Raw genomic sequence first — 57671 nt, forward strand, 5'->3', positions numbered from 1 at the left:
ACTGCGCCCGAGTGGTGTCGGTCCACATCGTCGATCTCCGGAAGTTTGTAGCAAAACCCCCTGAATCAACGACTTGGTTAGACGTCAAGCTAACCAACTGATACCACTCAACTTAATTTCCGATCAGGCGCTTAGGCTTTGGTCAAGCTGAGCTGTCAGAGGACTGCCTATATGCACGTCTTCCGGCCAGAATTGGGCAAAGGTCCGCTTCTGGCGGAAGCGGACCTTCATGAATGCCCTATTGTGATAACGCCGCGGCCGACGCGTCCCGCGTAAGGGTCAGGCTTGAGCGGCCATTGTGCGAGCAACGTCGGCAGCGCTGATGCCTTCGAGAGCGAGGCCATAGCCGCCGTCCGCGTCGATCAATCGGCGCAATCCTTGCGTCAACGCGATACGGGTATAGCGGCCAGTGAGTGGCGGCAGTGCGGCAATGCCATCGGCGATTTCATGTGCGCGGGCAAGCAGGCGGTCGGCTGGTACGATTTCGTTGACCACGCCCCAGTCCTTCGCCGTTTCGGCGTCCAAAATCTGCCGGGTAAGCAGGAAATAGCGCCCGCGGATCGATCCGATGACGTGCGGCCACAGGACATGGACGCCGTCACCCGGCACGATGCCGAATTCGAAGTGTGGTTTATCCTGGAACACGGTTTCTGGCGTGGCGAGGATGATATCGGTCAACAGCGCATATTCGCTGTGCAGCAGCACCGGCCCATTGAGCGCGGCGATCATTGGCACCTCGATATCGAGGATGTTCGACAGCACCTTGCGTCCTTCGCGCAGGATCTTGTCATAGCCCCGCGGGGTGAAGAAATCGAAACCCTCGGGATCGATGGCATCCATGAAGGCGTCGCCAGAACCCGTCAGGATCACGACGCGATTGTCGCGATCCTCGCCGATTGCATGGAACAGATCGACGAACTGCTCGTGGGTATGGCCGTTGAAGACGAGCTTGCCGCCGCCGGTGTGCAGCGCAACTTCGAGCACGCCGTTATCCTTGCGGGTCAGGCGGGCGTTGGAAAAAGCATCGCGATAGGTGTCGAACTTGGCCATGATTGCTGATCCTTGGTTTGGGCCGGCCATCATTGACCGGTGTGCAGATCAACTAGGCCATTCCTGCCGAGTGTGGACGATCGCATGAGGCAATATACTTTATGCCTGCGGGGAATAGTCGCCGCTCATCGCCGCCTCGACGAAATGGGCGAACTCGCGCGCCTTGGCGCTCGCCATCCGGCCTGCTGGAAACACGGCCCACAAATCGAGACGCGCCAAAGACCAGGGCTCCAGCACGCGGCGCACGGCACCACTCGCCAGCTCGGCCGCGAACATCCAGTCGGAGGCGATCGTAAGGCCCATGTCGGCAAGCACCGCCGCGCGCAGCCCCTCCGCCGCACTGACGCGCAGGCGACCGTGAACCGCAACCGATATTTCAGCACCGTCGCGCGTAAACGACCAGGTGTTCGGGAGCTGGCTATAGATAACCGCCTGGTGCGCCGCGAGCTCGGCGGGGCTTTGCGGCTCTCCGGCGCGGGCGAGGTAGGTCGGCGTGGCGATCACCGAGCGGCCGCCGCTCCCGAGTTTACGCGCGGTTGCCGTGGAATCCGCCAACGCACCCATGCGCAGTGAAAGGTCGATCCCCTCCGCAACCAGATCGATGACGCGGTCATCGAGGATTACGTCGATTTCCAACTCGGGATGCTGTTCCAGAAAACGGGGCAGGAGCGGCACGATGTGCGAGCTCGCGAACGTCGTTGCTGCCGAGATGCGCAGGCAGCCCGACAATCCGGCCCCCGCGCCGCGCGCGGCAAGTTCGGCCTCGTCGGCTTCCTGGATCGCCGAGCGCGCACGTTCGAAGAAGCGCTGTCCCGCTTCGGTGGGGGTCAGGCCGTGCGTCGAGCGGATCAGCAGACTGACCTGAAGCCGGTTCTCCAACTGCGCGATCGTCTTTGAGACGGCGGGTTGGCCGACGTTCAGATGGCGGGCGGCGGCGGTGAAGGAGCCCGTTTCCACCACCCGAACGAAAGTCGCCATTGCTTGATATCGGTCCAAGTCATTCCTCCTGGGAATGAACATTATTGCTCCGGGGCGGCTGCCATGTCGAGCGGCGAAGAAGCATCTTATGGCAGCGCCCTTGGATGGACCAGGGCGCACCAGGATTGTGACGATGCTCGAAGTTTATGCGTTTGCGACGCCCAACAGCGTCAAGGTGCCGATCGCGTTGGAGGAGCTGGGGCTCGACTATGCGCTTCATGCCGTCAACGTTCGCAAGGGCGAGCAGAAAGCGGCCGACTTCGCGGCACTCAACCCCAACACCAAGGTGCCGGTGCTGATCGACCCTGATGGTCCCGATGGGCGGCTGGTGTTGACCGAATCCGCCGCGATCCTGGTTTACCTTGCCGAAAAGAGCGGCAAGCTGCTGCCATCGGCCGGCGAAGGTCGTGCGCGGGTGTTCGAGCAACTGTTCTTTCATGCCTCGGGGCTGGGGCCGGTATTTGGCCAATCGGGCTTTTTCCAGCGCTTCGCCGCCGAGCCGCAGCCGATCGCGATCGAGCGGTTCTTGACCGAAGCGAAGCGGACCGTTTCGGTTCTCGATCGTGTCCTGGCGGATCATCGCTTCGTTGCAGGGGATGCGTTCACGATTGCGGACATTGCCCATTTCGGCTGGCTGTGGCGGCGCGAGTTCGCCGGTGTCGCGCTTGACGACGCCCCCAATGTCGCGCGCTGGTATGCCGAAATCGAGGCTCGCCCCGCCGTTCTCCGCGCGATCGAACGCGTCGGCGCGCTCGTCCCGCAGTCCTGACCGTTGGTGCTGGAGATCATCGATGTCCCATTTGTTTACGCCCTTCCGCGCCGGGTCGCTTTCGCTCGGTCACCGCGTCGTGATGGCACCGCTCACGCGGATGCGCTCCAGTGCCGGCGACCGGCCGAACGCGCTGATGAGGGAGTATTACAGCCAGCGCGCCTCCAAAGGCGGTCTCATCATCTCGGAAGCGACGCCCATATCGCGCCAAGGCTATGGCTATGCCGGGGCACCCGGCATCTATGACGACGGCCAGATCGAAGGCTGGCGGGCGATCACCGACGCGGTCCATGAACGCGGCGGCAGCATCGTCATGCAGCTCTGGCATGTCGGCCGTCAGTCGCATCCCGACATCCAGCCGAACGGCGAGGCACCGGTCGCACCGTCCGCGCTCCAGGCCGAGGGGTATGGCTATTCGACAAAAGGTGCCGTGCCCTTTTCGATGCCGCGCGCGCTGGAACGGAACGAAATCTCCGCCATCGTCGCCGCATTCGGTGCCGGTGCGGCGCGCGCGAAGGTCGCCGGTTTTGATGGCGTCGAGATACACGCCGCCAATGGATATCTGCCCGACCAGTTTCTGCAGGACGGCACCAATCATCGCGCCGATGATTATGGGGGCAGTATCGACAATCGCGCCCGCTTCCTGCTGGAGGTGACGCAAGCCGCGATCGATGCGTTCGGCGCGGATCGGGTGGGTGTACGCCTCAGCCCCAGCGGCACCTATGGCTCGATGTCGGATAGTGATCCGCAGACGACCTTTGGCTATGCCGCTGCCCGACTCGACGCACTCGGCATCGCATATCTCCACGTGGTCGAACCGCGCATCAGGGGAACCGAACTGATAGCCGAGACCGAACCGGTCGCGGCCAGGCACCTGCGCGGCATCTTCCGCGGCACGCTGATTGCGGCGGGCGGCTTCGATAGGAACAGCGCGGAGGCGATCCTGAGCGTCGGTGACGCCGATGCGGTGGCATTCGGTCGCAATTTCATCGCCAATCCTGATTTGCCGGACAGGTTGCGCCTCCGCCTGCCGCTCAACGCATATGACCGGTCGACTTTTTACGGCGGCGATGCACGCGGTTACACCGATTATCCCATCCACAGCCGCGCTGCCTGAAACGTCTTTCCGGCGGGGAATGGCGGATGGTCGATCAGGCTGTTCCGCCGCATCTCGCCGCTAAGGATTTATCTCACGGCTATTCAATTCGAGGAGACGTATCATGACCCTTCAAGCCAGGCTCGATGCCTTCAAAGCGGATTTCCGCGCCGGCAAGGCGCCCTATACCGTGCCGCGCGAGGTGATCGACACGATGGACCGTGCAACTGCGGAACTGATTGCCAGCGGCGCGGCGGCGCGCGCGCTCAAGGCCGGGGAGCAGGCGCCCGCCTTCACGCTCAATGATCCCGACGGCCAGCCTGTTGCCTCAGCCGACTTGCTGGCGAAGGGGCCGCTGGTCGTCAGCTTTTACCGGGGTGTCTGGTGCCCTTATTGCAACATGGAACTGCAGGCGCTCCAGGCAGCGCTGCCCGAGTTCGAGACGCTTGGCGCCAGCCTCGTCGCTATTTCGCCGCAGACGGCGGTCAACAGCCGCAAATCGATCCGCCAGAACGGCCTCGATTTCCCGATTCTTTCGGATCCACGCAATGAGGTGGCGGCTGCGTTCGGGCTGCGCTTCGAGATGCCAGACTATCTGGTGGACCTGTACAAGGCTCTGAAAAACGATTTGCCGACGTTCAACGGCGATCCGAGCTGGACGCTGCCGATGCCGGCGCGCTTCGTCATCGGCCAGGACGGGACGATCCGTTATGCCGAGGTCAACCCCGACTATACCCGCCGCCCGGAGCCCGAAGACATGTTCCCGGTATTGCGCGGTGCCGCCAACGTCGTCGCTTGAATCGCCATACCGTTCCGGATGCGAGCGCATCCGGAACGCGCCCGTCCGGAGACGTTCATGAGCCGAACCTTCCTCATCACCGGCGCCAGCAAGGGCATCGGTCTCGCACTCGCCCATCGGCTTGCCGCTAATGGCAATCAGGTTGTCGGAATTGCGCGACAGGCGACCGCCGATTTCCCCGGCACGCTCATTCCCGTCAATCTTGCAGACACGGCTGCCGCGGATGCGGCGCTCGCCGACCTTACGCGCCGTTTTGCGTTCGATGGCGTGGTCAACAATGTCGGGCTCGTCCGCCCGCAGCGGCTCGGCGAAATCGAATTGTCCGCGCTGGAGGAGGTGATGCGGGTAAACCTGCACCCGGCGCTCCAGGCCGTGCAGGCGATCCTGCCGGGCATGAAGGATCGCGGCTGGGGCCGGATCGTCAACATCTCTAGCCTAACCATCCTGGGCAGCCTCGAGCGCACCGCCTATGCTGCGGCGAAGGCGGCGCTCGTCAGCTTCACCCGCAGTTGGGCGCTCGAACTCGCGACCACCGGCGTCACGGTAAACGCGGTCGCGCCGGGGCCGACCGAAACCGAACTGTTCCGCGCCAACAATCCGCCGGGCAGCGAAGGTGAGCGGCGCTACCTCGCGGGCGTGCCCATGCGGCGGTTCGCAAAGCCGGATGAAATTGCCGCCGCAATTGCCTTTTTGCTTTCCGACGAAGCGGCCTTCATCACCGGCCAGACGCTCCACGTCGATGGCGGCGCTTCGATTGGCAAAGCGGCGCTATGATCGGGGCGATGCCGGTAATCCCCTCCTGAGCTCGTCGAAGGGGCGCCACTTGCTCGACGGGGTCGTTACGGCGGTGGAGCGTTCCTACGGCCGCGTCGACTATCGCTCTCGTCGGCAGGAAGGTGGTGTGCCCTCTGTTCCATTTGGTGCCGCGCCATCCGGCCGATTGCGAGAAGGAGGCCGCGCTCGTCGGCCGGATCGTGTTGGAAGATAATCAATTTATACGTTGTAATATAACGATAAAATCTATCCTCTTACGAAGAGTGTTCGCGTCGCGAGGTGCTTTGGGGCCCCGTTTGCGTTTGACTGCAGGAGCATGAGCTAACGGCCTATTCCCATTGACATAGTAGGAGTTGGAAGCCAGCTTTTGTGCAGCAAATGTCGGGTGATAGGCAGTGTCTGCAAGGTTGGAAGCGGCCAGATTTTGTGGCGGATTGCGGTGCTGCATGTCGGCCATTTCCGTCGTCGACGACGCAGTGGTTCCTTTGAGATTTCAACCGGGGCGGGCACGGTGCAGTTAGGCCGGCGCGCACTGGTGTCAGGCGGCGTTGCGGCTGGAATCGCGGCGCTGGCGGTTCCGTCGCTCTTGCATCGCGGTACGTCCGGCAGGATCGTTCGATTGGGCTATACCAAGGCCGGACCGATGATTGGCCTGCGCGCGCGCGGTCGCCTTGAGCTCATGCTCGCGGCCAAGGGGATTGGCACGAGTTGGAGCGAATTTCCCGCCGGGCCGGACCTGTTGGAAGCAATGGGGGCGGGGGCGCTCGATTTCGGGATGACAGGCAATACGCCGCCGATTTTCGCTGCCGCAAATGGCCTGCCGATTCGATATGTTGGTTATGAGCCAGCCGCACCGATGCTGGAGGCGCTGCTTGTCGGCGCCCGGTCTGCGGTTAGCGATCTGGCGAGTTTGAAGGGCGGGAAGGTAGCGGTCACACGGGGTTCAAACGCGCACTATCTGCTGCTGTCGCTGCTGCGGCGTCACCAACTGAGCCCCGAGCAGATCGACATTGCCTATCTGCAGCCTGCCGATGCCGGGGCAGCACTCGCCAATGGCAGTATCGACGCCTGGGCGATCTGGGATCCGCTGATGTCCTCGGCCATCGCCGCAGGCCATGCCCGCATTCTCGCCGATGCGCGCGGGGCGAGCAACAACCATTATTTCTATATCGCCCGCACAGACTTTGCCGCCGAAAAACCGCTTGTCGCGCTGATTTTGGACGAATTGCACCTGACCGGCCAGTGGATCAACGATCACCCGATCGAGGCGGCAAGTGTGCTCGAGGCGAATACCGGCTTGGCTGCCGCGGTCTGGAGGGAGGCCCTCTCCCACGCACGATTTGGCGCGAAGGCGATCGATGCCGTTCCCATCGTCGAGCAGCAACGGATTGCCGACACGTTTCTGGCCGCCGGGCTGCTGAAGCGACCAGTCACAGTTTCCGACGCGGTGGCGTCCATCGATTAATTTCAGAAGGCATCAATATGGAAATTCTGTGGTTTCTGCCGACTCAAGGCGATGGGCGGCATCTGGGTACGGCGATCGGCGGCCGCGAGGTGACGCTCGATTATTTGACGCAAGTCGCGCGCGCCGCCGATGATCTGGGCTATTCGGGCGTATTGGTGCCGACGGGGCGCTTCTGCGAGGATCCCTGGGTGACGGCATCGGCAATGGTGCCGGTGACCAAACGTCTCAAATTTCTGGTCGCGGTGCGGCCTGGCATCATCTCGCCAACGGTTGCCGCGCGCATGACGACGACGTTCGACCGGATATCGGGTGGTCGGTTGCTCATCAACGTCGTGACGGGGGGCGACCCGGTTGAACTGGCGGGCGATGGCTCGTTCCACCCGCACGACCAGCGCTACGCTTTGACGCGCGAATTCATGGAAATCTGGCAACGGTTGCTGACCGAGGAGCAAGTCGATTTCGCGGGCGATCATTTGCGAGTCGAAGGAGCAAGGATCGTATTTCCCCAGGTGCAACGCCCGCATCCCCCCATCTACATCGGTGGATCGTCCGATCCCGCGCTGGATCTCACCGCCGACATTGGTGACGCTTTCATGACCTGGGGCGAGCCGCCCGCGCTTGCGGCTGAAAAGATCGCCGATGTGCGCCAACGTGCCGCGGCGCGTGGTCGGTCGATCCGCGTCGGGATGCGGCTGCACGTGATTGTCCGCGATACCGACGCCGAAGCCTGGGCAGCGGCGGACGACCTGATCAAATATCTGGATGACGACACGATCAAGTCGGCCCAGGCGAGCTTTGCCAATCACGATTCCGTCGGGCAGAAGCGGATGACCGATCTGCATGGCGGCGACCGGGACCGGCTGGTCGTCAGCCCCAATCTTTGGGCGGGGGTGGGCCTTGTCCGTGGCGGGGCGGGGACCGCGATCGTCGGCGACCCTCAGACCGTGGCGGCACGTCTCAAGGAATATCGCGACATCGGCGTCGACCTGTTCATCCTGTCGGGCTATCCGCATCTGGAGGAAGCATATCGCTTTGCCGAGCTGGTGTTTCCGTTGCTGCCGATCGACCGGCCCGCGACACGCTCGTCGGGGACGCCGGACGCTACGCAACAACCGCGTGGGGAGGTGATCGGGTTTGACCGGTTCCCGGTTCAACCCGCGCCCAAAGCTGCTCCAGCCCCGCAGGACTCTTGATGCGCTTGCGCTTCCTGATCGGTTGGATTGTTCCGGTGCTGCTGCTTGTCGTCTGGGAAGCGGCGGTTCGCGGTCATTTGCTGTCATCGACGCTGCTGCCGGCGCCAAGCGCGGTTGCGGTGGCGGGATGGCGCCTGCTCCGCACCGGTGAACTGGTCAGCAATATCAGCATCAGCTTTTCGCGGGCGATGCTGGGGTTCCTGATCGGTGGCGGGCTGGGGCTGGGCTTTGGCGCCGCCAATGGATTGTCGGCGTTCAGCCGCCAATTGCTCGATCCATCGTTGCAGATGGTCCGGAATGTTCCGCATCTGGCGTTGATCCCGCTGGTTATCCTGTGGTTCGGCATCGGGGAAAGCGCCAAGCTGTTCCTGGTCGCGCTTGGTGTGTTTTTCCCGATCTATATCAACAGCTATCACGGTATCCGCACTGCTGATCCGCAACTGGTGGAAATGGGCCGTGCTTATGGCATGGGGGGATGGCGGCTGTTTCGGCGCGTTATTCTGCCCGGGGCGCTGCCGTCGATCTTCGTCGGGCTTCGGTACGGGTTGGGGACGATGTGGCTGACATTGATTGTCGCCGAAACCATCGCCTCGTCCGATGGCATCGGCCATATGGCGATGCAGGCGCGCGAATTTTTGCAAACCGACGTCGTGGTACTGGCCATCCTGATCTATGCCTTGCTCGGCAAGCTGGCGGATAGCGCGGTGCGCTTGCTCGAACATGCCTATCTGCCGTGGCATCCCAATTTCCAGCCTGCCGAGGGGCAAGCGCGATGAGCGTCGTGGAAACCGGCAACGGGGTCGGCGTCGATCTGTCGACGCTGACGCGCGGCTTTTCCGGGCAAACGGTGCTGGATGGCGTCGATCTGACGATCGCGCCCGGCGGCTTCTTGGCGCTGGTCGGCCGGAGCGGGTCGGGCAAGAGCACCTTGCTGCGCCTGGTCGCCGGGCTTGACCGGCCGGATGCGGGGCAAATCCGCTTTACCGGCGGGCAACCCTTTGTCGCCGCGCGTGATCTGCGCATCATGTTTCAGGACGCGCGCCTGCTGCCGTGGTTGTCGGTTGCGGACAATGTTGCGGTCGGGGTCGCGGCTGGGCTCGGCAAGGCGCGTGACGCCTCATCAAGCGTGCAGGAAGCGCTGGCGGCCGTGGGTCTTGCCGATCGTGCTGCCGCGTGGCCGTCGACATTGTCGGGTGGCCAACGACAGCGTGTCGCGCTTGCTCGTGCGCTGGTATCTCGCCCGCGCCTGTTGTTGCTCGACGAACCGATGAGCGCCCTCGATGCGCTGACCCGGATCGAGATGCAGGATCTGATTGCCCGGTTGTGGTCGATCCACCGGTTCACCGCGATTCTGGTGACGCACGATGTGCCGGAGGCGGTGAATCTGGCGGACCGGGTCGTGCTGCTCGACAAGGGCAGGATCGATATGTCGATCGATATCACGCTTGAGCATCCGCGTCAGCATGGCGCGCCGGACGGCGCCCGGTTCGAGAAGCGCTTGCTCGATCGCCTGCTCTTAAAGGAGCCGCGCCCCAACTAATCCGACTGGCACAATGAGCAGTGTCGGCAGGCCCATAATTCCTACTAATTTGATATAAAAAGGATGGATCGGATGAAATCGAACCGAATTAGAAAAGCGCTCCTTACGCTGGCCTGTTCCGGCGTCGGCGCAGGCGCATTCTATCCCGTGGCTGCTAATGCCACGGAACGGTCAAGCACTGCGGTCGCGGCGGGCGTGGTCACCGATGAGGATAAAGCAACGGCGGCGGAGGGCGATATCGTCGTTACGGCGCAACGGCGCGCGCAATCCATTCAGGACGTGCCCATTGCCCTTCAAGCCTATGGGCAAGAGGAATTACGCCGACGCGGGGTGATCCAGGCGGACGACATTGTCCGCCTCGCGCCCAATCTGTCACTCAACGAATCAAACAGCATCAACACCTCGATCACGATCCGTGGCGTTGGCACCAACAATTTCCACGGTAACGTCAATCGCGCGGTCGGCATCTATCAGGACGATGTGTATCTGGCGACGCCTTATACCGGCGTGTTGGGCGTCTATGATCTGGAACGGGTAGAGGTGCTGCGCGGGCCGCAGAGCACGCTGCTGGGCCGCAACACCACGGGCGGGGCGGTGCGCTATCTGTCGAACAAACCGAAACCGGGTGATCCGCTGAGCGGTTATCTCGACGTCACTTATGGCAGTTATAACCGTGCCGATGCCGAAGGCGCGCTGGGCGGATCGCTGACCGACAATCTGGCGACGCGTGGGGCATTCCAGATCGAACGGCGCGACGGACTGTTCACCAATGTCGCGCCTGGACGCGAAGGCGAGCAGCTTGGCCGCCGGGAGCGTTATTCGGGGCGGTTGCAATTCGTCTGGCAGCCCGCGCCGGGCACCGACATCCTGTTCAACGGCCATTTCGGCCTGAACCGCGGCAACGATGTCGGCGTGAAGGCGCGGGGACTGCGCAATCCTGCCAATCCAACGCAGGCTTGCCCCGACGTTGCGACATCCGGCAATTTCGAGCGTGGTAACGATTGCGTGACCATTACCGGCTTCAACCCATCGACGAGCAATTATTATCAAATTTACAACACCACCTCGGCGCGCAGCAATGTCGATGTCGGTGGTGGCTTCATCAAACTCGATCAGGAACTGGGATTTGCAACGCTGACCGCGATTGGCTCCTATGACCAGACGGGCGTGCAACTGGCGGATGACTTTGCCGGTTTCAACACCTTCCAGTTCCAGACGCAGCAGGATTCGACGTTCAAGGATTATGCGGCGGAAATCCGCCTAGCGTCCCCACAGAGATATGGGTTCCGCTGGATCGCAGGGGCAGGCTATTTCCATGAGGATCTGGTGCAAGGCACGATCGTGCGGCGCGACAATGGTGGCGCGCTGCAACCGGGCGGCGAGACGATTTCGTTCAACATCCTGAACCAGAAGGACGAAGACCTTTCGGTTTACGGCCAGGGCGATTTCGACCTCACGCATCGATTGACGGTTACGGCCGGTTTGCGCTTCACCAACAACAGCAAGAGCGCGACCTCGCGCTTTGGTGTCGCCAACAGCCCCGCAAGCCAGATTCCGGTCAACACCTTCATCTCGCGCGATATTGCGCTGGCGCTGACCAACGGTGCGCCCGAAACCTGCCCGCCGGGGCCGGTGGTGGTGGGGCCGGACGGGCGTGTCACCGGCGGACCGCCGCCATGCCTGTTGCCGCTGCTCAACCCGCGCCAGGAGATCAACCGGCTGAGCGCGCGTGCCGCGATCAGCTATAAATTCAGCAACGCTATCCTTGGTTATGCGTCCTATTCTCGCGGGTTCAAGGCGGGCGGGTTCGACACGCGCGCGCTTGCGGCCTTTTCGGGCGGCGGGCGCAACCCGGTCGCGCCCGAAACGCTCAACGCTTATGAAGCCGGGGTGAAATCGGATGTGTTCGGGCGTTTGCTGCGCCTCAATGGCGCGGTCTTTTATTATAATCTGCAAGGATTGCAGACCTTTGCCGTGCAGAACGGTACGCCGGCGTTCATCAACATCCCGAAATCGCGGTTGATTGGCCTGGAATTGACCGCCGATGTCAATCCTGGCGACGGGTGGCATTTGCACGGCGATTTCGGCTGGCTCGATACCAAGATCACCGATTCAGGCGGCGTCGCCGGATTGGACAAGGGACATGTCCTGCCCAATTCCCCCCGAACGTCGGCGAATGCCGTCATCGCCCGCGAATTCGGGCTGAACAACGGATCTCGGCTCAACCTTCAAGGGGCCGTGCGCTACGTCGCCAGATCGATCGATTCGTTGCGGTTCCGAGATGACTTTCTGCTGACCAAGAACGCGCAATTCTATCTGGATTTGCGCGCGGCCTATCAGTTCGGCCGCGACAACCGTTATGAATTGGCGGTGTTCGGCAATAACTTGACCTCGCAAAAAGTATGCTCGGACATCGACCTCAACGACAATCCGCTACAGCCAAGCCCGAGCGACCTGACATCGACGGTCGCCTGCACGCCGTCGGACGGGCGGGCGTTGTTCGGTGGATCGTTCAAGGTTCGCCTGTGATGAAACTTATTCCGCCACGCATTGGCTCGACAAAGCCAGACACAGGCATTCAGAACTGCGAGATTGCTGGGTTTGTTCGAGGCGGATCGCGCCTTGGATACGTGGATTGTTGCTGGTTGATCGTGCCGCTGCGAGAAGTGGAAGGTCGCAGTATATCTGGGTAGACCCAATGAGGTCGGTCGTTCACCGGCTCCCTGGTGTTGCGTCATGTGAGCCCCGCGCGTTTGCCGGCGTCCGCAGCACTGCTGGCCGCCTTGCTGGTCGTCGCTGTGCTCGCGGACGGCGTCATCGCCAATGCGGGGCTGATTAGCGTGGGTCTGGCAACTGCCATCCGGGACCCGACCCTTTACGTGCTGGCGCGACCGACACGCGCCGACCAGGCGACGTCTGGCGCAATAGTCTTGTGCGTTGCCGTCGTCGGTGGCGCGGCCGTGCCGCCGTTGACGGGGCACTGGCGGATCAGGTTGGGCTGGTGCCAGCGTTATTGCCGCCAGCGTTCTGCTACCTCCCTGTCGTCGCATTTGCGCTCGGAATTCGGCCTTGCCACCATCGATTCTAAAATCCGTTGCAGTTCCTGTCGTTTCTGTTACAAGAATTGGAAGCGCTTCCAATTGACCGCACTGATGCGGCGGCGGCGCATTAGGATGTTCCGAAGGGATCGGAACAAGGGGGAGGGTGAATGAATATCGCATCTCTGCGTGCGCGCCGCATGTCGGCGTTAATCCAGCTTTTGTGCGGGACCACTGCGTTGGTGTTGCCCCACGCAGTCGCCGCTCAGCAAGCTGCAGCACCGGCGTCTGGGAGCCAAGAAAACCAACAGACACAACCGACTACGCCGGCTGCCCCGGACGATAAAATTGCAGCAGACGCGGGCGATACGGGCGCCGACATCATCGTGACGGGTATCCGGCGCGGTATCGCTGATTCGATCAGCCTGAAGCGCAACGAAACGTCCATTGTCGAGGCGGTGTCGGCCGAAGACATTGGCAAGCTGCCCGATGTGTCCATCGCCGAGTCGATTGCGCGCTTACCCGGTTTGGCGGCGCAACGGGTCGCCGGGCGGGCCCAAGTGATCTCGATCCGTGGCCTGGCCCCCGATTTCACCACGACGTTGCTCAACGGGCGGCAACAGGCGAGTTCCGGCGACAACCGGGCGGTCGAATTCGACCAATATCCCTCCGAACTGTTGTCGAGCGTCGTTGTCTATAAAACGCCCGATGCGCAGATTGCGGGCTTGGGACTGTCCGGAACCGCCGACCTTCGCACCGTCCGCCCGTTGGTTTTCGGCAAACGGGCGATCGCGCTCAACGTACGCGGGGAAAAGACCGAAGGCGGCAAACTGAACAGTGACGTCCGCAATGCCGGTTATCGCGTCAGTGCGAGCTATATCGATCAGTTCGCCAACGGCACGCTGGGGATTGCGCTGGGGTATGCGCGGCTGGACTCGCCATCGGGGAACCGCCACTTCAAGGCTTATGGGTATGAAGCGTTTGGCGACCAAACGGTCAATGGCGTGCCGGTTAACGTCGTCCGTCCGGACGCAGCGGACGGATCGCTCCTGCTCAATGGGCAGGAAGTATTCGTTACTTCGCGCACCAACGTGCGGGATGCTTTCATCGGCATTCTCGAGTGGCGCCCCAGTGATCGGGTACACAGCACGCTCGACGTCTATTATTCGAAGTTTCGCCAGAACGAGATTACGCGCGGGGCGCAGTGGTTCTCGAATCCTTTCGCGGATGGCCTCACCTTCACCGGCGTTACGCGTGAGGATCGGGGTGGAACGGGCGTGGCGGCAAGCGGAACGCAAGTGGGCACGGTGCCGATCATCCGCAACGACAATAACCAGCGCCAAGATGAATTGTTTTCCGCCGGTCTCAACAACGAGTTCGGGCTCGACGATCGCACCCACTTCTTTGCAGACCTGTCCTATTCATCGAACAAGCGTAAAGAACAGATTCTCGAAACCTATGCCGGTTTTGGGTTGGGGACGGGGGGCGTGACATCGGCGACCCCGAATGTCGGGCGGACGCAGGACACTATCGGGTTCCAGACGCCTGCCGACGGCTTCCCGACTTATAGCGAGGGGCTGAACTATGCCGACGCCAGCCGGGTGTCGCTCGGCGATCGTGCGCCGTGGGGCGGATGGGGCCATGACGGCGCGATCCGCTATCCGGTCGTGGAGGAAAAGGTCTATGCGCTTGATCTACGGTTGAATCATGAGCTCGACGGATTCTTCAGCGGCGTCGACGCGGGCGTGAATTGGACGCACCGCAGCAAGGCGAAGACGGTCGATGACAACGACCTGTTCCTGAAAAACGGTCGCCAGCAGGTGCTCGTCGATTCAAGCTTTGTCCAGAATACAGCGGATCTGGGCTTTGCTGGCTTCGGTCCGGTATTGAGTTTTAACCCCAGCGCATTGCTGAGCCGATATTACGATATCTCGCCAATCCGTGACGCGAATTACTATGACAAGAACTGGTCGATCCGCGAGGATGTGATCACCTGGCATGCCAAGGCGAACATCGATTGGGGGCGGTTGAAGGGCAATATCGGCGTTCAGGTGCTGAACCAGACGCAGTCGTCGAGCGGCGTGATCATCAACGGGCTCAACCCCGGTCAACCTATCGTCCCGCAGCGGATCCGTGATGGGGCAAGCTATACCGACGTACTGCCAAGCCTGAACCTGATCTTCGAGCTGGGCGGTGGCCACCGGCTGCGACTGGCCGCGTCGCAGACCGTCGCGCGACCGCGCATGGACGACTTGCGTGCGAACGTCTCGCCAGGCTTCAATGCTTTGGTGTGCAGCGGGCAGCCATGCGGGGTCGGGACGGTCGTCAATCCTTGGTCTGCCTCTGGCGGGAACCCGAAGCTCAAACCGTGGCGGGCCAATGCCGTCGATGTCGCCTATGAATGGTACATCAACCCGACGACATATCTGTCGGTCGCGGGCTTCTATAAGGACATCAAGACCTACATCTATCAACAGAGCGGAACATTCGATTTCTCGGGCATTCCGCTGCCGGTGACCGCCTCTTCGATTCCACCGGGCGTTGTCATCAGCAACATCGGCCAAATTACGCTTCCCGCCAACGGCAAGGGCGGGTTCGTCGAAGGACTGGAGTTTAGCGGAGCGTTGAACTTCGGAACGATCGCCAAGGTGCTCAATGGGCTCGGCGTCCAGGGCAGCCTGTCGCTAACCAAGTCCAACCTCAACCCTACATCGAACCCCGATCCGACGCAGGCGGTGCGGATTCCCGGCTTGTCGGGAACCGTGTACAACATCACCGGCTATTACGAACGTGACGGGTTCCAGGCGCGGATCAGCCAGCGGTATCGGTCGGGCTTCAAGGGAGAGGTCGTGCAACTGTTCGCCACGCGCGGCTTCACCGAGATTCTGGCCGACAAGCAGGTCGACGCACAGGTTGGCTACACTATTCAGCATGGTACTCTGGAAGGGTTGGGCGTGCTGTTCCAGGTCAACAATTTGACCAATTCGCCCTATCGCACACGATTGGGTATCGATGGTGGTGGTACCAAGACGCAGAACGGCGAGTCGTTGCTCGAGACGTATGAACAATATGGGCGGCAATTCCTGTTAGGCTTCAACTATCGTTTCTGACTGAAGTCCCTTTTGGCGAGGGAGGTTGTTCTCTCGCCAAAAGGCACGCCGCTGGATGAATTTTGAGTATGCGACAGTTGCGACGGATCTTGATTGCTGGCGGCGGGTCGGCGGGTTGGATGACGGCTGCAATGTTCGCCAGGCTCTTCAAGGACCTGTACGAGATTATACTCGTCGAGTCGGAGGAAATCGGAACCGTCGGGGTTGGCGAGGCCACGATACCGGCGATCAAGAAGTTCAACGAATTGCTGGGGTTGGACGAAAACGATTTTCTCCGCCGGACGCAGGGTAGCTTCAAGCTTGGCATCCAATTCAACGACTGGCTGCGGCAGGGCTCCAGCTATGTTCATGGATTTGGCGTGATCGGCCAGGATCTCGAATGGTTGCGCTGTCATCAATATTGGCTGAAATTGCGTGGGGAGGGGCGCACGGGCACGCTTGATCGCTATTCGATCAACACCTGGGCGGCACTCGCCAACCGCTTTATGCGGCCACGCACCGATCTGCCCGAAAGCCCGATCGGTCAGATCGCTTATGCCTTTCACTTCGACGCGGGTCTCTATGCCGCGTTGCTCTCCGACTATGCGCGCGAAAGGGGCGTAGTGCGGCGTGAAGGGCGGATTGTCGATGTCGCGCTCGACGCCGAAACAGGCTTTGTCCGATCGGTAAAACTGGCCGATGGGGAGCAGCTCGAAGCCGATCTCTTTATCGATTGTTCGGGGTTTCGTGGGCTAATCATCGAACAGGCGCTCGGCGTTGGCTATGAGTCATGGAACCATTGGCTGCCGTGCGACCGTGCCATTGCCGTACCGAGTGAACGGTCGGGCGATTTTACGCCTTATACCCGATCAACCGCGCGGGCAGCGGGTTGGCAGTGGCGCATCCCCTTGCAGCATCGCACTGGCAATGGGCACGTTTATTCAAGCAAATATATGGATGATGATGCGGCGGAGGCGTTTCTGCTTGGCCATCTTGACGGGCCGCCGGTCGGCGCGCCGCGACATCTGCGCTTTGTGCCGGGGCGGCGTCGCGTTGGCTGGTTCAAAAACTGCGTTGCGATCGGGCTGTCCGGCGGATTCCTCGAACCGCTCGAATCGACTGGGCTTCACCTGATCCAATCGGCGATCCTGAGGCTGGTGCGCCTGATGCCCGATGCCGACTTCGATCCCGCGACGATTGCCGAATTCAACCGGCAGACCGATTTCGAATATGAGCGGATCCGTGATTTTATCATCCTGCATTACAAGGCGACCGAGCGTGATGACACACCGTTCTGGCGGTATGTCCGGACGATGGACGTACCCGATACGCTCGCGCGGAAAATGGCGCTGTTTGCCGCCAATGGCCGCATCTTCCGCGAGGATGACGAAATGTTCGCCGAGGAAAGCTGGATCCAGGTGATGATCGGGCAGGGGGTAATCCCGCGCGCGCCCGATCCGCTGGTCGGTGTTACCCCTGACGCGGAGATTGCGCGCTATCTTGCCAATGTCGCAGAGGTGATCGACAAATGCGTTGCGCTGATGCCGTCGCACGAAGCGTATGTGGCGCACCATTGCGCAGCCCCCCCGGCTGGCTAGCGTGTCGGCTGGCCCCTTTGCAACGCAGCGATGAGACCTCGGCGCATTTGGCCTATTTCCTCGGGCGTATCGGCCGCGAGAATCCCGTGCGTAGCGGGTGGGAGGTGCGCCGCCGGGTCTCCATTTGCGAGAAAGACGTACTGGTCGAACATAGCCCGCCATACCCGTCGTTGGTCAGGCGGAAGCTGGCGCAGGCTCATCATACCATGCATCAACGCATCCCACGGCGAGCCAAGGTCGCCGCGCGCTGGATCCCACCAATAATTTGCCAGCATGTTGATGGTATCGAGCGCTTCAACGTGATGATACCAGCCATAGGGAATATAGATCGCATCGCCCGCCATCAGCTCTGCGGTTTCAGCCGTCGCCAACGCATCGGCGAAGCGCGGGAAGCGATTAAAATCGGGTTTTGTAAGATGGACCATGCTGACCGGCGTCCCAGCCGGCGTGATGTGGAATGGCCCCATGTAGAGATTGGGGAGCTGTTCGGGCGCGAACAGTGTAAAGCGCCGTCGACCGACGACGACGCAGGCAATGTTTTCCGCAGGATCGTTATGAATCGCGACCTTGGCGGCGGTTCCGATCCAAACGCGGGGGACGATTTCGGGTGCCAGGAGTGGCATCGGGTGAGTCGGGAGAAAGCCGGGCAGCGCGGCCCGGGCATCAAGCCCCTGAACAGCCAGTGTGTCCGGCTGCGGTTTGCCGAGTTCCACCTCGAGGTCCGCCAGAAAGGTTCGGATCGTGCCGGGCTCGCGCGTAAAATTCGGGCCACGCAACGCCGCTTCGTAATGCAGAAGTCCGCCTTCTTCTGGCGCTGCGCGCACGATCGGGATCGTTTCGTCGGTCGCGAGCGTGTTCAGATAGCCAGACAGACGTCCCTCGCGCGCGGCCACAACTGCCGGCCAGCGGCTAACCAGCCCCCGAAATACTGCAGGACGGCCATCGCCACGGATTGCAGCGAAGCGGGCGGCATCGACGCTGTCATGGTCGGGAAGAGGCACCATAAGGGACGGGTCGCCGGTCATCCCCTGCAAGTCAAGCGGCAAGGTCGGTCGTGACGGGGCCGCGAGTTCGTGTGGAGCGCGTGGGCAAGGAAAAAGAGCCGGTCGTTGTGATCGACGCGTTCGCGCAGGATCCCGCACGCTTGGTCGCAACCGCATTGGCTGCACCGCTCGGTACGCTGGGGGCCTATTATCCCGGCGTGCGCGCACCGGTCGGACGGGATTATTGCGCCGAAGTTGGACCGCTCCTTGCAGGGGCTGCGCGGCGCGTGTTTGGCTTCACACAACGGCTTTCGTTTGATCGTGCGCTGTTTTCCCTAACCCTGACGCCGCCCGCCGAGCTGACACTTGCGCAACGCCTCCCTCATATCGATGACGTGGCACCCGAGCGGCTTGCGGTTGTTCATTACCTCAGCCCGCAAGATTGGGGTGGCACACGCTTCTATCGCCATCGCACGACCGGTTTTGAAACCATTGGACCCGATCGCCATCGTTCCTATCTCGACCAACTCGCCGACGATTTACGCCGCTGTGGCGAACCGCCGCCCGGTTATATTGCTGGCGCGACCGCGCTGTTTGAGCCGATCGGTCACGTTCCGGCGCGCTTCAACCGCGCTGTCCTTTATCGCAGCAACCTGTTGCATTGCGCGGCGATCGACAATGCTTGTATCCTGCCAGCCGATCCTGCCACGGGACGCTTGACGATCGCCAGTTTCCTGACTGCGGAGTAACCGTTGTTTTCGCTCAGCTTGCGTAGCCCTCGCCGCGCTGCCACATCCCGTCTACTTCCAGGATAGGGAACAGGGCGACAGGTGACGGAACGCAAGCCCACAATTGACGACGTCGCTCGTCTATCGGGTGTCGCGCGCGCAACGGTATCGCGCGTGCTCAACGATGGTCCGAACGTGAGCGAGCGGATGCGGGTTCGCGTGCTGGAGGCGGTGGAAGCACTTGGATATCAGGTGAATCTGCAAGCGCGGTATCTCGCGGGCGGCGGCAGCCGGTCGGTCCTGCTGATTCTGTCTTCGGACACCGAGAGCGAACCCAATTCCTATTATCAGGCGGCGCTCGAAATCGGTGCGCTCCGTGTCTGTATGCAATCCGGGTTGGAACTGGTTACGCATACGTTCGTGCAATCGCGTGCCGGAGTCGACGCGCGCATCGTGGAACTGGTCGAGGACAGCCGTTGTTCGGGCGTGATCCTGACGCCGCCCTTTTCGGATCGGCTCGATTGCATCGACGCCTTGCGGCGGACGGGCGCGGTGGTGGTCCGTATTTCGCCGGGCGTGACGCATGACGGGGATGTTCCCGGTGTGGGAATGGACGATGAAGCCGCCGGCTTTGCGTTGACCCGGTATCTGATCGATTCAGGTCATCGGTGCTTCGGTTTTATCCAGGGGTTGGCCGAGCATCTTTCCGCAGAACAGCGGTATCGCGGCGCGCTGCGCGCACTGAGGAGCGCTGGTCTCGACGAGACGGCTTTGGTCGCTGTGCGTGGCAACTTCACCTTCAAGGCAGGGGTTGATCTGCTGCCCGGGCTCGTAAACGCCGAGCCCGCGCCGACCGCAATCATCTGCGCCAACGACGATACCGCAGTCGGAGCACTGTTCGCCGCACATCGGGCGGGGATGGACGTGCCAAACGACCTCTCGATCGCCTCGTTCGACGATACGCCGGTGTCGGCACTGGTCTGGCCGCCACTGACCACGGTTCATCAGCCGATCCAGGAAATGAGCGCTCGCGCCGTTCAGATTATCGCGGCCGCCCGCTTTGGCGGCGCAAATGGCGTTGCCCCCCCGGCGGCGTCCGAGCGGTTGCCTTTCACAATCGTTGAACGCGCATCGGTGTCCGCGCCGAAGGAGCGTTGACAAACATTCCGGGGCATCGGATGACCGATAATTGGAAGCGCTTCCAATTATCGGTCGTGCTACGGAGGGGGAGAAATATGGAGCTATCCAAGGCGCGACTGGCCGCGACGGCGGCTGTGTTGCTGATCGCCGCACCCGCAACCGCGCAGTCGGTGGAGGAGGCGCCTTTGGCGGAACGGCGCGCAGCCGAGGATCAGCGCTCCACGGTGCTCGCGGCGCAGATGACGCGCGAGGAACAGTTGCAATATGTGTTCGGTTATTTCCCCCCGCTCAGCAAGGATCGCCCTGCGGACATGATCCCGTCCGCCGGTTATGTGCCCGGTGTCCCGCGGCTCGGCATCCCGACCTTGCGCGAGAGCGACGCGTCGCTCGGCGTGGCCAATCAGATCGAACAGCGCAAGGGCGACACCGCGACGGCGTTGCCGGCAAGCCTTGCATTGGCGGCGAGCTTCGATCCCGACCTTGCCTATCGCGGCGGCGCAATGATTGGCAGTGAAGCGCGCGCCAAGACCTTCAACGTCCTGCTGGCGGGTGGAGTCAATCTGACGCGTGATCCCTGGGGCGGGCGGACCTTCGAGTATCTTGGCGAGGACCCGCTTCTGTCCGGCATCATGGCGGGGGAATCGATCCGCGGGGTCCAGTCGAACCACATCGTTTCTACGATCAAGCATTTCGCGCTCAACCCGCAGGAAACGCTCCGCACGACGGTGAACGCGCGCATCGACGAGGCGGCGCTGCGTGAAAGCGATCTGCTCGCCTTTCAGATCGCGATCGAGCGCGGGCGCCCCGGCTCGGTGATGTGCTCGTACAATAAAATCGATGGCGACTGGGCGTGCGAGAACGAGCAATTGCTCAACCGTATCCTGAAGACCGATTGGGGGTATAAGGGCTGGGTGATGAGCGATTGGGGCGCCGTCCATTCGACCATCAAGGCGGCGAATGCTGGGCTCGACCAGCAATCGGGGCGCGAGCTCGACAAGGCGATGTATTTCGGCGCGCCGCTGGCGGAGGCGGTTGCGTCCGGTGCGGTCAGCGCGGCGCGGCTTGAGGATATGAATCGTAGAATCCTGTGGGGGGTGGTCTCTACCGGGTTGATCGATCACCCCGTTCCGACGAACGCGCAGCCAATCGACTCTGCAGCACATGCTGACGTCGCGCAGGAGGTTGCCGAAAAGGGCAGTGTGCTGCTCAAAAACGACGGCAACCTGCTACCGCTTGCGCGCACCGCCAAGCGAATCGTGCTGATTGGTGCCCATGCCGATGTTGGGGTCTTGTCCGGCGGTGGGTCGAGCCAGGTCCGCTCGGTTGGTGGTGCTCCGGTCGAAATACCGTTGACCGAGGGGGCAGCGGCATCGTTCGCACGCGTTACCTGGCACGCATCCTCCCCGCTGGCGGCGATCCGCGCGCTCGCCCCCAATGCGCAGGTCAGCTATGTCGATGGGCGCGACCCCGCAGCCGCAGCGTCGGCTGCTCGCGGTGCGGATCTGGCAATCGTTTTCGCATGGCAATGGCGCACCGAGGCACAGGATCTCGAAACGCTGTCGCTTCCCGACAAACAGGACGCGCTGATTACCGCGGTTGCGAACGCCAACCGGCATACGGCGGTGGTGCTGGAAACGGGCGGTGCCGTGTTGATGCCGTGGCTTTCGCGCGTGCCCACGGTATTGCAGGCTTGGTATCCTGGGCAGCGTGGCGGCGAGGCGATCGCCAACATCCTGTTCGGTATCGTCAATCCATCAGGCAAGCTGCCGATGACCTTTCCCGCGAACGAGGGGCAGGCACCGCGCCCAATCATTCCTGGGCTCGCCGACATGAAGGCCGCAGATACCAGGCAAAAAGCTGGCGGAACCTATGGCATGGTCGAGCGTGAGCTTGCCCCTGTCGCGACGTATAGCGAAGGGGCGGCGGTTGGCTATCGGTGGTTTCTCAGGACGCACAAGAAGCCGCTGTTCCCGTTCGGATACGGCATGTCCTATACGCAGTTCCGCTATAGCGATTTGCGGATCGAGGGAGGTCGCGCGTTGCGCGTCAGCTTTGCCGTGACCAATAGCGGCAATGTCGCGGGGGCCGATACTCCGCAAGTTTATGTCGCGTCGGGGCGCCGCGCCGGTGTGACGACGCGCCTTGCCGGGTTCGAACGTGTGGCATTGGCACCCGGCGAGACGCGCCGGGTCAGCGTCACGGTCGATCCGCGCATTCTCGCCGACTACGATGTAGCGGGTCATCAGTGGCGGGTTGCGGCGGGTTCCTATCCGGTATCCGTCGGGCATTTCGCCGGTGACCGGTCGCTGACGGGGACGGCAAAGCTCGCCGAACAAAGGATGAAGCCATGATGCGGTCCCTGCTGTTGGCGTGCACCGCGCTCGCCACGATCGGTGCTGCACCTGCCCCACAGGCGGCGCGGGTGCGCGGGTGGCAGACCAGTGCGGATGGGGCGCAGCGGCTCGCACCGGTCGTGGCATCGGCGCGGCCCGCCGCCAACGCGGTCTCGATCACGATCGATCCCAACCGACGGTATCAGACGATGGTGGGCTTTGGCGCCGCGATCACCGATGCGTCGGCGATCTTGATCCAGGGGATGAAGCCCGTTCCGCGCGCATCGTTGCTGCGCGACTTGTTCGGGACAGGCAATGGCGCTCTGGGGCTCGGCTTTGTCCGCCTCACGATCGGAGCCTCGGATTTTTCGCCAACGCAGTACAGCTTCGACGATATGCCAGCCGGGCAGCGCGATCCGGGGCTCGCGCATTTTTCCATCGCGCCCAATCGAAGGACGGTACTGCCAACGATCAAGGCTGCGCTGCGCATCAATCCGCAGCTTGTCGTGATGGCCAGCCCGTGGAGCCCGCCGGGTTGGATGAAGACCAGCGATTCGATGATCGGCGGTCGATTGCGGCCCGAGGCTTATGCCCCCTATGCGCGCTATTTCGTGCGCTACCTGCGGGCCTATGCGGCGCAGGGCGTGGGCATCCGTTACGTCACGGTCCAAAATGAACCCGGTTTTTCGCCCAGCGATTATCCAGGAATGATCTGGCCCGCAGTCGAGCGCGCGCGCTTTGTCGGGCACGATCTCGGCCCCGCGCTCGACCGGGCGCGGTTGCGCACCAGGGTGCTCGAATGGGATCACAATTGGGATTTGCCGGAACAGCCCGAAACCACACTCGCGGATTCGCAGGCCGCGCGCTACACAGTGGGGGTCGCGTGGCACTGTTACGCGGGGGATGTTTCTGCGCAGGATCGTCTGCACCGCGCTTTCCCCGACAAGCAGAGCTTCTTCACCGAATGTTCCGGGGGTGGGTGGCGTCCGGGTTGGAAGGTCGGCTTTGCCGACGTGATGCATAATTTGATGATCGGGGCGACGCGTAACTGGGCCCGTGGCGTGCTGTTGTGGAATCTCGCGCTCGATCCGACTGCGGGGCCGCATAAGGGCGGCTGTGGCAATTGTCGCGGAGTGGTGACGATCGACCCCGCGACGGGACAGGTGACGCGTGAACTTGAATATTACGCGCTGGGCCATCTCAGTCGCTTCGTCCGTCCGGGGGCGGTCCGTATCGATTCAAGCGGTACTCCGGATGTCGAAACGGTCGCATTTCGCAACCCGGATGGCGGCGTCGTGTTGCTGGCGTACAACCGGGGGCATGAGGCGATAGCACTCGCGACCGGTATGCGTAATCGCCCGGTCGGCTATACATTGCCGGCTGGCGCCGCGATCACCGTCACCTGGGCGGAGCGGTAGTGCGTCGCTTCGGGGCCTTGCTGGAACCGTTGGCCGAGATGGTGGAGCGCGATGCCAGCGCCGACAAGGGCTACGACGCCGACGCCATCCGCGCGGCGCTTGCCGCAGGCAGTGTCAAAGCGGCCATCTTCACCAAGAGCAATCGCCGCCCATCCCTTCGCCTCCTCACCCAAACTCCACCGCCTCGAACCGGATCGGCTCGCCGACCGCCGTCGCCGCGAGCGCGCCGTCCCACATCACGCGGTGGCCGCGCACGATGGTGCCGATCGGCCGGCCGGTGAGGTCCATGCCGGTGAAGGGTGACCAGCCGCAGCGCGAGGCGAGCCAGTCTTCGGTGATCGTCCAGCGGGCTTTCAAATCCACCACCGAGAAATCGGCATCATAGCCGACCGCGATGCGGCCCTTGCCGACGATGCCGAACACGCGCTGCGGTCCGGCGCTGGTCAGGTCGATCACGCGCGCGAGCGTGGTGCGGCCCTCTGCCACATGGTTGAGCATCAGCGGCAGCAGCGTCTGCACGCCGGGCATCCCGCTGGGCGAGCCGGGATAGGGTTTGGCTTTTTCTTCCAGCGTATGCGGCGCATGGTCCGAGCCGAGAATGTCGGCAACGCCCTGATCGACCCAGTGCCACAGCCCGTCGCGATGCGCGCCCGAGCGGATCGGCGGGTTCATTTGTGCGAGCGTGCCGAGCCGGGGATAGGCCTCCTCACCCGCCAGCGTGAGGTGCTGCGGGGTTACCTCGCACGTCACGATGTCCTTGTGGGCGCTGAGGAATTCCAGCTCGGCGGGGGTGGTGATGTGCAGCACATGGATGCGCCGCCGCGCCGCGCGGGCGAGCGCGACGATGCGCTTGGTCGCGAGCAGCGCGCTTTCATCGTCGCGCCACACCGGATGCGAGGACGGGTCGCCGGGCACGCGTTCATCGGCGCGGGCGTTCATGCGGTCCTCATCCTCGGCATGGATGGCGACGCGGCGATGGCCCGAAGCGAGCACGGCGGCGAGCGAGGCGTCTTCGGACACCAGCAGATCGCCGGTCGAGGCACCCATGAAGATCTTGACGCCGGCGGTGCCGGGCATCCGCTCCAGCTCGGCGAGATCGGCGGCATTGTGGTTGGTCGCGCCGACATAGAACGCATGGTCGCACCACATGCGATGGTGCGCGCGGGCGAGCTTGTCGGCAATCGCCTCGGCTGAATCGGTATTGGGCTTGGTGTTGGGCATTTCGAACACCGCCGTCACCCCACCGAGCACGGCGGCACGCGCGCCGGATTCGAGGTCTTCCTTGTGGACGAGGCCGGGTTCGCGGAAATGCACTTGCGTGTCGATGACGCCGGGCAGGATGTCGAGCCCGGTGCAGTCGATCGTCTCGCCGGCATCGCCGCTTACGCCGATTGCGGCGATCTTGCCTGCGATCACGCCGACGCTGGTCTGCACCGGGCCAGCGGGCAAATGGACGGTGCCGTTTTTCAGGAGGAGATCGAAAGTCACTGCATGTACTCCGTTCGGGCGGAATTTGTCGAAGCCAGCCTGGCGCGATGTGCCCAGCGAATGGATGACAAAGAGTCGCGGGCTTCCTACCTGTTAGCCATGCCAGAAACCACCCTGACCGACCGAGCGCTCCTTCGTATCGCGGGCGATGACCCGCGCGGCTTCCTGCAAGGTCTTGTTACGCAGGACATGACGAGCGTGGTGCCCGGCGCGCCGCAATGGGGCGGCTTGCTGACGCCGCAGGGTAAGGCGCTGTTCGATTTTGTGCTGTGGGCCGAGGGTGAGGCGATCCTGGTCGACTGCGAAGCGAGCGCCGCCGAGGCGTTGGCGCGGCGGCTGTCGATCTATCGCTTGCGGCGCGCGATTACGATCGAGCGCAGCGAGGGCATGGTACATTGGGCGCGCGAGGGCGGGCAGGGCGTGCCCGATCCGCGCCTATCTGCGCTTGGGCGGCGCTGGATCGGCGAAGCGGGGGATGCGGCGACGGGCTGGCTTGAACACCGGTTGTCGCTGGGCGTGACCGAGGGGGTGGCCGAGCTCGGCAGCGACCAGACGCTGTGGCTGGAATGCAATGCGCGCGAGCTGAACGGGGTGAGCTTCACCAAGGGGTGCTATGTCGGGCAGGAGAATACCGCGCGGATGCACCATCGCAGCAAGGTCAACCGGCGGCTGGTGGTGGCGCCCTTGGGCGACGTGGGGGAGCGCACGCGCGCGGCCTATCCCGATCTGGGGGTGATGGTCGAGCTGCGCCGGGTGGAGGCGCTGGGTGACGCGTTGGTGCCCGGCTGGATGGCGGCGGCGCTGGCGTAAACGCGGCGACCGCGCACACTCGCATGTTGCGTGTGCGAGCCGATTGTGGCCATGTCGCGCGCGACGAAGGGGCCCCGAGTGATCGATAGCGCATCATCCACCAAGCGTTGCCCGGCAACGCGCCGGCAGCAAGGCGACATGCCGGTGCGCGGTTGCTGATGGCGAGCGCGCCCGCCCCGTCCTTGCTTGACCCTGGCATCCACGCGGCGCGCTGGATCGCCGAGTATCGCGCACGCGCCGTCAGCGGTGACGTGCTCACCGCCGATCCCGATCCGGCATGGGCGGCGATGTTCGAGGAACTGGCGGCGGCGGCGGGCGACGATCTCGGCCTCGCGCGCGAACGCGTGCAGCGCCACGCCGAGGATATCGGCACGGGTTTCCGCATCATCGGCGAAAGTGAGGAACGGCCGTGGCCGCTGTCGCCGGTGCCGCTGCTGATCGCCGCCGAGGAATGGCGCACGATCGCGGCAGGGATCGTGCAGCGCGCCGACTTGCTCGAAACCGTGATCGCCGATCTGTATGGCGATGCCTCGCTGGTGGCGCGCGGGCTCATTCCGGCGGCGCTGGTCGGGGGATCGGCCTTCTTCCTGCGACCGATGGCGGGGCTGGTGCCATCGGGCGGGCATCATTTGCAGTTCATTGCGGTCGATCTCGGGCGCGGGCCGACCGGCGAGTGGCGCGTGTTGGCCGATCATCTGCGCGCGCCTGCGGGGGCGGGCTATGCGCTGGAGAACCGTCTGGCGATCGCGCGGACGCTGGGCGGATTGCAGGCGCGGCTGAACGTGCAGCGCCACGCGCCGTTCTTTGCCGCGTTTCGCGATGGGCTGGCGGCGGCGTGTCGCCGGGCCGAGCCGCGCATCGGGCTGCTGACGCCGGGCCGATATAGCGCGAGCTATGCCGAGCAGGCGCATCTGGCGCGCTATCTCGGTTTTCTGCTGGTCGAGGGGGCCGATCTCGCCGCGCTGGAGGACAAATTATATGTCCGCACGATCGGCGGGCTGAAACGTGTCGATGCGCTGTGGCACCGCGTCGATCCGCGTTTGCTCGATCCGCTGGCGTTTGATTCGCATTCGCGCATCGGCGTTGCGGGCCTGATCGATGCGGCGGCGGCGGGCAATGTCGTTATCGCCAATGCGCCGGGTGCGGGTGTGCTCGAATCGGCGGCGTTCGGCGCGTTCCTGCCGCGCCTGGCGACGCGGCTGTTCGGTGCGGACCTGATCCTGCCCAATATCGCAACCTGGTGGTGCGGGCAGGATGACGCGCGGGCGGCGGTGATCGAGGATCTCGACCAGATGCTGATCGGCCCCGCTTTTGGCGTGGCCCCGCTTGGCCTCGCCGGCGCGGTTGCGGTGCCGGGGGCGGAGATTGTCGGCGCGGCGCGCGTCGCCCTGCTCGACGACATGACGCGGCGGCCGCAGGATTATGTCGGTCAGGAAATCGTCCGACTGTCGACCATGCCGGTGGTGACCGACGCCGGGCTGGCCGCGCGCCCCTTCACGCTGCGCGTGTTCGCGGCACGGGGCCCCGATGGCGCGTGGACCGTGCTGCCGGGCGGTTTCGCACGCATCGCCGAACATCCCGATCCGCGCGCGTCGGTGATGGGGGAGGGGTGCTGGTCCGCCGATGTCGCGATTCATGGTGCCGAGGCGGTCGCGCCGGTATCGCTCTTGCCCGCTGCCGACACCATCCATGTGCGGCGCAACCCCGGCACCTTGCCGAGCCGCGTCGCCGACAATTTCTTCTGGCTCGGGCGCTATCTCGAGCGCGGCGAGGCGCTGCTGGCGATCATCCGCGTGATGCTGGGCAATTCGATCGATGCCGATGCCGGCGCGGCGCTGGCGCCCGAGACGGTCGGGCGGCTGGTCGGGCTGGCGGTCAATGCCGGGGCGGCGCCACATCCGCCGAGCTTGCGTCGCGCCGATCTTGCCGCCTTTGCGCGCACCGCGATGGAGGATGGCGACTGGCACAGCGTGCGCTCGATCAACCGGCTGGCGCGCGGCATCGGGCAGGGCTCGCGCGATCGGCTGGCGGCGGATGTCGTGCGCTTGCTGGAGGCGCCCTATCCGACCAAGGGCGGGATGCTCGATCATGCAGGCACGCTGCAGCGCCGCTATGCCGCTTTGTCGGGCCTGTCCGCCGAACATATGGGGCGCACCGCCGCGTGGCGTTTTCACGATCTTGGGCGGCGGCTGGAACGCGCGCTGACGGTGACGCGCGCGCTGCGCGTGTTTGGCATGGCGCAAGCGAGCGCCGACGATTTGTCGAGCCTGCTCGACCTTGCCGACAGCCAGATCAGCTATCGCCAGCGCTATCTGACGGGCATTGCGCGCGTGCCGGTGGTCGATCTGGTTGCGCTCGACCCCGGAAATCCGCGCTCGCTCGCTTTCCAGATCTGCCGGATTTGCGAGCATCTGGCGGCGCTGCCGGTGCTGGAGGATGACGGCATGGAGGAGCCTCAGCAGGCGCAGGGCACGGTGCTGACCGCGATCGTTTCGACCGCCACCGCCGCCGCGCTCGATGCCGATGTACTGGGCGATGTCGAGCGGCGGCTGTTCCAATTGTCCGAAGCGATCGCGCGGCGCTATTTCTTGCAGGGTGCCGAACCACTGCGCGCGGCGGGGATGGTGCTGGCGTGAGCCGCAGCGCGGCTTGGAGCGCCTCGCGCCAAGACTCGCGCCAGGCCGGCCGGCGTCGCGCAGGCGACGTCCGACGACGCGGGATTTACTCCCGCGTCCGGGCTAGCGGTAATGCCGTCCATCCCTCATGCCAACCCACCCCCAACCCAGTATCAGGTCGGGCATGCTCCCAGCATGCCCTGAACAGCGCGGGGCGCTGTTCACCTGATGCTCTTCCAGGGAGGGGAGGCAGAAAATGATCTACGACATCCGCCACATCACGCGCTTCGATTACGGCGCGAACGTCAAATTCGCGCGCTGCAATTTGCGGTTGAAGCCGATCCATTGGTCGGGGCAGGATCTGCTCGACTATCGGCTCGACATTTCGCCCTCGGGCCGGGTGTCGCCCGCGCGCGCCGAGGCGGGGCTCGCCAATGTGATGCGGATGGTGGTGGATGCGCCGGTGCGACATCTGACGATCGAGAGCGTGTCGCGGATTTCGGTCGATCGCCCGGTGCCGATGCCCGCCAACGGCTCGCCCGCCTTGCGGGAGATCGCCGCCGCTGCACGCGCCAGCCGCGATCCGTCGCCGGCAGGCCCGGCCAATTACATTTTTCCCTCGCCGCTGATCCCGCTCGATCGCGACATTGCCGAGTGGTGCGCACAGGATCTCCACCCCGATCGCCCCGCGCTCGATGCCGCTATTGGCCTGGCGCAGCGCATCCAGCACGATTTCGCGTTCGATCCGCAGGCGACCCTGGTCGATACGTCGCCGCATGAAGCCTTCATGAAGCGCGGCGGCGTCTGCCAGGATTTCGCGCAGATCATGATTACGGGCCTGCGCGCCGCCGGGCTGCCCGCCGCTTATGCCTCGGGCTATATCCGCACGATCCCGCCGCCCGGGCAGCCGCGGCTGGTGGGGGCCGATGCGACACACGCCTGGGTGCTGTTGTGGTGCGGGGCCGAGCTTGGCTGGGTCGGGGTCGATCCGACCAATGGCATCTGGATGGCGGGCGACCACATCGTGATGGCGATTGGGCGCGATTACGGCGAAATCGCGCCGATCGACGGGGTCGTGCTCGGCTCCAGCGCGCAGAAAATGGACGTCAGCGTCGACGTGGCCCCGCTAATCTAGGCGACGGCGTTTGCACTCGCCCCCCCGATACCCCAAATAGGCCTTCTATAAGACCAGATCAGAACACCGGGGACATTCGTGGCCGATCCATATGCAACGCTGGGCGTCGCGCGCACCGCGACCGATGCGGAGATCAAGAAAGCGTATCGCAAGCTTGCGAAAGAGCTGCATCCCGATCGCAACAAGGACAACCCCAAGGCGACCGAGCGGTTCGGTACGGTGACGCGCGCTTATGATCTGTTGCTCGACAAGGACAAGCGCGCGCGCTTCGACCGGGGCGAGATTGACGGCGAGGGCAATCCGGCGGCGCCGTTCGGGTTCGGTGCGGGCGGTAACGGCAATACCGGCGGGTTCCGTCCCGGTCCCGGCGGTGCGGGTTTTCAGGCCGATGGCCCCGATCTCAGCGATATCTTCGAGAACATGTTTTCAGGCGGTGCCGGGCGCGGCGGTTTTGCCGGGGGCTTTGGCGGTTTCGGGCGGCGCGAGCAGCCCAAGGGCGCGAATGTGCTGTACAAGCTCGACGTGCCGTTCGTCGACGCGGTGGCGGCCAAGCCGCAGCGCATTACCCTTGCCGACAACAAGACGATCGACCTGAAATTGCCGGCGGGCCTCGAAAGCGGCGCGCAAATGCGGCTGGCGGGCAAGGGGCAAGTGGGGCCTGGCGGCAATGGCGACGGCATCGTCACCATCAATGTGCTGCCGCATCGCTTCTTCGAGCGGGTCGGGGACGATGTGCGGCTCGATTTGCCGATCAGCTTGTCGGAAGCAGTGCTTGGCGCGAGCGTGCGCGTGCCGACCGCCGAGGGCGCGGTGATGCTGACCATCCCGAAGGGATCGAATTCGGGCAAGGTGCTGCGGCTGCGCGGGCGCGGGTTCCACCGCAAGGACGGCACGCGCGGCGATCAGCTCGTGACGCTGATGGTTGATTTGCCCGTTGATGACGATGCGCTGATCGAGTTCGTCCAGGGCTGGAAAGACAAGGACTTGCGGAACCCGCGCGGCGGAATGGGCGTCTGATCCGTTTCAGGAGGCCGACCGCGTGAGCCATATCTCCCCCGTATCGCCCGAGGAACGCGAGGCGCATGGCGATATGGGGGGAGCGCTGGTTCTTGCCAACGCCTCCCCGTTCGCGCGGGTGACGCGGCGTATGTGGCAAGTGGTACAGCGGGTGCTGATCGGTATCTTTTCGGATGGCTTCATCCATGCCGGCAACCTCGCCTATCTTGCGTTGCTGACGCTGTTCCCGTTCTTCATCCTGGCGGCGGCGATTGCATCGTTGATCGGGCAGAGCGCGGAGACGCAGCGGGCGGTCGCCTCCTTTCTGCACGTGCTGCCGCCCAATGTCAGCGAATTGCTCGCCAAGCCGATTGCCGATGTGCTGGCGGCGCGCACCGGATCGCTTTTGTGGCTGGGGGCGATTGTCGGGCTGTGGTCGGTCGGCAGTTTCGTCGAGACGATTCGCGACATTTTCCGACGGGCGTATGGCGTGAAGATGAGCCGTCCTTTCTGGCATTATCGGCTAAGTTCGATGCTGGTCATCATCGTGTCGGTCGTCGTCGCGTTGCTGTCGTTCCTGGTACAGGGCGTGCTGACGGCGGCGGAGCGCTTCATTTACGACGTGTTGCCGGTGGCGCGCGATGTCGCGGGCTGGGTCGGCGTGTCGCGCGCGGTGCCGGGGGTGGTGATGTTCATCGCGCTCTACATGCTGTTTTTTTCGGTGACCCCCGCCAAATATCGCCTGAGCAAATGCCCGAAATGGCCGGGGGCGCTGTTCACCAGCGCGTGGTGGGTAACGATCACGGCGGTGCTGCCGGTGATTCTGGCGCGGTTGAGCAGCTACAGCCTGACCTATGGCAGTCTGGCCGGGGTGATCGTGGCGCTGATTTTCTTCTTTTTGGTGGGCTTGGGTATCGTATTCGGGGCGCATTTGAATGCAGCACTGGCGGAACCCCCCAAAGCGGGGGTAGAGAGCGCACACGGAATTAAGGAGTCTATACCGGCGTGATGGAATTGATGGCAGGCAAACGCGGGCTGATCATGGGCCTCGCCAACGATCGCTCGCTCGCCTGGGGCATTGCGAAGAAACTGAGCGAAGCGGGAGCCGAGCTCGCCTTCAGCTATCAGGGCGAGGCGATGGAAAAGCGCGTGCGGCCGCTGGCCGAACAGCTCGGCGTGGCGCGGTTGTTCGATTGCGACGTGTCGGACATGGCCGCGCTCGATGCGACCTTTGCCGCGCTGGCGGTGGAATGGCCGACGATCGATTTCGTGGTCCATGCGATCGGCTTTTCGGACAAGAACGAGCTGCGCGGCGGTTATATCGACACCACGCTCGACAATTTCCTGATGACGATGAACATCTCGGTCTATTCGTTCGTCGCGGTCGCCAAGCGCGCGGCGGCGATGATGCCCAATGGCGGGTCGCTGCTGACGCTCAGCTATTACGGCGCGGAAAAGGTCATCCCGCATTACAATGTCATGGGCGTGGCGAAGGCGGCGCTGGAGACGAGCGTGCAATATCTGGCGGTCGATCTCGGGCGAGAGAATATCCGCGTCAATGCGATCTCGGCGGGTCCGATCAAGACGCTGGCGGCCTCGGGCATTGGCGATTTCCGCCTGATCCTGAAGTGGAACGAGTTGAACTCGCCGCTTAAGCGCAACGTGACGATCGAGGATGTCGGCGGCTCGGCGCTGTACCTGTTGAGCGACTTGGCGAGCGGCGTGACCGGCGAGACGCACCATGTCGATGCGGGCTATCATGTGATCGGCATGAAGGCCGAAGACGCGCCGGACATCGCACTGGTGTAAAGCTCCCTCTCCCCAAAGGGGGAGAGGGAAGGGCCCCGCGCCGTTGGCGTGGGAAGGGTGAGGGCGACAGCCATGATTGATCGATCAGGCGCGGGTGTATCGACCGTATGAGCTTCAACAGCTTCGGCCATCTCTTGCGCTTCACCACCTGGGGCGAATCGCACGGTCCGGCGATCGGCGCGGTGGTCGATGGGTGCCCTCCGGGCATCGCTTTGTCCGAAACCGATGTGCAGCCGTGGCTTGACCAGCGTCGCCCTGGCACCTCGCGTTTTACCACGCAGCGGCAGGAGCCCGACCAGGTCCGCATCCTGTCGGGGGTGTTCGAGGGGCGCACGACCGGCACGCCGATCAGCCTGATGATCGAGAATGTCGATCAACGCTCCAAGGATTATTCGGAGGTCGCCAAGGCCTATCGCCCCGGCCATGCCGATTACGCCTATGACGCCAAATATGGCTTCCGCGATTATCGCGGTGGCGGGCGGTCCTCGGCGCGCGAAACCGCGTCGCGCGTGGCGGCGGGCGCGGTGGCGCGGCTGGTAATCCCCGAAGTGCGCATCACCGCCTGGGTTGAGGCGATCGGCGGCGATGCGATCGACCCCGCCCATTTTAATGCCGCCGAGATTGGCCGCAACCCGTTCTTCTGCCCCGACCCGCACGCTGCGGCGCGTTGGGAAGGCTTGGTCGATAGCGCGCGCAAGGCAGGGTCCTCTTTGGGCGCGGTGGTGGCGTGTGCGGCGACGGGCGTGCCCGCTGGATGGGGGGCGCCGCTTTATGCCAAGCTCGATGCCGAACTGGCGGCGGCGTGCATGGGCATCAATGCCGTGAAGGGCGTCGAAATCGGCGACGGCTTTGCCGCGGCGCGCCTGCGCGGCGAGGACAATGCCGATCCGATGCGCCCCGGCGCCGATGGTCCGGAATTCCTCGCCAACCATGCCGGGGGCATTGCCGGTGGGATTGCGACGGGTCAGCCGATCACGCTGCGCGTGGCGTTCAAGCCGACCAGTTCGATTCTGACACCGGTCGAGACGATCGACCGCGATGGGGTGGCAACCGAGATCATGACCAAGGGGCGGCACGACCCGTGCGTCGGTATTCGCGGCGTACCGGTGGTTGAGGCGATGGTTGCGCTGGTATTGGCCGATCACAAGTTGCTGCACCGCGGGCAATGTGGGTGAAGCCGCCCGGTCGTCGCGCTGACAGGACAGGTTGAGCGACCAAGCGATCGGCCCCGCGTCATTTCGCAAAGATCGGTTTTGCGGAAATGCGGCTTTCCCCGTACAGGCCGCGCCGACCATGATCCAACATTCCCCGTCCGCAATCGGCCTCGACTTTGGCACGACCAATTCCGTCCTGGCCGTCGCGCAGCAGCCCGGCGAGGCCGACATGCTCTTGCTCGATGGTCCGGCCGCACAAAGCGCGGTGTTCCGCTCGGCCTTGTGCCTGTGGGAAGAAGAGGGCGAGCCGCTGGGATTGGCGAGCGAGGCGGGGCCGTGGGCGATTGCGGAATATCTCGCCTTCCCGCAGGGCAGCCGCTTCCTGCAGTCATTCAAGTCGGTCGCGGCCAATGCGAGCTTCGAATATGCCAGCGTGTTCGAGCGGCGCTTTCGCTTTGAGGAATTGGGGCGCCTGTTTCTTGCGAAGATGGCGGCGCGCGCGCGCGGTGCGCTGAACGGCAAGACGCAGCGGCTGGTGGTCGGGCGTCCGGTGGAATTCGCGGGCAGCCGCCCCGACGAAGCGCTGGCGCGGACGCGCTATGATGCGATGTTTGGTCCCCTCGCCGATGAAATCCATTATGTCTATGAACCGATCGGCGCGGCGTTCAGCTATGCCTCGCGTATTGCCGATCCCGCGACGATCCTGGTCGCGGATTTCGGCGGGGGCACGAGCGATTTTTCGGTGGTGCGGATCGAAGCGCCCGGCGCCGCGCGGCGCTGCACCCCGCTCGGTCATGCCGGGGTCGGCATTGCGGGTGACCGGTTCGATTTCCGTATCGTCGATCATCTCGTCATGCCGCTGCTCGGCAAGGGCGGGTCGTATCGCTCGTTCGACAAGGTGCTCGATATTCCCGGCGGCTATTTCACCGATTTCGCCGATTGGTCGCGGCTTGCGTTGATGCGCAACCGGCGGACGATGGCGGAGCTCGACAAGTTGCGCCGCGTCGCGCTGGAGCCCGCCGCGATTGAGCGGATGATCGCGATCATCGATCAGGAACTTGGCTATCAACTCTACGACGCCGTCGGCACCTTGAAGCGCGCCCTATCGCAGAGCGATATCGCGGAGTTCCGCTTTGAGGGGGCGGGGCTGTCGATCGCGGCGGAGGTGCGGCGCGACGCATTTGAGGCGTGGATCGCCCCCGATATCGCGCAGATGGAGCGAGCGGTCGACCAGGCGCTGGCGCGCGCCGAAACCAACGCCAGCGCGATCGACCGTGTGTTCCTGACCGGCGGCACCTCGCTCACCCCGCGCGTGCGACGGCTGTTCGTCGAACGCTTCGGTGAAGACCGCATTGCCGCCGGTGGCGAACTCACCTCGATCGCGCATGGCCTGGCGCTGATCGGCCAGCAGGACGACATCGCCGCCTGGGCGGCGTGACCGTCAGCGCTTGACGGTGAACGCTCCAATCCCGGCCAGCGCTATCGATCCCGTCGGAAGCGCGGGCGCGCCGAACGTAAGGCGCAGGAATCGCGCCGGGCGGGGCTGATCGAAGGCGAGGCGCTGCGTGGCGAGCGCATACGCGATATTGGCCAGCTCGCCGCTGCCCGCCGCTTCCCACTGCGCGCCATCGACACTGGTCTCGCAACGATAGTCGCGCGGCGGGGACACATCCTTGGCGATCGTGCGCGACGGCGAGATGCTGACCCCGGCCAACGCAACCACTTGCCTCATGTCGATTGTCACCCCGACGGGGGCACCGGGCGTTGGGGCCGGGGTGGTCCAGCGGGTCGCGGCATCGTCATCGAGCAGCGCTTCGGCACCCGGCGCGGTGGCGGCGACGATGTGCCAGCCCTTGGTCGACAGGATCGTCGGGTCGCTCGACCGCGCTGGTGCGACCGCGACGGGGGCCACTTGCCGGAACAGGGCGATCTCACTGATCGCCGGGCAAGCGGGCGCTTCGAGGATGCGCAGCCGCACGCGCCGCGCGGTGATGGGCTTGGACAAGCGGATGATGCGCTGTGCGCCGATGCATTCATGCTCAGCGAGCGTCTTCCACACGCCGCCCACCTCTGCATCGACCGCAAAGCGCGTGACGCGCACGCCGAGCGGCAGATATTCGCGAATGCGGATCAGATCGAAGCTGCGCGCAGGCGGCAGATCAAGCGTCAGCGACGGGGTATGGTCGGCATCGGGCGTCGACCAATAGGTGTCGGGCCGACCGTCGAGTACGCGCGCGGCACTGAACGCGACCCCGCGCTCCGCGCTGGCATGGGCGACGGCCCCCTTGGCGAGATCATGGGCATAGGTTGCGGCTTGCGCATCGCCGAACGAGCGCAGCACTGCGACATCGGTATCGGCCAGGCGACCGCGCCGGTCGGGCGGCAAATTGAGGTTGAGGTTGGTGCCGCGCCCGACCGATTCGTCGAACAGCTTGAGCAAGCGTTCGGGCGTCTTGACCTTGGCGTCCTCGTCGGCGTGGTAGAACCAGCCGGGGCGGATCGAGACGTCGGTTTCGGCGGGCCACCACAGGGGTGCTCCGCGCACGCCGCTATTGCCCTCGGACTGGACATAAGGGTGGTTGGGCATGGTCGGCCAGCACGGGTCGCCCGCCACGCCATCCTCATTGCCGACCCAGCGAATTTCGGCGCCCAGCGGATCGAAGGTGCAGGCCATCGGTTGATATTTGTGGACCCAAGCGATCGTGGTCGGCCAATCGTAATACGCCGGGGCATCGATCTTCCGCGTCTCGCGCGCGCCGCCATAATAGCCGTCGCCGCCATTGGCGCCGTCGAACCAGAATTCGAACAATTCGCCATAGCGCGTGCAAAGCTCGACGATCTGCTTGCGGAAATAATCGACATAGGCCGGGCGGCCATAGTCGGGATGATGACGGTCCCACGGCGAAAGATAGAGGCCGAAGGACAAACCCGCACGACGGGCGGCCGCTGCCATTTCGCCGACGATGTCGCCCTTGCCGTTCTTGTACGGCGTGTTGCGGATGCAGCGTTCGGTCAGCAGCGTCGGCCACAGGCAGAAGCCGTCATGATGCTTGGCGGTCAGGATGATGCCGGTCATGCCCCCCGCCTTGGCCGCCGTGACGATCTGGTCGGCGGAGAAATCGGTCGGGTTGAACAGCGCCGGATCCTCGTCGCCATAGCCCCATTCCTTGTCGGTGAAGGTGTTGATGGAGAAATGGACGAAGGCATATTGCTGGCGCGTGTGCCAGACGAGCTGGCGCGGCGCGGGGGTGGCACCCCAGGGCTGCGGCGCACCGCTGGGCGCGGTCTTGGCCAAAGCGGGCGTTACGAGTGTCGGCAAAGCGGTGGCGGCAAGGCCGGAGGCGATCACGCCGCGGCGCGAGGGATGGCTCATCTGGGGCTCCAGGATCAGGCCGAATGGCCAAAGGAGGGGGGACGATCGGCGTGCGCCGCGCCGAAGCTGGGGTTGGGCGTGGCCGACATGGTGAAGCGCAGCGTGCCGCCGCCGCTCAGCGTGCGGTGGTCGATCCAGCTCTTGGTCCACGGTTTCCCGTTCCACGCGACCGCCGCGACATAGGGCGTATCGGCGCGATTGCCGGGTGCCTCGATTGTGAGGGTATGGCCCTTGCCGACGCGCACCGTCGCGCGTTCGAACAAAGGCGAGCCGAACACATAGGCCGCCTCGACCGGGTCGACCGGATAGAAGCCGAGCGCCGAGAAAACGAACCACGCGCTCATCTGGCCGCAATCGTCATTGCCGATGATGCCGTCGGGCGCGTTGCGGTACATTCCGGTGCATAAACGTCGCACCAGCGCCTGCGTCTTCCACGGCTGACCGACATAGGCATAGAGATAGGCGGCGTGTTGATCGGGTTCGTTGCCATGCGAATATTGGCCGACCAACCCCGAAATATCGGGCGGGGCATTGTCGGGTAGCGTTGATGGCGCCGAGAAGAAGGCGTCGAGCTTCGCGGCGAAGGCGGCATCGCCGCCGACATGCGCGATCCGGCCATAGAGGTCGTGCTGGCTGAGGAAGGTCGCCTGCCAGCCATTGGCCTCGGTATAATCGCGCCACCACGGCTTTGGCATATGGCCGAGCTGGACCGGGTTATATGGTGCCCACCATGCGCCATTGGCAAAGCGCGGGCGCGCAAAGCCGGTGTCGCGGTCGATGACGTTGCGCCAATTCCCTGATCGTTTGAGCAACCGGTCGGCATCGGTACTGGCCCCGGCGGCGCGCGCGAGGTGCGAGGATGCCCAATCGTCATAGGCATATTCCTGTGTACGGCTGACGCTTTCGAACACCTGATCGGCGGGGACATAGCCGAGCTTGTCATAGACTTCGCGGCCCAGGCTGTTGTCCTGTTCGGGTGCCTCGAAATCGAAGCTGCGCTTGGCGATGGCGTGCCAGGCTGCGGCATAATCGGCAGGGATGTCCTTGGCTTGTGCCTCGGCCAGCGGAGCAGCGCCGTGCCAGCCGATCATCGTGCCGGTTTCCCTGCCCTGCAACGGCCATACCAAGGGACCGTAGGGCGATTGCTGGGTTTGGCGGATCAAGTCGTCGATCAGGCTTTTGGTCCGTTCGGGCGCGATCAGCGTCAGCAGCGGGTGCAGCGCGCGATAGGTGTCCCACAGCGAATAAGTGCTGTAGGCGGCACCGCCCGGCGGCACGGTGTGGACCTGTCCGTCGAGCCCGACATAGCGGCCATCGATATCCGAGAAGAGCGTTGGGGCAAGCTGCGCATGGTAGAGTGCCGAGGCCATGATGGTGCGCTGGTCGGCGGTGCCGCCTTCAACCTGAACCACGCCGAGCGCCTCCGCCCAACGCCCGCGTGCGGCACCAAGAACGCGGTCAAAGTCCCAATGCGAGGCCTCGGCGGCAAGGTTGGCGCGCGCGCCCGCGATATCGACGCCCGAAATACCGCAGCGCAACAGGATCGGCGCGGCGCCCGCGTCGTTCCAATGCAGCGCCATTTTCAGCCGCTTGCCGGAGACCTTCGTCGTGCCCGCAGGCTGCTCCACATCGCCATCGCCGTAAAAAGCGACGCGGTCAGGTCGTCGCGAACATTGCAGCGCAAAGTGGATGCGCCGCCCCTTGGCCCAGCGAAACACACGGCGGGTGCCTGTGATGGTGCCATCGGCGTCGATCGCAAGACTCGCCTCATCGATCAGCGGGGCGCGGTCGGAAGTGTCGAGGACCAGATGCGACAGGTCAATCAGCACATGGCCCGGCCCTTTCGGGTAGGTATAGCGGTGCCAGCCGGTGCGTTCGGTCGTGGTCAGTTCGGCGCGCACCCCCGATTCGAGCGCGACGCGATAGCAGCCGGGCTCGGCGATTTCGTTGGAATAACGCTGGCGATAGCCCGCATCGGGGTTGTCGAGTGGCCCCGGTGTCAGTTTGACCGGCCCGGTGGTCGGCACGACGAGCACGTCGAGCATGTCGCCGATTCCGGTGCCCGACAAATGGGTGTGGCTGAACCCCATGATCGAGCTGTCCCCGTGGTGATAGCCTGAACAGGTCGCCCAGCGCTCAACATCGGTATCGGGGCCGAGCTGGACCATGCCGAAGGGAAGCGATGGCCCGGGATAGGTATGACCATCGCCGCCGGTGCCGACGAACAGATTGGGGGCGGTCGCCGTCGGGCGGGCGTCGATCCGCCACGGCAGCGCGCTGGCGAACAGCGCGAGGGTCGAACTGCTGAGGAGGGTACGGCGGTCGATGGTCATAGAGTGCCTTCCAGCAAAGCGGGACGGGTGTTGGCGAGGCGCACGATCAGTTCGCCGAACAGGCCATTGGCCCAGGCGAACCACGCGCGGGTGAATTTGCGGGCGTCGTCCTGATCGAAGGTTTCGTGGATGAAGCCGGTGTCGGCATCGGCATCGCGCAGCGTCTTGAGACAGGCGCGGATCACGGCGGGGTCGTCGCTCGACAGCGCGCGCACGATCAGCGACATCGGCCAGATTTGGCGTAAGCCGACATGCGGGCCGCCAATGCCTTCGCCTGCTTGCCCCTTGAAGAAATAGGGGTTGTCCGGGCTCCACGCAGCGGCTTGGGTGCGCAGCCACAGTGGATCATTCTGTGCAACACAGCCGAGATAGGCAAGGCCGGAGAGCGAGGGCACGTTGGCATCGTCCATGAAGAGTGCATTGCCGAAGCCGTCGACCTCATAGGCCCACACCTCGCGCCCGTCGCGCAGCCGTATCCGACCATATTGGGCGAGCGCCTGTTCGACCTCGGTGGCGAGCGCGATGGCATCCTGCGCCAGCGTGGTATCGCCGCGCGCGCCCTGCGCCACCACCGCCAGCTCGCGCAGTGCGGTCACCGCGAACAGGTTGGCGGGGATGAGGAAGGGGTAGAGGCAGGCATCGTCCGAGGGGCGGAAGCCGCAATGGATCAACCCGACGGGGCGCGAAGGATTGCCATAACCGTCGAGTGGCTGGGTTTCGGTATTGCGCTCGGATTCGCGCAGGAAACGATAGGGGCCGGGGCCATCCTTGCGCTGCTGTTCGCGGAAAGTGGCGATGCTGAGGCGCGCTGCTGCCGCCCAGCGCGCATCGAACGGCGCGGGGTCGCGCGTCGCCTGCCAATAGCTGTGCGCCAGCCGCATCGGATAGCAGAGCGAGTCGATCTCCCATTTGCGTTCGGCGACGCCGGGCTTCATCTCGGTCTTGTCGTCCTTCGCCCAGCCGAGATTGGTCCTGGCCGATGGATCTTCCATGAAGGCGTTGGCGTAAGGGTCGATCAGGATCGAGCGCGCCTGCCGCGCGATCAGGCCGTGGAACAACGTGCGCAAAGCGGGGTCGTCGCGCGCGAGATGGAGATAGGGCGCGAGCTGCGCCGAGGAATCCCGCAGCCACAGGCAGGGGATGTCGCCGGTGAGGACGAACGCGTCAGGCGCGCCGTCGACCGTGCGCATCCGCACCGTGGTGTCGAGCGTGTTGGGATAGCAATTGGCGAACATCCAGCGCAGCTTGGGATCGCCGATCTTGGCCGAGACGCGTGCGATCTCGCGCTCGACCGCGCGGCTGGTGAACAGCCGTTCCTTCAACGGCGGGCGCTTGCTGGGGAGCGGCGCCGCGGCGAGCGCGGGGGAGGCGGCGAGCGCCGCCCCCGCCGCACTGCCGAGGAGGGCTTCACGCCTGGTCAGGATCATTTGGGCAACTCCTGCCGCGTGCCGGTGATCGTCAGGTCGATCCAGCTACCGGGCGCGCTGCCCGGCTGGCCGCCACCGACGAACAGGCGGTAAGCGCCGGGCTCGACCGCGCGTGTACCGTCGCGCGCGACCAGGCTGAGGCTGCGCGGATCGAGCGTGAAGCTGGCGTCGCCCGCCTTGCCGCGCGCGATCGCCAGCCGCTGGAAGCCGACCAACTGGCGCTGGAGCACCGGGGTGGTGAAGCCGACCCCCTTGGCGGCAGGCGGGACGAGATAGGCCTGCACCACCTCTTCACCGTCGCGCGCGCCGACATTGGCGACATGCACGCTGACGCTCGCGCTTTGCCCGGCGGTGACGCTGACCGCGTTGGCCGGGGCGGTATAAGCGAAGCGGGTGTAGCTGAGGCCGTACCCGAAGCCCCACAGCGGCGTTCCGGTGAAGTAGCGATAGGTGCGCTCCTTCATGCCGTAATCGACAAAGGCGGGCAGGTCGGTGGTGTGGGCGTAGAAGGTCACCGGCAGGCGGCCCGAAGGATTGTTGCGCCCGGCGAGCGTCTCGGCGATCGCGGTGCCGCCGGATTCGCCGGGATACCAGGCAGCGAGGATCGCGTCGGCATCGTTCGGATCGAGCGCGACCGCGCTGCCGCTGGTGAGCACCAGCACCAGCGGCTTGCCGGTCGCCTTGAGCGCGGCGATCAGGCGTTGCTGCGCGAGTGGCAAGCCGATGTCGGTGCGGTCGCCGCCGACGAAGCCGGGCACGCTGACCGACAAGGCCTCGCCTTCCAGATCGGGCGACAGGCCGACCGAGACGACCACCACGTCGGAGGCCCTGGCGGCGGCCACCGCCTCGGCGATCAGCGGTTCGGCGGGGGGCAGCCACAACAGACGCACGCCTTCATCATCGCTGACATGGTCGAGTTCGAGCTTGAACGGCACGGTGCGACCGTCGCTGTCGAAGGCGACTTCGATCCGGCCCTTCTTGATCTCGCCCCGGGCCAGCGGCTTGCCGTCGATCCACAGCCGCGCGGCATCGTGCGCCTTGCAATATTTCCAGCACGCGGGTGCGTCGATAACGAGGCGGTAGGCACCGGGGCCGGGCGGCACCAATTCGCCGCTCCAGCGTGCGCTCCACTGCGGGCCGAGACCGGGGGCGGGGGCCGCGCGGTTGAGGTCATGGTCGATATGGCGTTCGCGCCGGGTGACGACGGGCGCGCCCGTAAGGCCGGGGGCGGCGAAATATTCGGCCTGAAGGCCGGGCGCGCCGTTCCAGCGCAAGGCGGTTTCGGGGACGAGCACTGGCGCGCCATCGGCGAGCACCGAGCCTTGCGCATAACGGACGTTTTCCGCCCCGAACTGGTGGCGCAGGCCCTCAAGCGGGGTCACCGGCGCGACGGCGGTGCCGTGATAATTGCCCTGCAATACGCCAATATCATCGGCATCGGCCCCGATCAGCGCGATCCGCGTGCCCGCCTTAAGCGGCAGCCGGTTGCCCTCGTTCTTGAGCAGCACGATGCTTTCGCGCGCCGCCTTCAGCGCGACGACGTGGTGTTCGGGCGTGCCGATGTTCCTGGGCGAAATGCGCGACCACGGGCTGTTTGCGCCATAAACGGTGCCGAGCGCCTTGCGCGCGGCCATCGCGCGGTCGAACGCGGTATCGATGTCCTGTTCGGTGACCAGGCCGCGCTGGAGCGCTTCGGGCAGCGCCGCATAGGTGGTGCCGCAATTGAGATCGGTCCCGCCCTTGAGCGAGGCCGCCGCCGCCCCCGCCGCGTCGAGCCGGTAATGGTGGAACAAATGGACATTGGCGATGGCGTCGCAATCCGACACGGTGAAGCCGGTAAAGCCCCAGTCGTGGCGCAGCCGATCGACCATCAACGGCGCATTGGCGCAGGCGGGCACGCCGTGGATGGCGTTATAGGCGCACATCAGCGACTGCGCCTTGCCCTCGGTTACCGCCATGCGGAAGGCGGGCAAATAGGTCGCTTCCAGATCCTGCGGCGAAGGATCGACATCGAAGCCGTCACGCCCCGCCTCGGGGCCGCTATGCACCACGAAATGCTTGGGCGTGGCGATGACCTTTGGGTGCTTCGGGTCCGGCCCTTGCAGGCCCGTGATGAAGGCGACGCCCAGGCGACCGGTCAAATACGGGTCCTCGCCATAGGTCTCTTGCCCGCGGCCCCAGCGCGGGTCGCGGAAGATGTTGATGTTGGGCGACCAGATCGTCAGCCCTTGATAGATTTTGCGATCGGCCGAGACCGGTTGCGCGTTGAACTTGGCGCGCGCTTCGGTTGCGACAACATCGCCGATGCGGTTGAGCAACGGCGCGTCCCACGTCGCCGCCATGCCAATCGCCTGCGGGAATACCGTGGCATAGCCGTTGCGCGCGAGACCGTGCAGGCCTTCATTCCACCAGTCATAAGCGGGCAGCCCGGCGGCGGGATCGGCGGGCGCGCTGCTTTGGAGCTGGGCGGCCTTTTGCTCGGTGGTCAGCGTTTCTGGGATGGGCGCGACTTGCGCTGCCTCGGCTGCGAGCAGCATCCAGATCATCGGCGCGATCCCAGCGAGCGGAGGATAAGGGCGGCGGCAAGCGCCTTGGGCGACGCCGTAGACGTCACGGTGATGGTGCGGCTTTCACCGGGCAGCAGGTCGAAGCCGTCATCGGACGGATGCGCGCCGATTTGGCCGAAGTCGAGCATCACCGCGCGGGCGAGTGCCGCGCTGCGGATGGTGACATTGTTGCCATCCCAGGTCGCGGTCAGGCCGGGATCGGGATAGTGCATCGTCTTGGGCGCGCCGCGCTCGATCATGGCGCGGCTGACCACGGCGTTACCGACCAGCAATTCGGCGACGGCGTAGCTGTTGGCGGCATCGGCCCCGGCGAACAGCGTCGCATCGTCGAGCTTTGCGACATCGGTGGCGGACAAAGCGGGCATATTTGCCGCCGCGCCCTGTTCGCCCAGCGGCTTGCCCGCCATATCGAACGCGCGGACGCGCCAGCGGGCCGCGATCGGCGTGGTTGCATCGGACACGAGCGCAATGCGGGTGGCGGCGTCCTTATGTTCGGCGACGATTACCTGCGGCGCGAAGAAGCGACGCGCGGCATAATGGAGCAGCTTCCAGCGGCCGTCATAATCGACGCTCGACCAGGAGATGGACGGCCACACGTCGTTCAATTGCCAATAGAGCGACCCCATCGTCACTGGGCGGCACGCACGGTGGTGGAGCGCGGCGAGCGCGATCGCTTCGGCCTGGTTGACCTGACTGAGATAGACGAAGTCGGCAATGTCCTTGGGCTCGCCCAGCCGGTCGCGAATATACATCAGCAGCCGTTCATTGCCTTCCCCGGCGAGAAACTTCTGGTGCGCCTTCAGCACCGGGCTGTCGGGGGTGAGCGGGCCGTTCCCGGCAAAGGCGCGCACCGTCGCCATGTCGGGCATCGCCTGGAACCCATATTCGGACATGAAGCGCGGGCACGCGTCGAGATAGCGCTCGACTGGCTTGGAGCCCGACCACACATCCCAGAAATGGCGGTCGCCCGACGCATCGGTATCGACGGGACCTTCATAATCGGTCGAGGGCGAGCCCGGCCAATAGGGCGTGCCGGGCGAGCGCGTCAGCACCGCATCGCGCAGCACGCGATCGAACAGCACCGCCATGCCTGTGCCAATGCGTTCCTGCTCATCGGCGCCGACCGCTTTTTTGAAGGCCTTGCGGTCGGACCAGTTTTCCCAGCCCGACAGCACTTCATTGCCGCCCGACCACAGCACGATCGACGGATGGTTGCCGAGCCGCTCGACCTGTTGCTCTGCCTCGATCCGCACATTCTCGCGATAGGCGGCATCGGGCGGGGTGACGGCGCCGCCGAACATGAAGTCCTGCCACACCATCAGGCCCATTTCGTCGGCCATGTCATAAAAGGCATCGTCGAGATAATAGCCGCCGCCCCAGATGCGCACCATGTTCATATTGGCGTCGCGCGCGGCGGTGAGCAACGGGCGCATCGAGGCTGGGGTGACGCGTGCCGGGAAGCTGTCGAACGGGATGACGTTCGCGCCCTTGGCGAAGATCGGGATGCCGTTGACGCGAAAGCCCATCGCGCCGCCGCCACGGATCAGTTCGACCGTGCGCAGGCCGATGCGGCGCTCGGCAGTGTCGGTCGCCTCGCCATTCTGGTCGAGCGTTGCGGTGACGCGGTAGAGCGGTTGCGCGCCATAGCCGACCGGTTGCCAGCGCTGCGGGTGGGCGACGGTGATTGGCAGGGTGACGGCGTTGGTGCCGGCCGCGAGTGTTACTTGCTGCACGACATGCTGCTGCGATCCATCGGGTGCGGTCAGCGTAACGCGGACTTGCGCCACAGTCTCGCGATCTGCCTGGATGGCGGCCTTGGCGGAGAGCCGCGCTTCGCGATCGTTCAGCGCATCCTGTTCGACACGCAGCGTGTCGATCCGCGCATTGTCCCACGCCTCCAGCCGCACCGGGCGCCACGGGCCGACATTGAGGATGCGCGGCCCCCAATCCCAGCCATAATGGTATTTGGGTTTGCGGATATAAGGCGAGGTCTGGCGACCCTTGGGTTCGTCCCCGAATGCGGAATCATATTCGCCCGGCAGCGACGCCTTTTGCGCCAGCACCATCGGTTGCAGCGTCTTGATTGGCGCGGCGAAGGTGATGAGGATCTCGTTCGCGCCCGCTTTGAGCAACGGCTTGGCGGCGATGCGCCAGCGGCGATGGGCATTGTCGGCGGTGAGCGCGGCCTGGCCGTTGATCGTCACCGTCGCGAAAGTGTCGAGCCCGTCGAACACCAGATCGAGATGATCGCGCCCGAGCATCGCGGGCGTCACCTGCAGCGTCCGGCGATAGTGCCAGTCGCTGTGCCCGACCCACTGGATCGCGGCTTCGTTGGTGGCGAGGAAGGGATCGGGCACGCGCTGGCGCGCGATCAGATCCTGCTGGATGCTGCCGGGCACATGCGCCGGGAACCAGCGCCCCTCGGCGCGGTGTGCGGCGATTGCGGCCCCGTTCGATGGGGCGATCCGGGCCTGCCAGCCGTCATCGAGGCTGATCGTGGTGCGCGGTGCGGCGGCAAGCGGCGCTGTCGCACCCACGAGAAGTGCGGCGAGGATCGCGCGGCGCAGCGTCCTGCGCATCACCGGCGCTCGGTCAGTTGGATCGACGCCACGGCATAATAAGGCTCGGCGACGGGCGAGGTGAACTGGAAGCACAGGTCACGGTCCCCGCTCATCATCGGCAAGGCACCCTTGAACGTCATCTGAGTGGGAGATGCTGCGGGGTCGGGGAGCGGGAAGGTCGCAACCACCACGGGCTTGGGGGCGTCTTTGTCGGGCGCGCCCTTGCGGCCTGCCTGGCATCCGGCGAGCACGACCAATTCCCCATGCGCGGTGACGTTATAGGGTTCGCGCACCGCCGAAGCTTCATGCGCCAGGCCGTAATGGCGGGCGAGCCGGGCGACCTCGATCGTGAAGCCGCCTGCAAGGTCCAGCGGGGCCGCCGGATAGGCGCTGCACGTGTCGAACAGGTTGATGTTGAAAGCAGGACCGTTGCTTTCGGCATCAGCGGTCAGTGGCACGCGCAGCCCCAGCGCGCCGCGCGGGCACGACACCAGATCGGAGGCGTTACGGTAGAGCAAGGCGGTGCGGCTGGTTTCGAAATCGCGAATGCGCGCGGTGGCGATGCCGTCTGTGTCAAAGGCGGCGGCCTTGATCGTCGCGCCGGGCACGAGGCTGAGCGGCGCGACATAAGCGGGTGAAGACGCCGTCGGTGCCTTTCCGTCGAGCGTATAGCGGATCGCGCCGACCGGAAGCTGTGTGGCGAGCGCGATCGTCACCTTGCCGGCGCGCAACGCATCGCCGCGCGTACCCTGCAAGGCATACGCCACCGCAAAGGCGCTGTCGGAGACCTCGACCCCGCCGCGCCGCCAGCGGGCGACTTGCGGGGCAAGGCGTGTGGCGAAGCCCGGCAGATCGCGCGGGGCGTTTGACCAAGTCGTCTCGGCCAACGCCGCCGCGCGCGGAAAGACGGCGTGTTGGATCTGATACGGCGTGACGAGATATTCGCTCCACGCATTCACTTGTGCGCCGAGCACATGCTTCGCGCGGTCGGCATCGATCCCCTTGGGCAGCGGATCATAGGCATAGACATCGGCCAGCGTCTGGATTGACAGGCGGCCGGGGGGCTCATCGCGCTGGTCACTTTGCAGGCTGTCGAGATAGAGCGTCGGCGCGGGCGACAGCACGACATCGTGCCCGGCATTGGCGGCATCGACCGCGCCCTTTTCGCCGCGCCATGACATGACCGAGGCCGAGGGCGGCAGCCCGCCTTCGAGGATTTCGTCCCAACCGATCAGGCGGCGGCCCTTGCTGGCGAGATAGCGACCGAATTCGTCGATCAGCCAGCTTTGCAGCGCATTCTCGGTCTTGAGGCCGAGCTTGGCCATCTGTGCCTGGACTTCGGGCGAGCGTTCCCACTGGTCCTTGACCGCTTCGTCGCCACCGAGATGGATGAAGCTGCTGGGGAACACCGTCATCAGTTCATCGAGCACGTTTTCGACAAAGGCGACGCCCTTGGGGCCGGGGTTGAGCAGATAGGGATTGACCCCCCAATCGTGCGACACGACCGGGCGATCCCCGAACACGCCGATTTCAGGGTAAGCGGCAACCAGCGCCTGGGCGTGGCCGGGCAGATCGATTTCGGGCACGATGGTGATGCCGCGTTCGGCGGCATAGCGAACCAGCTCGCGCAGTTCGGCCTGGGTGTAGAAGCCGCCGACGCGCGTGGTCGGCGTCAGGCCGCCGGTGCTGGGCGGCGCGCGGAAGCCACCGATTTCGGTCAGCTTGGGATAACGCTTCACCTCGAAGCGCCAGCCCTGATCGTCGGTCAGGTGGAGATGCAGCACGTTGAGCTTCACCGCCACCATCTGGTCGACGATCTGGTAGAGCGAGGGCAATGGCTGGAAATGCCGCGCAACATCGATCATCAGCCCGCGCCAGCCGAAGCGCGGCGCATCGCTGATATCGACCCCGGGCACCGCGACGGGCTTGCCGAACGCCTGATCGGGGCTGAGCAATTGCGCCAGCGTCATCGCGCCATAGACGAAGCCGCTGCGCGCCGATGCGGCGATGCGAATGCCGCTCGCGTCGACCGTCAGGCGATAGTTTTCCGCGCCGGTAATGGCCGGATCGCGCGCGAAGCGGATCGCGGCGTTGGCGGTGGTCGTGCGCAACGTCAGCCCGCGCGCGGTGGCTACTTGCGCGATTAGCAGGCGCGCGGCGGCTTGGGCTTCTGCATCGCCGCTGGGAACCGCAATGCCCGCCCCATTGGCGATGGTGATGCTGTCGGTCGTGCGCGTGATCTTGGCAGGAAGCGGGAGCAGCGGAAGAGGAGAGGGTGAGGTTTGCGCCGTCGCCGCTGTCGTCACCAGCAGAGCGGACAACACCCCGAGCATCGCGCCGCACCGCCGAAAATTCTGCTCGGTCGTGCCGCGCCGCTTGCTTTGCATCATGAATCTCCCTGCCGCCGTTCGGGCGCATCTTTGGGGCGAAGTGTAACCAATATAGGTCCACTTGCAAGCGGCGGAGATATCGGTTTTTTGATATAAAACTGCGATATGGAGGTGCGGAGCGTTTGCATCGACCATACCAATATGAAATCGGAACAATCCCGATTGCTCACCTGCGAAGCTTTGATTAGGCTGGGTCCTCACATAGCGACGCACGCGCAGGACGGGGCGTTCTGCGTCGCGGCGAAAGGGATGGGCATTGGCGTTTTCGCAGCAGATCGGTCAGTTTCGCGAAGGCAATCCGGCGCCGCTCTACCTTCAGCTCCAGCAGCTCATTCGGGAGGCTATCGCGCATGATGTGCTGGCCCAAGACGACGCTATTCCGGCCGAGCGCGATCTTGCCACCGAATATAACATCTCCCGCATCACCGTGCGCAAGGCGATTGGCGGGCTGGTCGAAGAGGGGTTGCTGACGCGGCGGCGCGGCGCGGGCACTTTCGTCACCGGGCGCGTTGAGAAGAGCTTTTCGAAGCTGTCCTCCTTTTCCGAGGACATGGCGGCGCGGGGCAAGACCGCGTCGAGCAGTTGGATCAGCCGCGCGGCGGGCACGGTCGACCCCGACGAGGCGATGTCGCTCGGCCTGTCGCCGGGGACGCCGGTTTATCGTTTTCACCGCATCCGCTATGCCGACGATCAACCGATGGCGCTCGAATTCTCGACCATCGCCGGTTACTGTCTGCCCAGCATCGGCGCGGTTGAGGATTCGCTCTATACCGCGCTCGACAAGGCGGGCAGCCGGCCCGTGCGCGCACTGCAGCGGCTCCGCGCGGTGCCGTTTGGGCCCGAACACGCCAAGATGCTGGGGGTCAGCGCCGGGCATCCGGGCTTGCTGATCGAACGGCGCGGCTTCCTGAAGGATGGCCGCGCGGCGGAATTCACGCGGTCTTATTATCGCGGCGACGCCTATGATTTCGTCGCCGAACTGTCCGACCTGTAACTGCGTTCGCGCGCCGACCTTTCCTCCCCGGAGTGTTGTCATGAACCGTCGCCAGCTTCTGCTCGCCAGCGCGGGCGCTAGTGCCTTGCGCGCCGTTCCGGCCGTCGCCGCCACCGCGCCGCAAACCGCCGATGGCTTTCCGATGCCGCGCCCCGAAAGCCGCCTGCCGCCGAGGCTGGCTCGCCAGGACCCGGCGCGGACGTTGCTCGAGCTCGGCTGGCGTTTCCATGAGGGTGACATTGCGGCACCCGCGCCAGCGGACCATGCCGAGACCTATCTCTCCGCGATGGCCGGTAACGCGATTGGTGCCGCAGCCGTGCTCTACGACGATAGCGACTGGGCCGCAGTGCGCTTGCCGCATGATTGGGCGGCGGCGCAGCCGTTCGTCGAGAGCGCGAACATCTCGCAAGGGTATCGGCCGCGCGGGATCGGCTGGTATCGCCGCACGCTGCTGCTCGATCCCGCCGATCGCGGCAAGACGATCGAGCTGCATTTTGACGGGATCGCCACTAATGCGACGATCTGGGTGAATGGCAGCGTCGTCGCGCATAGTTGGTCGGGCTATGCCAGCATCTATACCGACATCACGCCGTTCGTGACCTTTGGCGACGACGAGCCCAATGTGATCGCGATCCGGGTCGATGCGACCGCCTGGGAGGGCTGGTGGTATGAAGGGGCGGGGCTGTACCGCCACGCTTGGCTGGTACGCCGCGCGCCGGTCGCCATCATCAGCGACGGGGTTCATTGCGATCCGCGCCGGGATGCGGCAGGCCGCTGGCGAGTGCCCGTCGTCGCGACGCTGGCCAATAGCGAGCGCGCCGCAGCGACGGTGACGGTCGAAGCGACGCTGTTCGACCCCGACGGCCATGCGGTGCAGCGCGCAAGTGTTGCGGCGACGGTGCCGGTGCTGGAACAGGCCGATGCCAAGCTGACGCTCGACATTGGCGATGCGCGGTTGTGGTCGGTGGAGACGCCGACGCTCTACACGCTGCGCGTGCAGGTGCTGCGCGACGGGGGCGTGGTGGATGTGCGGCAAATCCCGATCGGCTTCCGCACGATCCGTTTCGATGCCGAGCGCGGCTTTTTCCTCAACGATCGGTCGGTGAAGATCAAAGGCGTGTGTATCCATCAAGATCACGCCGGGGTCGGCACCGCCATGCCCGATGCCTTGTTGTATTGGCGGTTGCAGCGGTTGAAGGCGATGGGCTGTAACGCGGTGCGCATGTCATCCAACGCGCCGACCGCCGAACTGCTCGACTATTGCGACCGCATGGGGTTGCTGGTGATGGACGAGAACCGCCATTTCAACCCGTCGCCCGATTATATGGCGCAGCTCGAATGGCTGGTGCGGCGCGACCGCAACCATCCGAGCGTCATCATCTGGACGCTATGGAATGAGGAACCGTTGAAATCGACGCCGCAGGGTGTCGAAATGACGCGGCGGATGGTGGCGGTGCTGAAGCGGCTTGATGATGCGCGGCCGGTGACGGTCGCGATGAATGGCGCGTTCAACGATCCGGTCAACACCTCGACCGAAGTCGATGTCACCGGGTTCAATTATTATCAGGACCAATATGACGTTTATCATCGGCTGGTTCCGACCAAGCCGATCATCAGCACCGAAGACACCAGCGCCTATCAGACGCGCGGCGCATTCGAGAGCGACCCCAAGGCGCATATCGCGACCTCCTATGATCGCGAAGCGGCGGGCTGGGGCGCACCGCACGGGCCGAGCTGGAAGATGATCGCCGATCGCCCCTTCGTCGCGGGCGGGTTCGTGTGGACCGGCTTCGATTATCACGGCGAACCGACGCCGTATGAATGGCCGACGATATCGAGCTTCTTTGGCATTCTCGATCTGTGCGGCTTTCCCAAAACCGCGTTCGGCTTGCGCAGCGCGCAATGGATCGACGATGCGCCGGTCGTAAGCATCGCGCCGCATTGGACATGGCCGGGGCGCGAGGGGCACAGCATCGATGTCGTGGTAATGAGCAATGCCGAACAGGTGACGCTCAGCCTGAACGGGCGCGAGCTCGGCACGCAAGCCGTCGACCGGTTGCTGGGGAACAGTTGGAAAGTGCCCTATGCGCCGGGCCGGATCGAAGTAGTGGCGCGGCGCGACGGGCGGATCGTCGCGCGCGCGGTGCAGGAAACGGCGGGGCGACCGGTTGCGCTGCGCCTGACGCCTGCCCGCAGCGTGATGGCGGGCGATGGCGAGGATGTGCAGCCGGTGACGGTCGATGCGGTCGATGCACAGGGGCGGCACGTGCCGACCGCCAATCTGCCGGTGCGCTTCACGGTCGCGGGCGCGGCAATCATCGGGCTCGGCAATGGCGACCCCAACAGCCATGAGCCCGAACAATCACCGCCGCATGAGGGCGCACGCGCGCTGTTCAACGGTCTCGCGCAAGTGATCGTGCGCGCGGAGACCGGGCGTGGGCGGATCGTGATGACGGCACAGGCGGACGGCCTGGCCCCGGCGCGGCTGACGATCGACCGGCTGGCGATCGATCCGCCCGGCCAGGTTCCGGCGATCGCCCCGCAGCAGCGCATCGCGCAATGGCGGCGCTCGGCAGCGTTCGACGCGCGGCCTTCGCCCGAGCTCGCACCGAGCGACGGCGACAATAATAGCTGGGCGTTCGTGCGCAGCGGCACGCCGACGCCGGTCGAAACAAGCGAGCGCTGGCGCGTCTATCGCGCGGCGATCACACCGTGGCGCGCGGTGGCGGCGGCAGGCGGGATGCTGCGCTTCGCCGCGATCGGCGGACGTGCGGAAGTGTGGGTCGATGGGCAGCGTCTGGCGGACAAGGCCGATGGTGCAGTGGGCCCGTTGACCGCGCCGGTGCCCGCCGGGGCGGGAGCGCGCAGGATCGTGTTGTTGATCGATGCGGATGCGGGGGCGGAGTCGGGGATTTTGGGGCCGGTTACGCTGGCGGCGGGGTAGGGCTCAGGCGGCGATCAGCCGCCCGAGTGTGGCTTCGTCAGCGAGCAAATGCAGCAGCCCCGGCGCAGGCCGCGCGACCGCATGCAGGTTGAGCGCGTCGAGCGCGGCGGAATCGGCCTTGGCCGAATCGCGCAGCCTGATCCGCAGCCGCCCGAAATAGCGTGCGCTGTCGGCGATATTGTCCGAGCCGCCCAGCGCCGCGATCAACGGTACGGCGAGCGTCAGCGCCGGTTGCGCTGTCGGCGTGGCGGCAACCGGTGCCGCGACCACGCCGCCACCCAGCGCCAGCGCGTCGCGGATTTCGACCGAGACGACATCGGCGATCGGCCCGAGCACGACTTGCAGCGCGGTCGCCGAGGGGCGGATGATGCCGCGCGCGCCGAGCGCCTTGAGCGCGGCGTCATCGACCAGCGCCTGATCGCGCACCACCAGCCGCAGCCGCGTCGTGCACGCGCCGATGGTGGTGAGATTGGCACCCCCACCAAGCGCCTGCGCAAAGGCCGCACCGCGCCCGCCTGCGACGACTGGGGCGGATGTCACAGGGCTGTCGGTGAGCGGTTCGCGCCCAGGGGTCGGCAAGTCCATCCGTTTGATGAAGAAACGGAAGATGCCGTAATAAAGCAGGAAATAGACCGCGCCGACCGGCAGCAGCAGCAGTGGGCGCGTCGCCTTGCCGAAATTGAGGACGTAGTCGAACAGCCCGGCAGAAAAGCCAAAACCCAGCTTGACGCCGAGCAGGTCCATCAGCGCCATCGACAGGCCAGTCAGCACCGCATGGATACCGAACAAAACGGGTGCCAGGAACATGAAGCTGAATTCGATCGGCTCGGTCACCCCGGTCAGCGCCGAGGTGAGCGCGAGGCTGAACAGCATGCCGCCGACCGCCTTGCGCCGATCCGGCGCGGCGGCGTGGTACATGGCGAGGCAGGCGGCGGGCAGGCCGAACATCATCACCGGGAAGAACCCGGCCATGAAGCTTCCGGCGCTCGGGTCGCCTGCGAAGAAGCGGCGCAAATCGCCGGTGGTGCCGTGCCAGTCGCCGACGACGAACCAGGCGACGTTGTTGAGGATATGGTGCAGCCCCGTCACCAGCAGCAGCCGGTTGAGCAGGCCGAACACGAACAGCCCCGGCGCGCCCGCGCGGCTCGCGGCGACGCTGAGGGTGTCGATGCCGGTGCTGATCGACTGGAAGCCGAACCCGACCGCTAGCGCCAGCGCGAGGCCCGCCACGCCGCTGACGATCGGCACGAAGCGGCGGCCACCGAAGAAGGCGAGATATTCTGGTAACTTGATCGCGGAGAAGCGATTGTAGAACAGGCCGCCGACCAGCCCCGACAGGATCCCGATCGGAACGTCGAGCCGCGCCATTACCTTGGCCTTCCATGCCGCGACGGCGAGATCGGTCGAGGCGCCGGTGAAGCCGACCACGGCTTCGGGCGGGACGGTCAGCAGCGTTTTGCCTGCCTCGGTCGTCACCAGGAAACAGGTAACGCCGGCGAGACACGCCGCGCCATTGCCGTCGCGCGCGAAGCCGGTGGCGACACCGATGGCGAAGAGCAAGCCGAGATGGTCGAAGATCGCCTGACCCGCCGCGCCGATGAAGGGCAGGCCGTGCAGGTCGGGCTGGCCGAGCCGCAGCAACAGGCCCGCAATCGGCAATACTGCGATCGGCAGCATCAGCGCGCGGCCAAGCGGCTGGAGCGCCCCCAGGATCGATTTCATACCGACATCTCCTTGGTCGCGAAGCTTCGGGCGAGGGCGCGTACCTCGGCGGCGGATGCGCAAGCGAGCGCGGCGGCGGCATGATCGCGGCACACGGCGAGCGTGACGTCCGACACCAACGCCTTGATCGTCGGCACCATGACGGGCGCGGTCGACAATTCGGTGACGCCGAGGCCGAGCAGAATCGGCACGGCGAGCGGATCGGAGGCGAGGCCCCCGCACACGCCGGTCCAGCGGCCATGCGCAGCGCCGCCGCGACAGGTCTCGCCGATCAGGCGCAGCACGGCGGGGTGGAGGCCGTCGAGCGCGCTCGCCACCGCCGGATTGGCGCGGTCCATCGCCAGCGTATATTGCGTCAGGTCATTGGTGCCGATCGACAGGAAATCGGCCTCACGCGCCAGCAGATCGGCGGTGATCGCGGCGGCGGGGGTTTCGACCATGATGCCGAGCTGCACCACTGTGGTGATGCCGAGCTCGGCGCACAGCCGGTCGAGCAGCGCGCGGACGCGGCGCAATTCCTCGATCTGGGCGACCATCGGCAGCATGATCTTGCATTGGCCGGTGGGCTGTACGCTAAGGATCGCGCGCAGTTGGTCTTCGAGCAAGGCGGGGTGGGCCAGGCTGACGCGGATGCCGCGTAAGCCCAGCGCTGGATTTTCCTCGCCCGCGATCGGCAGATAGGGGGCGGGCTTGTCGCCGCCAATGTCGAGCAGGCGCACGATCAGCGGGCGCCCGTCGAGCGCGGCGGCGATCGCCTGATATTCGGCGGCTTGCTCCTCGATCGAGGGCGCGGTGTCGCGTTCGAGGAACAGGAATTCGGTGCGCAGCAAGCCGCAGCCCTCGGCCCCATTGGCGATGGCGGGGGCGGCTTCGGCAGCGGAGCCGAGATTGGCGACGACTTCGATGCGCGTGCCGTCGGCGGCGTGGCAAAGCATGTCGGCGCGGGCGAGTGCTTCGGCGCGGCGCGCGGCGGCCTTGGCTTGCGCTGCTTCGGCTTCGGCCAATTGGTCGGCGGTGGGGGCGGTATGGAGCAAGCCGTTACTGGCATCGAGGATAACGCGCGTGTCGTCGGCGATGCTCAGCACGTCGGGGCCAATCGCGACGAGCGCGGGCAAGCCCATCGACGCGGCCAGGATCGCGACATGCGAGGTTGGACCACCCTTGGCGATGCACAATCCGGCAAGGCCCTCGGCCGATCCGATCAGGTCGGACGGCATCAGATCCTCGGCGATGAGGATCGTGCCGACGGGATAATGTTGCGCGGCTGCGGCACCGCCCAACAGGCGCGCCAGCAATTGCCGTTCAAGGTCGCGCAGATCGTCGGCGCGTTCGGCCAGATGCGCGTCGCCACCGGCGCGCAGTGCATCGGCTTGCGGACGGATCGCAGCGCGCCACGCATGGCCTGCGCTTTCGCCGCGCGCGATTCCGGCGTGGGTCGCGTCGATCAGCGCCGGGTCCGCCAGCAATGCGGCGTGCGCTTCCAGAATAGCGTGCGCCGGGCCATGCGCGGTCTCAGCCTGACGCATCATGTCGGAGGCGAGCGCGGCGTGCGCGGTGGTAAAGGCAGCTTCCTCCTGCGCCACACCGTTCCCCACCGGAGAGACTTCGGGGTCGATGGCGCGGTGATGCCGCACCGCGCCGATCGCAAGACCGGGGGCTGCCGTCACGCCTGCCAGCGCGCCTTCCGGCACGTCGGTCTCGCGCATAGCGGCGCGGCGCGGCGCGGCAGGCGCGGGCGCTTCGTTCATGCCGCTGGCGATCAACGCGACGAGAGCATCGAGAGCGGCGGTGGCGTCGCTGCCCTGCGCGGTCAGCGTGATGGCGTCTCCCTGCCCGATGCCGAGCGCGAGCAACCCGGTCGGGCTGAGCGCCGATGCAGTCCGTGCGTCTTTGCCAAGCGCGATCGTCGCGTTGAATGCGCGTGCGCAAGCGGCGATCCGCGCGGCGGGGCGTGCGTGGATGCCGTGCGGCAGATCGACGCGTAGCGTGCGGTTTTCGCGGGGCGCATCGGTGTCGGCATCTTTCTCGGTCGCCAAGGGGGCGATGGCGCGCACCGTCATCAGCGGCGCACCAACTTCGATTGGTCCGGTCGCCGCGCGATTGGTGAGCGAATAACCTTCGCTTTCGACCAAAAGGATCGGGGTGATGATGGCCGGGGCTTCGCGCACCAGCAGATCGAGATCAAAGTCGATCAGTGCGTCGCCCGCCGTGACTCGGTCTCCGGCCCGCACATGCGGAGTGAAGCCGCGTCCGCTGAGTCCAACCGTGTCGATGCCGAGATGGATTAGCATCTGCGCGCCGTTATCGGCTTCGATCGTCAGCGCATGGCCGGTCGCTTGCACGCTGACGATGCGCCCGTCGCACGGCGCGTACAGGCAGGTGCCGGTGGGATCGATCGCCAGCCCGTCGCCCAGCATCCGCCCGGCGAACACCGCATCGGGAACATCGTTCAGCGCAGTGACCCAGCCTTGTAACGGTGCGGACAGCACGATCGACGCCATGATTTCTCCTCAAGCGGGGCAGGGATGCACAAGGTGCCAAATATCAGGCGGGAACGGGCTCGGACCGGGTCGTTGCCGCAACGTCTCCGCCAATGATGGTCGCGATTGGGTGGAACGCGGCGTCGAGCTGCACCCAATCGGCGCGCTTGCCCGGTGCGATCGCACCGCGATCCCGCGACAGGCCGAGGAAGGCGGCGGGATTGGTCGCCGCCATCGCCGCCGCGCGTTCGGGCGCGATGCCAAGCCGAGTGATGGTGTTGCGCACCGCGCGCGCCATATCGAGATCGGACCCGGCGAGTGTGCCGTCGGTGCCGATGCACCGCCCGCCCTCGACATGGATCGGGCGGCCCTGCAACAGGAAGGCGGTTTCGGCGGTATTGACGCACGGCATTGCGTCGGTGACCAGCATCATGCGATCCGCCGGGCGGGCACGCAGCGCGATGCGCAGCGCGGCGTCATCGACATGGAAGCCATCGACGATCAGCCCGCAATAAACCGTCTGGTTATCCAGCGCCGCGCCGACGGCACCGGGCGCACGCTGGATCAGCGGCGACATCGCGTTGAACAAATGGGTGACCCCGGTCACTCCGGCGGCGAACCCCGCCGTCGCTTCGGCATAGGTCGCGTTGCTATGGCCAAGGCTGACGATGACGTCGGCGTGCGCCAGCGCGGCGATACGATCGGCGGGGACCAGTTCGGGCGCGATCGTGACGACGACCCGACCGCGCCGCGGTCGCATCAGCAGCGCCATCAGCGTATCGTTGAGGGTGACGAAGCGCGCGGCATCATGAATGCCCTTGCGCGCAACGTTGATGACCGGCCCTTCGATATGCACGCCGACCACGCCAGGTACGCCCGCCG

39 protein-coding genes (1 of these 39 running past the window's edge) are annotated in these 57671 nt (G+C 65.0%); 26 read left to right on the forward strand and 13 right to left on the reverse strand.

Annotated elements, in window-relative coordinates; translation table 11 throughout:
- Window positions 1-279: 279 nt before the first annotated feature.
- Window positions 280-1050 (reverse strand): enoyl-CoA hydratase/isomerase family protein, encoded by a 771-nt coding sequence (locus WC704_RS06540; RefSeq protein WP_372889118.1) that lies wholly within the window; start codon window positions 1048-1050, stop codon window positions 280-282.
- A gap of 99 nt (window positions 1051-1149) precedes the next feature.
- Window positions 1150-2046 carry a LysR substrate-binding domain-containing protein gene (locus WC704_RS06545; RefSeq protein ID WP_372889119.1) on the reverse strand — a complete coding sequence of 299 codons (897 nt, stop codon included), beginning with the start codon at window positions 2044-2046 and terminating at the stop codon, window positions 1150-1152.
- A 115-nt stretch (window positions 2047-2161) separates the two neighbouring features.
- Here WC704_RS06545 and WC704_RS06550 point away from each other — a divergent pair, with 115 nt between their 5' ends.
- The 12 genes from WC704_RS06550 to WC704_RS06605 all read left to right on the forward strand — a co-directional run bounded on the left by WC704_RS06550 (window position 2162) and on the right by WC704_RS06605 (window position 17389).
- On the forward strand, window positions 2162-2797 hold the full coding sequence (locus tag WC704_RS06550; protein WP_372889120.1) for a glutathione S-transferase family protein: 636 nt from the start codon (window positions 2162-2164) through the stop codon (window positions 2795-2797).
- A 22-nt stretch (window positions 2798-2819) separates the two neighbouring features.
- Entirely contained in the window at window positions 2820-3914 is a 1095-nt protein-coding gene (locus WC704_RS06555; protein WP_372889121.1) for an alkene reductase, read from the forward strand.
- A gap of 103 nt (window positions 3915-4017) precedes the next feature.
- The gene (locus WC704_RS06560; protein ID WP_372889122.1) at window positions 4018-4692 is read left to right on the forward strand and encodes a peroxiredoxin-like family protein; all 675 of its coding nucleotides are present in this window, start codon (window positions 4018-4020) and stop codon (window positions 4690-4692) included.
- 57 nt (window positions 4693-4749) lie between these two features.
- The gene (locus tag WC704_RS06565) at window positions 4750-5466 is read left to right on the forward strand and encodes an SDR family oxidoreductase (protein WP_372889123.1); all 717 of its coding nucleotides are present in this window, start codon (window positions 4750-4752) and stop codon (window positions 5464-5466) included.
- A 385-nt stretch (window positions 5467-5851) separates the two neighbouring features.
- Window positions 5852-6931: an aliphatic sulfonate ABC transporter substrate-binding protein gene (locus WC704_RS06570; protein WP_372889124.1), complete on the forward strand. Its 1080-nt coding sequence runs from the start codon at window positions 5852-5854 to the stop codon at window positions 6929-6931.
- A 17-nt stretch (window positions 6932-6948) separates the two neighbouring features.
- Complete coding sequence (gene ssuD / locus WC704_RS06575; RefSeq protein WP_372889125.1) at window positions 6949-8124, forward strand: FMNH2-dependent alkanesulfonate monooxygenase; 1176 nt, start codon at window positions 6949-6951, stop codon at window positions 8122-8124.
- Window positions 8124-8900, forward strand: coding sequence for an ABC transporter permease subunit (locus WC704_RS06580; protein ID WP_372889126.1), 777 nt, complete (start codon window positions 8124-8126; stop codon window positions 8898-8900). The genes ssuD and WC704_RS06580 overlap by 1 nt, the downstream gene beginning before the upstream one ends.
- Window positions 8897-9664, forward strand: a complete 768-nt coding sequence (locus WC704_RS06585; protein WP_372889127.1) for an ABC transporter ATP-binding protein — start codon at window positions 8897-8899, stop codon at window positions 9662-9664. The genes WC704_RS06580 and WC704_RS06585 overlap by 4 nt, the downstream gene beginning before the upstream one ends.
- 72 nt (window positions 9665-9736) lie before the next feature.
- Entirely contained in the window at window positions 9737-12193 is a 2457-nt protein-coding gene (locus WC704_RS06590; protein ID WP_372889128.1) for a TonB-dependent receptor, read from the forward strand.
- A 197-nt stretch (window positions 12194-12390) separates the two neighbouring features.
- On the forward strand, window positions 12391-12876 hold the full coding sequence (locus WC704_RS06595; RefSeq protein WP_372889129.1) for a hypothetical protein: 486 nt from the start codon (window positions 12391-12393) through the stop codon (window positions 12874-12876).
- Window positions 12873-15812, forward strand: a complete 2940-nt coding sequence (locus WC704_RS06600) for a TonB-dependent receptor (protein ID WP_372889130.1) — start codon at window positions 12873-12875, stop codon at window positions 15810-15812. The genes WC704_RS06595 and WC704_RS06600 overlap by 4 nt, the downstream gene beginning before the upstream one ends.
- Window positions 15813-15880: 68 nt before the next feature.
- The gene (locus WC704_RS06605; RefSeq protein ID WP_372889131.1) at window positions 15881-17389 is read left to right on the forward strand and encodes a tryptophan halogenase family protein; all 1509 of its coding nucleotides are present in this window, start codon (window positions 15881-15883) and stop codon (window positions 17387-17389) included.
- On the opposite strand, the gene WC704_RS06610 is transcribed toward WC704_RS06605, so the two are convergent.
- Window positions 17386-18393 (reverse strand): cupin-like domain-containing protein, encoded by a 1008-nt coding sequence (locus tag WC704_RS06610; protein WP_372889132.1) that lies wholly within the window; start codon window positions 18391-18393, stop codon window positions 17386-17388. The genes WC704_RS06605 and WC704_RS06610 overlap by 4 nt on opposite strands.
- A 71-nt stretch (window positions 18394-18464) precedes the next feature.
- On the opposite strand from WC704_RS06610, the gene WC704_RS06615 reads away from it, so the two are divergent.
- The 4 genes from WC704_RS06615 (at window position 18465) to WC704_RS06630 (ending at window position 23991) form a co-directional block, all read left to right on the forward strand.
- Entirely contained in the window at window positions 18465-19121 is a 657-nt protein-coding gene (locus WC704_RS06615; RefSeq protein ID WP_372889536.1) for a DUF6445 family protein, read from the forward strand.
- 81 nt (window positions 19122-19202) lie between these two features.
- The gene (locus WC704_RS06620) at window positions 19203-20258 is read left to right on the forward strand and encodes a LacI family DNA-binding transcriptional regulator (RefSeq protein ID WP_372889133.1); all 1056 of its coding nucleotides are present in this window, start codon (window positions 19203-19205) and stop codon (window positions 20256-20258) included.
- 77 nt (window positions 20259-20335) lie between these two features.
- Window positions 20336-22591 carry a glycoside hydrolase family 3 C-terminal domain-containing protein gene (locus WC704_RS06625; protein ID WP_372889134.1) on the forward strand — a complete coding sequence of 752 codons (2256 nt, stop codon included), beginning with the start codon at window positions 20336-20338 and terminating at the stop codon, window positions 22589-22591.
- Window positions 22588-23991, forward strand: coding sequence for a glycoside hydrolase family 30 beta sandwich domain-containing protein (locus tag WC704_RS06630; protein WP_372889135.1), 1404 nt, complete (start codon window positions 22588-22590; stop codon window positions 23989-23991). The genes WC704_RS06625 and WC704_RS06630 overlap by 4 nt, the downstream gene beginning before the upstream one ends.
- Before the next feature lie 165 nt (window positions 23992-24156).
- Here the strand turns inward: WC704_RS06630 and WC704_RS06635 are convergent, their stop codons facing one another.
- Window positions 24157-25479 carry a dihydroorotase gene (locus tag WC704_RS06635; protein ID WP_372889136.1) on the reverse strand — a complete coding sequence of 441 codons (1323 nt, stop codon included), beginning with the start codon at window positions 25477-25479 and terminating at the stop codon, window positions 24157-24159.
- A gap of 99 nt (window positions 25480-25578) precedes the next feature.
- Here WC704_RS06635 and WC704_RS06640 point away from each other — a divergent pair, with 99 nt between their 5' ends.
- The 8 genes from WC704_RS06640 (at window position 25579) to WC704_RS06675 (ending at window position 35436) form a co-directional block, all read left to right on the forward strand.
- Window positions 25579-26289 carry a folate-binding protein YgfZ gene (locus tag WC704_RS06640; protein ID WP_372889137.1) on the forward strand — a complete coding sequence of 237 codons (711 nt, stop codon included), beginning with the start codon at window positions 25579-25581 and terminating at the stop codon, window positions 26287-26289.
- 158 nt (window positions 26290-26447) lie between these two features.
- Complete coding sequence (locus WC704_RS06645; RefSeq protein WP_372889138.1) at window positions 26448-28925, forward strand: circularly permuted type 2 ATP-grasp protein; 2478 nt, start codon at window positions 26448-26450, stop codon at window positions 28923-28925.
- A gap of 235 nt (window positions 28926-29160) precedes the next feature.
- Entirely contained in the window at window positions 29161-30039 is an 879-nt protein-coding gene (locus tag WC704_RS06650) for a transglutaminase N-terminal domain-containing protein (protein WP_372889139.1), read from the forward strand.
- Between the two features lie 78 nt (window positions 30040-30117).
- Window positions 30118-31056, forward strand: a complete 939-nt coding sequence (locus WC704_RS06655) for a DnaJ C-terminal domain-containing protein (protein ID WP_372889140.1) — start codon at window positions 30118-30120, stop codon at window positions 31054-31056.
- Between the two features lie 22 nt (window positions 31057-31078).
- Window positions 31079-32044 carry a YihY/virulence factor BrkB family protein gene (locus WC704_RS06660; protein ID WP_372889141.1) on the forward strand — a complete coding sequence of 322 codons (966 nt, stop codon included), beginning with the start codon at window positions 31079-31081 and terminating at the stop codon, window positions 32042-32044.
- Window positions 32041-32844 carry an enoyl-ACP reductase FabI gene (gene fabI, locus WC704_RS06665; RefSeq protein ID WP_372889142.1) on the forward strand — a complete coding sequence of 268 codons (804 nt, stop codon included), beginning with the start codon at window positions 32041-32043 and terminating at the stop codon, window positions 32842-32844. Before WC704_RS06660 ends, fabI begins: the two co-directional genes overlap by 4 nt.
- Before the next feature lie 107 nt (window positions 32845-32951).
- Complete coding sequence (aroC, locus tag WC704_RS06670; protein WP_372889143.1) at window positions 32952-34019, forward strand: chorismate synthase; 1068 nt, start codon at window positions 32952-32954, stop codon at window positions 34017-34019.
- A gap of 118 nt (window positions 34020-34137) precedes the next feature.
- The gene (locus tag WC704_RS06675; protein WP_372889144.1) at window positions 34138-35436 is read left to right on the forward strand and encodes an Hsp70 family protein; all 1299 of its coding nucleotides are present in this window, start codon (window positions 34138-34140) and stop codon (window positions 35434-35436) included.
- A gap of 3 nt (window positions 35437-35439) precedes the next feature.
- Here the strand turns inward: WC704_RS06675 and WC704_RS06680 are convergent, their stop codons facing one another.
- Genes WC704_RS06680 through WC704_RS06705 form a run of 6 tightly spaced genes read right to left on the reverse strand, consistent with a single transcriptional unit; the run spans window position 35440 to window position 48649 of the window.
- Window positions 35440-37371, reverse strand: coding sequence for an alpha-L-fucosidase (locus tag WC704_RS06680; RefSeq protein WP_372889145.1), 1932 nt, complete (start codon window positions 37369-37371; stop codon window positions 35440-35442).
- Between the two features lie 14 nt (window positions 37372-37385).
- A complete protein-coding gene (locus WC704_RS06685) occupies window positions 37386-39704 on the reverse strand; it encodes a GH92 family glycosyl hydrolase (RefSeq protein ID WP_372889146.1) in 2319 nt (772 codons plus the stop codon).
- Window positions 39701-41131 carry a glycoside hydrolase family 125 protein gene (locus WC704_RS06690; RefSeq protein WP_372889147.1) on the reverse strand — a complete coding sequence of 477 codons (1431 nt, stop codon included), beginning with the start codon at window positions 41129-41131 and terminating at the stop codon, window positions 39701-39703. The genes WC704_RS06685 and WC704_RS06690 overlap by 4 nt, the downstream gene beginning before the upstream one ends.
- A complete protein-coding gene (locus WC704_RS06695) occupies window positions 41128-43677 on the reverse strand; it encodes a glycoside hydrolase family 3 C-terminal domain-containing protein (RefSeq protein ID WP_372889148.1) in 2550 nt (849 codons plus the stop codon). The genes WC704_RS06690 and WC704_RS06695 overlap by 4 nt, the downstream gene beginning before the upstream one ends.
- Window positions 43674-46277 (reverse strand): glycoside hydrolase family 2 protein, encoded by a 2604-nt coding sequence (locus WC704_RS06700; RefSeq protein WP_372889149.1) that lies wholly within the window; start codon window positions 46275-46277, stop codon window positions 43674-43676. Before WC704_RS06700 ends, WC704_RS06695 begins: the two co-directional genes overlap by 4 nt.
- Window positions 46277-48649: a beta-N-acetylhexosaminidase gene (locus WC704_RS06705; protein WP_372889150.1), complete on the reverse strand. Its 2373-nt coding sequence runs from the start codon at window positions 48647-48649 to the stop codon at window positions 46277-46279. Before WC704_RS06705 ends, WC704_RS06700 begins: the two co-directional genes overlap by 1 nt.
- A 256-nt stretch (window positions 48650-48905) precedes the next feature.
- Here WC704_RS06705 and WC704_RS06710 point away from each other — a divergent pair, with 256 nt between their 5' ends.
- Together WC704_RS06710 and galA are read left to right on the forward strand one after the other, a co-directional pair.
- The gene (locus tag WC704_RS06710) at window positions 48906-49643 is read left to right on the forward strand and encodes a GntR family transcriptional regulator (RefSeq protein ID WP_372889151.1); all 738 of its coding nucleotides are present in this window, start codon (window positions 48906-48908) and stop codon (window positions 49641-49643) included.
- Between the two features lie 40 nt (window positions 49644-49683).
- Window positions 49684-52587, forward strand: a complete 2904-nt coding sequence (gene galA, locus WC704_RS06715) for a beta-galactosidase GalA (RefSeq protein ID WP_372889152.1) — start codon at window positions 49684-49686, stop codon at window positions 52585-52587.
- A 3-nt stretch (window positions 52588-52590) separates the two neighbouring features.
- On the opposite strand, the gene nagE is transcribed toward galA, so the two are convergent.
- The 3 genes in view from nagE to nagA are tightly spaced (at most 43 nt apart) and all read right to left on the reverse strand, a layout consistent with a single transcriptional unit that may run on beyond the window.
- The gene (gene nagE, locus WC704_RS06720) at window positions 52591-54309 is read right to left on the reverse strand and encodes an N-acetylglucosamine-specific PTS transporter subunit IIBC (RefSeq protein ID WP_372889153.1); all 1719 of its coding nucleotides are present in this window, start codon (window positions 54307-54309) and stop codon (window positions 52591-52593) included.
- Window positions 54306-56810, reverse strand: a complete 2505-nt coding sequence (ptsP, locus tag WC704_RS06725) for a phosphoenolpyruvate--protein phosphotransferase (RefSeq protein ID WP_372889154.1) — start codon at window positions 56808-56810, stop codon at window positions 54306-54308. Before ptsP ends, nagE begins: the two co-directional genes overlap by 4 nt.
- 43 nt (window positions 56811-56853) lie before the next feature.
- Window positions 56854-57671, reverse strand: partial view of an N-acetylglucosamine-6-phosphate deacetylase gene (nagA, locus tag WC704_RS06730; RefSeq protein WP_372889155.1) — the 3' portion only. 340 nt of this gene lie beyond the right edge of the window; the window shows 818 of its 1158 coding nt (coding positions 341-1158); its start codon lies beyond the right edge, outside the window — the gene reads right to left on this strand; it ends in the stop codon at window positions 56854-56856.

The sequence above is a fragment of the Sphingomonas sp. genome, assembly GCF_041661885.1.
Lineage (GTDB): Bacteria > Pseudomonadota > Alphaproteobacteria > Sphingomonadales > Sphingomonadaceae > Sphingomonas.

What these genes read in the sequence shown, in the direction of transcription:
- WC704_RS06625 (WP_372889134.1), top strand. Translation starts at nt 20,336, where the DNA reads ATGGAGCTATCCAAGGCGCGACTGGCCGCGACGGCGGCTGTGTTGCTG.
- WC704_RS06700 (WP_372889149.1), bottom strand. Translation starts at nt 46,277, where the DNA reads ATGCGCAGGACGCTGCGCCGCGCGATCCTCGCCGCACTTCTCGTGGGT.
- WC704_RS06705 (WP_372889150.1), bottom strand. Translation starts at nt 48,649, where the DNA reads ATGATGCAAAGCAAGCGGCGCGGCACGACCGAGCAGAATTTTCGGCGG.
- WC704_RS06650 (WP_372889139.1), top strand. Translation starts at nt 29,161, where the DNA reads ATGATCTACGACATCCGCCACATCACGCGCTTCGATTACGGCGCGAAC.
- WC704_RS06690 (WP_372889147.1), bottom strand. Translation starts at nt 41,131, where the DNA reads ATGATCCTGACCAGGCGTGAAGCCCTCCTCGGCAGTGCGGCGGGGGCG.
- nagE (WP_372889153.1), bottom strand. Translation starts at nt 54,309, where the DNA reads ATGAAATCGATCCTGGGGGCGCTCCAGCCGCTTGGCCGCGCGCTGATG.
- WC704_RS06605 (WP_372889131.1), top strand. Translation starts at nt 15,881, where the DNA reads ATGCGACAGTTGCGACGGATCTTGATTGCTGGCGGCGGGTCGGCGGGT.
- ptsP (WP_372889154.1), bottom strand. Translation starts at nt 56,810, where the DNA reads ATGGCGTCGATCGTGCTGTCCGCACCGTTACAAGGCTGGGTCACTGCG.
- WC704_RS06645 (WP_372889138.1), top strand. Translation starts at nt 26,448, where the DNA reads ATGGCGAGCGCGCCCGCCCCGTCCTTGCTTGACCCTGGCATCCACGCG.
- WC704_RS06590 (WP_372889128.1), top strand. Translation starts at nt 9,737, where the DNA reads ATGAAATCGAACCGAATTAGAAAAGCGCTCCTTACGCTGGCCTGTTCC.
- ssuD (WP_372889125.1), top strand. Translation starts at nt 6,949, where the DNA reads ATGGAAATTCTGTGGTTTCTGCCGACTCAAGGCGATGGGCGGCATCTG.
- WC704_RS06685 (WP_372889146.1), bottom strand. Translation starts at nt 39,704, where the DNA reads ATGACCATCGACCGCCGTACCCTCCTCAGCAGTTCGACCCTCGCGCTG.
- WC704_RS06555 (WP_372889121.1), top strand. Translation starts at nt 2,820, where the DNA reads ATGTCCCATTTGTTTACGCCCTTCCGCGCCGGGTCGCTTTCGCTCGGT.
- WC704_RS06565 (WP_372889123.1), top strand. Translation starts at nt 4,750, where the DNA reads ATGAGCCGAACCTTCCTCATCACCGGCGCCAGCAAGGGCATCGGTCTC.
- WC704_RS06695 (WP_372889148.1), bottom strand. Translation starts at nt 43,677, where the DNA reads ATGATCTGGATGCTGCTCGCAGCCGAGGCAGCGCAAGTCGCGCCCATC.
- WC704_RS06610 (WP_372889132.1), bottom strand. Translation starts at nt 18,393, where the DNA reads ATGGTGCCTCTTCCCGACCATGACAGCGTCGATGCCGCCCGCTTCGCT.
- WC704_RS06585 (WP_372889127.1), top strand. Translation starts at nt 8,897, where the DNA reads ATGAGCGTCGTGGAAACCGGCAACGGGGTCGGCGTCGATCTGTCGACG.
- WC704_RS06680 (WP_372889145.1), bottom strand. Translation starts at nt 37,371, where the DNA reads ATGAGCCATCCCTCGCGCCGCGGCGTGATCGCCTCCGGCCTTGCCGCC.
- WC704_RS06630 (WP_372889135.1), top strand. Translation starts at nt 22,588, where the DNA reads ATGATGCGGTCCCTGCTGTTGGCGTGCACCGCGCTCGCCACGATCGGT.
- WC704_RS06580 (WP_372889126.1), top strand. Translation starts at nt 8,124, where the DNA reads ATGCGCTTGCGCTTCCTGATCGGTTGGATTGTTCCGGTGCTGCTGCTT.
- WC704_RS06550 (WP_372889120.1), top strand. Translation starts at nt 2,162, where the DNA reads ATGCTCGAAGTTTATGCGTTTGCGACGCCCAACAGCGTCAAGGTGCCG.
- galA (WP_372889152.1), top strand. Translation starts at nt 49,684, where the DNA reads ATGAACCGTCGCCAGCTTCTGCTCGCCAGCGCGGGCGCTAGTGCCTTG.
- WC704_RS06540 (WP_372889118.1), bottom strand. Translation starts at nt 1,050, where the DNA reads ATGGCCAAGTTCGACACCTATCGCGATGCTTTTTCCAACGCCCGCCTG.
- WC704_RS06675 (WP_372889144.1), top strand. Translation starts at nt 34,138, where the DNA reads ATGATCCAACATTCCCCGTCCGCAATCGGCCTCGACTTTGGCACGACC.
- WC704_RS06600 (WP_372889130.1), top strand. Translation starts at nt 12,873, where the DNA reads ATGAATATCGCATCTCTGCGTGCGCGCCGCATGTCGGCGTTAATCCAG.
- WC704_RS06640 (WP_372889137.1), top strand. Translation starts at nt 25,579, where the DNA reads ATGCCAGAAACCACCCTGACCGACCGAGCGCTCCTTCGTATCGCGGGC.
- aroC (WP_372889143.1), top strand. Translation starts at nt 32,952, where the DNA reads ATGAGCTTCAACAGCTTCGGCCATCTCTTGCGCTTCACCACCTGGGGC.
- WC704_RS06560 (WP_372889122.1), top strand. Translation starts at nt 4,018, where the DNA reads ATGACCCTTCAAGCCAGGCTCGATGCCTTCAAAGCGGATTTCCGCGCC.